At 72.1% G+C, this 55804-nt stretch carries 50 protein-coding genes (2 of these 50 only partly in view); 23 read left to right on the top strand and 27 right to left on the bottom strand.

The genetic code is table 11. The annotated features are described in order from the left end of the window. From ACIQGQ_RS31095 to ACIQGQ_RS31110, 4 genes are all read right to left on the bottom strand, one after another. A protein-coding gene (locus tag ACIQGQ_RS31095) for a sugar ABC transporter permease (protein ID WP_366299178.1) crosses the window boundary here: on the bottom strand, nucleotides 1–308 show its 5' end (the start). 616 nt of this gene lie to the left of the window's left edge; the window shows 308 of its 924 coding nt (coding positions 1–308); its start codon is at nucleotides 306–308; its stop codon lies beyond the left edge, outside the window. Beyond that, a complete protein-coding gene (locus tag ACIQGQ_RS31100; protein WP_402402028.1) occupies nucleotides 287–1531 on the bottom strand; it encodes an ABC transporter substrate-binding protein in 1245 nt (414 codons plus the stop codon). The genes ACIQGQ_RS31095 and ACIQGQ_RS31100 overlap by 22 nt, the downstream gene beginning before the upstream one ends. A 191-nt stretch (nucleotides 1532–1722) precedes the next feature. Beyond that, nucleotides 1723–3768, bottom strand: a complete 2046-nt coding sequence (locus ACIQGQ_RS31105) for a heparinase (protein WP_402402031.1) — start codon at nucleotides 3766–3768, stop codon at nucleotides 1723–1725. Continuing rightward, nucleotides 3765–5057: an alpha-L-fucosidase gene (locus ACIQGQ_RS31110; RefSeq protein WP_402402034.1), complete on the bottom strand. Its 1293-nt coding sequence runs from the start codon at nucleotides 5055–5057 to the stop codon at nucleotides 3765–3767. Before ACIQGQ_RS31110 ends, ACIQGQ_RS31105 begins: the two co-directional genes overlap by 4 nt. Nucleotides 5058–5142: 85 nt before the next feature. Here ACIQGQ_RS31110 and ACIQGQ_RS31115 point away from each other — a divergent pair, with 85 nt between their 5' ends. Then, nucleotides 5143–5976 carry a ribonuclease activity regulator RraA gene (locus ACIQGQ_RS31115; protein WP_402402037.1) on the top strand — a complete coding sequence of 278 codons (834 nt, stop codon included), beginning with the start codon at nucleotides 5143–5145 and terminating at the stop codon, nucleotides 5974–5976. A 181-nt stretch (nucleotides 5977–6157) separates the two neighbouring features. Here ACIQGQ_RS31115 and ACIQGQ_RS31120 read toward each other — a convergent pair whose 3' ends face one another. Both ACIQGQ_RS31120 and ACIQGQ_RS31125 read right to left on the bottom strand, forming a co-directional pair. After that, the gene (locus ACIQGQ_RS31120) at nucleotides 6158–8506 is read right to left on the bottom strand and encodes an FtsX-like permease family protein (RefSeq protein ID WP_402402039.1); all 2349 of its coding nucleotides are present in this window, start codon (nucleotides 8504–8506) and stop codon (nucleotides 6158–6160) included. Then, nucleotides 8503–9210 (bottom strand): ABC transporter ATP-binding protein, encoded by a 708-nt coding sequence (locus tag ACIQGQ_RS31125; protein ID WP_402402042.1) that lies wholly within the window; start codon nucleotides 9208–9210, stop codon nucleotides 8503–8505. The genes ACIQGQ_RS31120 and ACIQGQ_RS31125 overlap by 4 nt, the downstream gene beginning before the upstream one ends. 216 nt (nucleotides 9211–9426) lie before the next feature. Here ACIQGQ_RS31125 and ACIQGQ_RS31130 point away from each other — a divergent pair, with 216 nt between their 5' ends. Together ACIQGQ_RS31130 and ACIQGQ_RS31135 are read left to right on the top strand one after the other, a co-directional pair. After that, nucleotides 9427–10737: a sensor histidine kinase gene (locus tag ACIQGQ_RS31130; protein ID WP_402402045.1), complete on the top strand. Its 1311-nt coding sequence runs from the start codon at nucleotides 9427–9429 to the stop codon at nucleotides 10735–10737. Beyond that, nucleotides 10734–11471, top strand: coding sequence for a response regulator (locus ACIQGQ_RS31135; protein ID WP_402402047.1), 738 nt, complete (start codon nucleotides 10734–10736; stop codon nucleotides 11469–11471). The genes ACIQGQ_RS31130 and ACIQGQ_RS31135 overlap by 4 nt, the downstream gene beginning before the upstream one ends. A 46-nt stretch (nucleotides 11472–11517) precedes the next feature. Here the strand turns inward: ACIQGQ_RS31135 and ACIQGQ_RS31140 are convergent, their stop codons facing one another. Both ACIQGQ_RS31140 and ACIQGQ_RS31145 read right to left on the bottom strand, forming a co-directional pair. After that, on the bottom strand, nucleotides 11518–12216 hold the full coding sequence (locus ACIQGQ_RS31140) for a DUF1326 domain-containing protein (RefSeq protein ID WP_402402050.1): 699 nt from the start codon (nucleotides 12214–12216) through the stop codon (nucleotides 11518–11520). A gap of 145 nt (nucleotides 12217–12361) precedes the next feature. Continuing rightward, the gene (locus ACIQGQ_RS31145; protein WP_402402053.1) at nucleotides 12362–12958 is read right to left on the bottom strand and encodes a TetR/AcrR family transcriptional regulator; all 597 of its coding nucleotides are present in this window, start codon (nucleotides 12956–12958) and stop codon (nucleotides 12362–12364) included. 121 nt (nucleotides 12959–13079) lie between these two features. Here ACIQGQ_RS31145 and ACIQGQ_RS31150 point away from each other — a divergent pair, with 121 nt between their 5' ends. From ACIQGQ_RS31150 to ACIQGQ_RS31160, 3 genes are all read left to right on the top strand, one after another. Beyond that, nucleotides 13080–14093: a zinc-binding dehydrogenase gene (locus ACIQGQ_RS31150; RefSeq protein WP_402402056.1), complete on the top strand. Its 1014-nt coding sequence runs from the start codon at nucleotides 13080–13082 to the stop codon at nucleotides 14091–14093. A gap of 317 nt (nucleotides 14094–14410) precedes the next feature. Next, nucleotides 14411–14662 (top strand): hypothetical protein, encoded by a 252-nt coding sequence (locus tag ACIQGQ_RS31155; RefSeq protein WP_402402059.1) that lies wholly within the window; start codon nucleotides 14411–14413, stop codon nucleotides 14660–14662. Then, entirely contained in the window at nucleotides 14655–15734 is a 1080-nt protein-coding gene (locus tag ACIQGQ_RS31160; RefSeq protein WP_402402062.1) for a response regulator, read from the top strand. Before ACIQGQ_RS31155 ends, ACIQGQ_RS31160 begins: the two co-directional genes overlap by 8 nt. Nucleotides 15735–15762: 28 nt before the next feature. On the opposite strand, the gene ACIQGQ_RS31165 is transcribed toward ACIQGQ_RS31160, so the two are convergent. After that, the gene (locus tag ACIQGQ_RS31165; RefSeq protein ID WP_402402064.1) at nucleotides 15763–17049 is read right to left on the bottom strand and encodes an MFS transporter; all 1287 of its coding nucleotides are present in this window, start codon (nucleotides 17047–17049) and stop codon (nucleotides 15763–15765) included. A gap of 315 nt (nucleotides 17050–17364) precedes the next feature. Between ACIQGQ_RS31165 and ACIQGQ_RS31170 the strand changes: the two genes are divergently transcribed. From ACIQGQ_RS31170 to ACIQGQ_RS31190, 5 genes are all read left to right on the top strand, one after another. Then, complete coding sequence (locus ACIQGQ_RS31170; RefSeq protein WP_402402067.1) at nucleotides 17365–17679, top strand: rhodanese-like domain-containing protein; 315 nt, start codon at nucleotides 17365–17367, stop codon at nucleotides 17677–17679. Between the two features lie 88 nt (nucleotides 17680–17767). Further along, on the top strand, nucleotides 17768–19156 hold the full coding sequence (locus ACIQGQ_RS31175) for a rhodanese-like domain-containing protein (protein ID WP_402402070.1): 1389 nt from the start codon (nucleotides 17768–17770) through the stop codon (nucleotides 19154–19156). A gap of 60 nt (nucleotides 19157–19216) precedes the next feature. Further along, entirely contained in the window at nucleotides 19217–19798 is a 582-nt protein-coding gene (locus tag ACIQGQ_RS31180; protein ID WP_402402073.1) for a rhodanese-like domain-containing protein, read from the top strand. A gap of 134 nt (nucleotides 19799–19932) precedes the next feature. Then, entirely contained in the window at nucleotides 19933–20796 is an 864-nt protein-coding gene (locus tag ACIQGQ_RS31185; protein ID WP_402402075.1) for a hypothetical protein, read from the top strand. 208 nt (nucleotides 20797–21004) lie between these two features. Next, the gene (locus tag ACIQGQ_RS31190) at nucleotides 21005–22279 is read left to right on the top strand and encodes an MFS transporter (RefSeq protein WP_402402078.1); all 1275 of its coding nucleotides are present in this window, start codon (nucleotides 21005–21007) and stop codon (nucleotides 22277–22279) included. Between the two features lie 225 nt (nucleotides 22280–22504). Here ACIQGQ_RS31190 and ACIQGQ_RS31195 read toward each other — a convergent pair whose 3' ends face one another. Both ACIQGQ_RS31195 and ACIQGQ_RS31200 read right to left on the bottom strand, forming a co-directional pair. Beyond that, entirely contained in the window at nucleotides 22505–23029 is a 525-nt protein-coding gene (locus ACIQGQ_RS31195; RefSeq protein ID WP_402402081.1) for an NUDIX domain-containing protein, read from the bottom strand. Nucleotides 23030–23267: 238 nt separating this feature from the next. Beyond that, entirely contained in the window at nucleotides 23268–24203 is a 936-nt protein-coding gene (locus ACIQGQ_RS31200; protein WP_402402084.1) for a DMT family transporter, read from the bottom strand. Between the two features lie 317 nt (nucleotides 24204–24520). On the opposite strand from ACIQGQ_RS31200, the gene ACIQGQ_RS31205 reads away from it, so the two are divergent. The 3 genes from ACIQGQ_RS31205 to ACIQGQ_RS31215 are packed head-to-tail and all read left to right on the top strand — an operon-like array spanning nucleotide 24521 to nucleotide 27346. Next, nucleotides 24521–25657, top strand: a complete 1137-nt coding sequence (locus ACIQGQ_RS31205; protein ID WP_402402086.1) for a response regulator transcription factor — start codon at nucleotides 24521–24523, stop codon at nucleotides 25655–25657. A gap of 9 nt (nucleotides 25658–25666) precedes the next feature. Further along, on the top strand, nucleotides 25667–26260 hold the full coding sequence (locus ACIQGQ_RS31210; protein ID WP_402402089.1) for a cupin domain-containing protein: 594 nt from the start codon (nucleotides 25667–25669) through the stop codon (nucleotides 26258–26260). Between the two features lie 54 nt (nucleotides 26261–26314). Continuing rightward, complete coding sequence (locus tag ACIQGQ_RS31215; RefSeq protein ID WP_402402092.1) at nucleotides 26315–27346, top strand: TauD/TfdA family dioxygenase; 1032 nt, start codon at nucleotides 26315–26317, stop codon at nucleotides 27344–27346. Nucleotides 27347–27423: 77 nt separating this feature from the next. Here the strand turns inward: ACIQGQ_RS31215 and ACIQGQ_RS31220 are convergent, their stop codons facing one another. From ACIQGQ_RS31220 to ACIQGQ_RS31285, 14 genes are all read right to left on the bottom strand, one after another. Further along, a complete protein-coding gene (locus tag ACIQGQ_RS31220; protein WP_402402095.1) occupies nucleotides 27424–28431 on the bottom strand; it encodes a RimK family alpha-L-glutamate ligase in 1008 nt (335 codons plus the stop codon). 1 nt (nucleotide 28432) lies between these two features. After that, the gene (locus ACIQGQ_RS31225) at nucleotides 28433–29665 is read right to left on the bottom strand and encodes an acetyl-CoA carboxylase biotin carboxylase subunit family protein (protein WP_402402098.1); all 1233 of its coding nucleotides are present in this window, start codon (nucleotides 29663–29665) and stop codon (nucleotides 28433–28435) included. Nucleotides 29666–29718: 53 nt separating this feature from the next. Next, the gene (locus ACIQGQ_RS31230) at nucleotides 29719–30741 is read right to left on the bottom strand and encodes a TauD/TfdA family dioxygenase (RefSeq protein WP_402402101.1); all 1023 of its coding nucleotides are present in this window, start codon (nucleotides 30739–30741) and stop codon (nucleotides 29719–29721) included. Nucleotides 30742–30793: 52 nt separating this feature from the next. Continuing rightward, nucleotides 30794–31903 carry an aspartate kinase gene (locus ACIQGQ_RS31235; protein WP_402402104.1) on the bottom strand — a complete coding sequence of 370 codons (1110 nt, stop codon included), beginning with the start codon at nucleotides 31901–31903 and terminating at the stop codon, nucleotides 30794–30796. Then, nucleotides 31900–32946, bottom strand: a complete 1047-nt coding sequence (locus ACIQGQ_RS31240; RefSeq protein WP_402402106.1) for an aspartate-semialdehyde dehydrogenase — start codon at nucleotides 32944–32946, stop codon at nucleotides 31900–31902. The genes ACIQGQ_RS31235 and ACIQGQ_RS31240 overlap by 4 nt, the downstream gene beginning before the upstream one ends. A gap of 45 nt (nucleotides 32947–32991) precedes the next feature. Then, nucleotides 32992–33687 carry an HAD family hydrolase gene (locus ACIQGQ_RS31245; RefSeq protein ID WP_402402109.1) on the bottom strand — a complete coding sequence of 232 codons (696 nt, stop codon included), beginning with the start codon at nucleotides 33685–33687 and terminating at the stop codon, nucleotides 32992–32994. A 40-nt stretch (nucleotides 33688–33727) separates the two neighbouring features. Further along, nucleotides 33728–34924, bottom strand: a complete 1197-nt coding sequence (locus ACIQGQ_RS31250) for a galactosyltransferase-related protein (RefSeq protein ID WP_402402112.1) — start codon at nucleotides 34922–34924, stop codon at nucleotides 33728–33730. Between the two features lie 59 nt (nucleotides 34925–34983). Then, on the bottom strand, nucleotides 34984–36162 hold the full coding sequence (locus tag ACIQGQ_RS31255) for an MFS transporter (RefSeq protein WP_402402115.1): 1179 nt from the start codon (nucleotides 36160–36162) through the stop codon (nucleotides 34984–34986). 269 nt (nucleotides 36163–36431) lie between these two features. After that, nucleotides 36432–37832: a diaminobutyrate--2-oxoglutarate transaminase family protein gene (locus tag ACIQGQ_RS31260; RefSeq protein ID WP_402402118.1), complete on the bottom strand. Its 1401-nt coding sequence runs from the start codon at nucleotides 37830–37832 to the stop codon at nucleotides 36432–36434. Next, on the bottom strand, nucleotides 37829–39079 hold the full coding sequence (locus ACIQGQ_RS31265; protein ID WP_402402120.1) for an MFS transporter: 1251 nt from the start codon (nucleotides 39077–39079) through the stop codon (nucleotides 37829–37831). The genes ACIQGQ_RS31260 and ACIQGQ_RS31265 overlap by 4 nt, the downstream gene beginning before the upstream one ends. Continuing rightward, nucleotides 39057–40310 (bottom strand): acetyl-CoA carboxylase biotin carboxylase subunit family protein, encoded by a 1254-nt coding sequence (locus ACIQGQ_RS31270; protein ID WP_402402123.1) that lies wholly within the window; start codon nucleotides 40308–40310, stop codon nucleotides 39057–39059. The genes ACIQGQ_RS31265 and ACIQGQ_RS31270 overlap by 23 nt, the downstream gene beginning before the upstream one ends. Next, nucleotides 40303–41553, bottom strand: a complete 1251-nt coding sequence (locus ACIQGQ_RS31275; protein ID WP_402402126.1) for an ATP-grasp domain-containing protein — start codon at nucleotides 41551–41553, stop codon at nucleotides 40303–40305. Before ACIQGQ_RS31275 ends, ACIQGQ_RS31270 begins: the two co-directional genes overlap by 8 nt. Further along, entirely contained in the window at nucleotides 41550–42653 is a 1104-nt protein-coding gene (locus ACIQGQ_RS31280) for a pyridoxal-phosphate dependent enzyme (protein WP_402402129.1), read from the bottom strand. Before ACIQGQ_RS31280 ends, ACIQGQ_RS31275 begins: the two co-directional genes overlap by 4 nt. Before the next feature lie 94 nt (nucleotides 42654–42747). Beyond that, a complete protein-coding gene (locus ACIQGQ_RS31285; protein WP_402402132.1) occupies nucleotides 42748–43887 on the bottom strand; it encodes a hypothetical protein in 1140 nt (379 codons plus the stop codon). 330 nt (nucleotides 43888–44217) lie between these two features. Here ACIQGQ_RS31285 and ACIQGQ_RS31290 point away from each other — a divergent pair, with 330 nt between their 5' ends. The 7 genes from ACIQGQ_RS31290 to ACIQGQ_RS31320 all read left to right on the top strand — a co-directional run bounded on the left by ACIQGQ_RS31290 (nucleotide 44218) and on the right by ACIQGQ_RS31320 (nucleotide 52088). After that, complete coding sequence (locus ACIQGQ_RS31290; RefSeq protein ID WP_402402135.1) at nucleotides 44218–44700, top strand: cobalamin B12-binding domain-containing protein; 483 nt, start codon at nucleotides 44218–44220, stop codon at nucleotides 44698–44700. Continuing rightward, entirely contained in the window at nucleotides 44697–46031 is a 1335-nt protein-coding gene (locus ACIQGQ_RS31295; RefSeq protein ID WP_402402138.1) for a methylaspartate mutase, read from the top strand. Before ACIQGQ_RS31290 ends, ACIQGQ_RS31295 begins: the two co-directional genes overlap by 4 nt. Further along, nucleotides 46028–47998, top strand: a complete 1971-nt coding sequence (locus ACIQGQ_RS31300; protein ID WP_402402141.1) for an FAD/NAD(P)-binding protein — start codon at nucleotides 46028–46030, stop codon at nucleotides 47996–47998. The genes ACIQGQ_RS31295 and ACIQGQ_RS31300 overlap by 4 nt, the downstream gene beginning before the upstream one ends. A 14-nt stretch (nucleotides 47999–48012) precedes the next feature. Continuing rightward, nucleotides 48013–49722, top strand: a complete 1710-nt coding sequence (locus tag ACIQGQ_RS31305; RefSeq protein WP_402402144.1) for an AMP-binding protein — start codon at nucleotides 48013–48015, stop codon at nucleotides 49720–49722. After that, nucleotides 49719–49922 carry a (2Fe-2S)-binding protein gene (locus ACIQGQ_RS31310; RefSeq protein WP_402402147.1) on the top strand — a complete coding sequence of 68 codons (204 nt, stop codon included), beginning with the start codon at nucleotides 49719–49721 and terminating at the stop codon, nucleotides 49920–49922. The genes ACIQGQ_RS31305 and ACIQGQ_RS31310 overlap by 4 nt, the downstream gene beginning before the upstream one ends. 233 nt (nucleotides 49923–50155) lie before the next feature. Further along, entirely contained in the window at nucleotides 50156–50944 is a 789-nt protein-coding gene (locus ACIQGQ_RS31315) for an SAM-dependent methyltransferase (protein WP_402402150.1), read from the top strand. 124 nt (nucleotides 50945–51068) lie between these two features. Further along, nucleotides 51069–52088 carry a carbon-nitrogen hydrolase family protein gene (locus tag ACIQGQ_RS31320; RefSeq protein WP_402402153.1) on the top strand — a complete coding sequence of 340 codons (1020 nt, stop codon included), beginning with the start codon at nucleotides 51069–51071 and terminating at the stop codon, nucleotides 52086–52088. Between the two features lie 195 nt (nucleotides 52089–52283). Here the strand turns inward: ACIQGQ_RS31320 and ACIQGQ_RS31325 are convergent, their stop codons facing one another. Further along, complete coding sequence (locus ACIQGQ_RS31325; protein ID WP_402402155.1) at nucleotides 52284–52952, bottom strand: TetR/AcrR family transcriptional regulator; 669 nt, start codon at nucleotides 52950–52952, stop codon at nucleotides 52284–52286. Nucleotides 52953–53010: 58 nt separating this feature from the next. Between ACIQGQ_RS31325 and ACIQGQ_RS31330 the strand changes: the two genes are divergently transcribed. Then, the gene (locus tag ACIQGQ_RS31330) at nucleotides 53011–54456 is read left to right on the top strand and encodes an MFS transporter (RefSeq protein ID WP_402402158.1); all 1446 of its coding nucleotides are present in this window, start codon (nucleotides 53011–53013) and stop codon (nucleotides 54454–54456) included. Beyond that, on the top strand, nucleotides 54456–54851 hold the full coding sequence (locus ACIQGQ_RS31335; protein WP_402402161.1) for a cupin domain-containing protein: 396 nt from the start codon (nucleotides 54456–54458) through the stop codon (nucleotides 54849–54851). Before ACIQGQ_RS31330 ends, ACIQGQ_RS31335 begins: the two co-directional genes overlap by 1 nt. 50 nt (nucleotides 54852–54901) lie before the next feature. Here ACIQGQ_RS31335 and ACIQGQ_RS31340 read toward each other — a convergent pair whose 3' ends face one another. After that, nucleotides 54902–55804 carry the 3' portion of a Dyp-type peroxidase gene (locus ACIQGQ_RS31340; RefSeq protein WP_402402163.1) on the bottom strand. Its footprint extends 306 nt past the window's final position, so the window shows 903 of its 1209 coding nt (coding positions 307–1209); its start codon lies off the right edge, out of view — the gene reads right to left on this strand; it ends in the stop codon at nucleotides 54902–54904.

Here is a 55804-nt window from a genome sequence, read left to right on the forward strand (position 1 = left end):
TACACCAGCCCCAGGCCCACCATGAGCGCGGTGCCCACCACCGAGATCAGCCCGGTCACGTACCAGGCGTCCGAGGAGCTCGGGTCGTCGAACAGGTGCTTGTAGTTGTCGAGCCCGATGAACGCCGCGGTGGAGAAGCCGTCCCAGTCGGTCAGACTGAGGTAGACCGCGACGCCCACCGGTACGACGGTCATCACCGTGTAGAGCAGGACGGCCGGACCGATCATCCCGAGGGACACGGCCGACTCCCGCAGCCGTGTCCGCCGCTGCTGCCGCCGGCCCGTGTTCAGCCCTGCGAGTTCCACCACTTGTCCAATCCATTGGCGGCGTCCGCGGCGGACGAGCCCGTGTACAGGGACTGGACCTGCTTGTTGAGCTCGTCGCTGAACCCGGCGATCGGCTGGCGGTCACCGGACTTCACGATCACCGAGGGCGCCTTGTCCAGGATCTGCTGCACGGCGGTGCCGAGGCTGGAGGTGTCGTACGAGAAGCCGCTGCGCAGGTTGCCGTCGGAGGCGAGCTGGCTCTTGATGGCCTCCGGGTCGGTGGTGGCCCACTTCACGAACTCGATCGCCTCGGCCTTGTGGCGGGACTTGTCCACCACGACGTACGGGTTGGAGAGGTTGCCGAACTGGCCCGACGGGTAGGCGCCGTCGGTCGGCATGGTGAAGACGCCGACCTCGTCGCTCTTCTTCGCCGCGTCCGCGGCCGGTACGAAGAACGAGCCCATCATGTACATCGCGGACTTGCCGTTGAGGAAGTTCGTCTGGCCGTCCGCGTAGGTGAGGCCGAGCCCGCTCTTCTTCAGGTAGCCCTTGTCGATCCAGCTCTTGTAGGTCTGGAAGTAGGAGAGGTAGCCGCTCTTGGCGAAGGAGTTCTTGCCGTTCTTGCGCTTGGCCGTCCAGTCCGGGTCGGCGGTGAGCACACCGGCGTCGGCCATCATGGAGAACTGGCCCCCGGTGACCCACTGCCCGGCGGTCTGCAGCGGTGTGTAGCCCGCCTTCTTCAGATCCCCCATGGCCGTGGTGAACTGGTCCATGGTCCGGATCTTGGTGGCATCGACGCCCGCCTTCTCGAAGGCGGCCTTGTTGTAGAAGACGAGGGACTGGATCTGCTCGCCGACGCCCGCCACGTAGCGCTTGCCGTCCACGGTGTACTGATCGGCCAGCGGGGTCTTCCCGGCCCAGTCCTGGTCGGACAGGTCCGCGAAGAGCTGGGCGGTCTCGGCGCTCGGAATGATCTGCTGGGCCACGTCCGGCGGGTCGCCCGCGGCCAGGTCCTGCCGGAGCTTCGCGTCGGCGGATATCGTGCCGGTGAGTTCGAGCTTGATCTTCACACCGGCGTGGGCCTTCTCGTACTTGGCGAAGAGGTCGTTCCAGTACTTCTCCGTCAGATTCGGCGTGATGTTCACGATGACGCGGAGGGTCGTGCCCTCCGAGGCCTGGTCGGAGTCGCCGCCGCAGGCGACGGCGGAGACCATCACCAGAGGAGCCAAGGCGAGTCCGCAGGTACGGCGCCACACTGATTTCATGGGACACGCTCCGTTGCGTAGTCGTGAATAATCGATAGGTGATACTCAGCCGCAGATCCCCTGGAGGAACGGCGGCGGGGTTCCGCGGGCATTCCTGGGTGGTGAACGCCCGGCGGGGGTGGTGCGATTGCGATGAGATGGAGGCGGTTGAGGTCCTCGCCCCTGTGTCTATCGTCTATCGATTGCTGATGCTAGGGGTGGCACTCCGCTTCTTCAAGAGTGCTGCCACAAACCTCTGCGGTCGGTTTTCGATGCTCCGGCCGGCCGGGGGTGTGCGGCAACCACCGTACGACGATGTGGCCTTGGGTCCCCGGGGAGCGCACAGTGAGCGTCAGCCGGCTCAGATGATTGCCCCAACTCCGTGCCAGCAACGGGTCGTCGATCTCCCGGCGGACCACGTGGGCGTCCGCGACCAGGGGGTCCCAGCGCATCAGCAGGCCGCCGCCCCCGGGGCCGGTGACGGTGGCCCAGCCGTCCCCGTACGCGACCTGACCGGCCAGCACATGGTGGAGCGCCACCCCGGCGCCGGGGTCCTCCCACCTGTCCTCGACGCTCACGTGCGCGTCCGTCTCCCCGTCGGCCCGCAGCAGGCGGACGGTGCGGTGCCACCGGGCGACCGTGCCGGACGGATAGGCGCCGCCGATCTCGGCGGTCATCCCGGCCGCCCCGGGCCCGAGTTCGACATGGACGTCCCGCGCCCGGTGGCCAGGGCCGGGCTGCTGCGGGGCACCGGGATCGGGGACGTTGTGCCAGTCGCTGCGGAAGGGCCAGTCGGCGTAGCGGTCCGGTCCGAAGGTCCGCACGGTGTACGTGGGCCGGCCGGCGTCCACCACCAGGGGGCGCCCGTCGGCCGCCACCCAGTAGGAGCCGACGTCCAGGTGGTTGTGGTGCTCGCCGTTGTGCCCGGCCTTCACGGCGACCGCGAGCCCCTCGGCGCTGGACGCCCGCTCACGGGCGAGCAGGATCTGGAGCCGGGGGAGCCAGGTGTGCGCCGCCAGCCAGGGAGCGGGGGGCTCCGGTGCGGCGGGTTCCGGCGGTTCGGCCACGACCGCGCGGCACCAGCGCCGGTCGGCGAGCGCGGTCAGGGCCCGGCCCAGCCCCGTACGCGGCGGAGCGGCGTCGCGCCGGCGCCGGGCCCCGGCCAGGGCGTGGGCGGCCGTGGCGGGCTGCCCCAGCCGCAGACCCCAGCGGAAGGGGACCTGCCAGGGCTGCTCGGGGGAGAGCCGGGCCGGGGCGTCGCCCACGTTCACGTACCAGTCGCCGCCGAAGTGCATGCGCTGCGGATACTTCAGGAGCTCGCCCAGGAGCGGCAGCCGCCGGGCGTCCAGGGCGGGGCCGCCCACCCCGGCCAGCAGGTCGAGGATCTCCAGCAGCCGGCAGGCCCCCACCCACCAGTAGGCGATCCCCTCGTCGATCCCGCCGTCGTCGGGGAGCGTGACGACATAGTGGTCCAGACCCGCCACGATCAGGCGCACCAACCGGGCCCGCCGGGCGTCGTCCTCGCAGAGCAGCAGCGCGGCGGTGAGCACGGCGCCATGGATCCACGGATTCCAGTTGTTGGCGTCGCCCTCGGTGCCGATCCAGCGCCAGTCCCGGCGGCGCTCGAAGGGCAGCAGCACCCGGTGCTCCACCTCGCGGCGCAGCCGGCGCCGGAGCCCCGGCATCCGTTGGTCCAGCCGTGGTCCCAGGGCGTGATCCGCCCAGGCGAGGAGCGAGGCGACCTCGGCGGCGCCCAGATCGAGGTAGGGGTCGTCCGGATCGGGCACCAGGTCACCGCGGTCCGCCGTGAAACGGTCGTGCGGCGCCCAGCACCACGTACTGGCCTCGGCGAAGGACATCAGCCCGTCGATCGCCGCGTCCAGGAACGGGCAGGCCCCCGGCCCGTCGGCCGCCCCGGCCGTCTCGTCGGCCAGTACCGCCGCCAGGACCAGCAGTGACACCCGCTCCTGGAGCGCCCACGCGGCGTCCTCGTACGCGCCGCGGTTCCCGTCGCGGAAGGCGCGGGCCCACGCCCCGGCGGTCAGTCGCGGCTCCGGCCGCCCGAGCTCCGCCTCCGCGTCGGCCAGGATCCGGTCCCGTATCTCCTCCGGGACCGCGTCCCAGACCTCGCGGCGGGTGATGTCCGGAACCCCCGTCCGGGCGGCCGGAGCGCCGAGCAGCCGTGCCAGCCCGGCATCGTCCTCGGCCGCGAGGACCGCCGCGAGGCAGGTGCCCAGCGGCCCCGTCCCGGGTCTCATTCCTCCCCGTCCAGCTCCAGCTCGATCACCGGGAGCAGCACATCGGGCCGGGCGATCGGCAGGGTCAGCGTCAGGGTGCCGGCCGGCTGGTCCGGTGGGGCGAGGTTGTTGTGCTCGTGCCGCGCGCCGTCCAGTTCCTGGAAGCGGATCTCCGAGCCGTCGTGCAGGAGCTGCGCGTACCGCACCCGTCCGGCCAGCCCCGGCAGATGGAGGTGCTTGAGGGGCCAGGCCAGCAGGTGCAGGTACAGCCGGTTGCCGGAACGGGTGTACAGGGCGTTCGCGGGCGGCCGGTGCGGGCTCGGGCCCGCACCGTGCACGGAGCGCCCGTGCAGCGCGGTCCACTCGCCGATCGCCCCGAGCGTGGCGCGGGCCCGGGCGTCCAGGGCGCCGCGGCCGGTGGGGCCGACGTTCAGGAGCAGATTGCCGCCGCAGGCGACGGACTCCACCAGCATCCGGACCAGCAGCGCGGGGTCCTTGTAGTCGTGGTTGTCCCGGTCGTAGCCCCACGAGCCGTTGAGCGTGTGGCAGGCCTCCCACCGCACGCGCTCGCCGCCCCGCTCCAGCGGCCGGTCCGGCTGGTACTGCTCGGGCGTCACGTAGTCACCGGGGATGCCGAGCCGGTCGTTGACGAGGATGTCCGGCCGCAGCTCCTTCGCCAGTGCCATCAGCCGCTCGGCCCCCCACTCCCCGGGGCCCTTCTCCGGGTAGCTGAAGTCGAAGAAGAGCAGGTCGATCTCGCCGTACCCGGTGAGGAGTTCACGTATCTGGCCCTCCATGTACGCCCGGTAGCGCGCCATGTCGCGGGGCTCGTCGCGCGCCCCGGTGCCGCGCAGCGGATGGTGCTCGTCCACCGGGAAGTCGGGGTGGTGCCAGTCGAGCAGCGAGTAGTACAGGCCGACCCGCAGCCCCTCGGCACGCATGGCCTCGACGAACTCGCGCACCAGGTCCCGGCCGCTCGCCCGGACCGAGGTGTAGTCCGTCAGGGCCGAGTCGAAGAGGCAGAACCCGTCGTGGTGCTTGGTGGTCAGTACGGCGTACCGCATGCCGGACTCGCGTGCCGTACGGGCCAGTTGCCGGGCGTCGAAGAGGTCCGGGTCGAAGCGGGTCAGATAACGGTCGTACTCCTGCTGGGACATGGCCTCCCGGCTGCGTACCCATTCGTGCCGGGCGGCGAGGCTGTACAGCCCGAAGTGGACGAACATCCCGAAGCGCGCCGCCTCGAACCAGCCGGTGGAGTCGGGGGAATGGGGAGAAGCACCGGTCACGGAGGACTCCAGACACATTGACATCACTAATCGATTGGCTGTTATCTACCATCGATAGGCGATGATGTCACTGGCGTTGCGTGCGGTAAGCACGCGGAAGGGCACGTGCATGCACCCGATTCGGGACCAGGAAGCGCCGTCGACGGGGGAGACCCGGAGCAACGGCGAGGAACAGAACCGTAGTTACGAGTCGATGCGAGCACCGGTCCACACCTCGGACTACGTACGGCCCACCGCGCGGATGGTGGACGCGCTCAAGAACGTGAGCGCCGCGACGGCCTGCGCGAAGCTGCACCAGATGGGGATCACCCGGACGTTCATCGACGGACCGGTGCCGCTGCACCGCGAGCCGGACGTCAAGGTCACCGGCGGCGCGGTGACCCTCCAGTTCCTGCCGCAGCGCGAGGACGTCTTCAACGGCGCCGAGCAGGAGGACATCGAGCGCAAGACCGCGCTGTGGGCCGTCCTCGAATCCGTCCGGCCCGGCGACGTGCTGGTCGTCTCCGCACACGGCAGCCACTTCACCGGCTGCCTCGGCGACATGCTGGTCCGCTACTTCAAGCTGCGCGGCGGCGCCGGCATCGTCGTGGACGGCCGGGTCCGGGACGCCGCCCGGATCCGCGCCCTCGGCGTACCCGTCTGGTGCACCGGGGTCACCCCGCACTACGCCTCGCAGACCGACCTGTTCCCGTCCGCCTTCAACGTGCCGGTCGGGGTGGGCGGTTCGCTGGTGACGCCCGGCGACCTGATCGTCGCCGACGAGGACGGAGCCGTGGTCGTCCCGCAGGCGAACGCGATCCCGCTCGCCGAGGACTCCCTCCTCCACCAGGACCGGGAGGAGTTCGCCCGCCGCCGCCTGGACGAGGGCGGCCGCCTCTCCGACTACTACCCCCTCACCGGTGAGGGCCTGACCGAGTACCTGGCGAGCCGGTCCGCCACCTGATCCGGGCGGGGGAGCGGGCGCGGCGCCGGTCGGCGGCCCGGGGCGCGCCGTTCTCCCGTACCGCTCCCCGAGCCGTCTGCCCGCCCGTGTCCGTCCGGGCCGGTGCGTGCGCCCGGCCCCTGGCGGACTGCTCCGCGGACCCTCCGCGCCGCACGTCCGACCGCTCCGGGCGGAGCCCGGCCTACTCGGCGCGCAGAGCGGTGGCGGTCCGGGCCACGGCGGCCCAGGTGCCGGGCAGGAGCGCGCCGAGGACGGCGATGAGCAGACCGCCGAGCACCAGCGGGACGACTTCCGCGGCGTGGTAGACGTCGAGGACGGAGCCGGGCAGCCGGAGCCCGGCACCGTCGCCCATCGCGGGCATGACCCAGTGGTGCAGGGCCATGCCGAGCGGCACGCCCAGCGCGCCGGCGACCAGACCGGTCAGCACGACCGAGGTCACGACCATCGTGAGGGTCTGGAGGGGAGTCATGCCGAGTGCCTTGTGGATCCCGATCTCCCGGACCCGTTCGTGGGTGTCGAGCAGTACGCCGTTGAGGACGCCGAGCGCGGCGACGGCGACCAGCATCAGCGTGAGGAGCGCGGACAGGGCGTTGAGCGTGACGACCATGTCGCTGCCCGCGCCGGTCCCGCCGATCCGGGCACTGGCGCCCAGCGGCGCCAGGTCCGCGTTGAGCGCGTCCACGTACTCCGCGGCATCCGTGCCCGGCGCGAGCGCGATGTGATGGCTCGTCTGCGCCGGGTCGGGACGCGCGGCCGAGAGGGCCGAGATGTCGGTGAAGACCTGCATGCCGTCCTTGCGGGGGTCCAGGACCTCCCCGACGATCCGGACCGTGACCGGCTCGGCCAGGCCGTTCAGAGTGACGGTGGAGCCGATCCGGACCCCGGTGGCGGCGAGGAAACCGGTCGGCACGACGGCTTCGCCCGGACCGTCGATCCAGCGGCCCTCGACCATCGTGTAGCCGCCCCAGGAGGCGTCACCGGTGAAGGCGACGACGTCGACGGTGCCGGTCAGTCCGGACACGGTCACCGGTACCGTCGTGGCGCTGTAGTGCCTCCCGGTCCCGGCGGCGGCCTCGACGGCCGCGGCGACCGCCGCGGGATCGGCCCGGGGCCGCTTCCCGGCATCGGGGTCCCGGGGGCCGAAGTCCGGAGGGGGAGCGGGCACGGTGACATCGGCAGCGTCGTGGGCCTTCGCCTTCATCACCTGGCCCAGCGTGGCGCCCATCCCCACGGTGAAGGTGACGGCCAGGGTGCCGAACAGGACCGCCGTGCCCATGGCCAGCACCCGGGCGGGCCGGGCGAAGGGCCTGGTCAGCCCGAGGGCGATCGGTTGCGGGAACGGCAGCCGCGCGGCCACCCGGGCCGCCCGGCGCCCGCCCCCGGCCGCGGACGTGCGCCCTACGGCGAGCGCGTCGACCGTGCGCAGGCGTCCGGCCCGTCCGGCGCTCGCCCACGCGGTCCCCGCCACCAGCCCGAGCACTCCGGCGACCACCGCCACGTCGACCCGGGGCACGAGGACCGGGGACGAGGTGCCGTAGATGTCCCCGGCCTCGGCCAGCACCGGCACCGCGAACAGACGGCCGAGGAGCAGGCCGAGCCCCGTGCCGACCGAGGCCGGGACCAGCGCCTGGCCGACATGGGCCCGGACGACCTGGGCCGGAGTGAAACCGATGGCCTTGAGGATGCCGGTCCGGCGCCTTCCGGTGCCCACGGCGGAGGCGACGACACTGCCCACGACCAGCACCGACATCACCAGGCCCAGGACGCCGAAGGCCATGAGGAACGGCACGTAGAGGGCGGTGGCGCGTTCGGCGCTGTTCCTGACGGTGAGCCAGGACCGCTCGCCGATGGCCGCACCCCGCGGCAGGGACGCCGTCACCGACTCCCTTCCCCCGGTGATCTGCGCCTCGGTCTCCGCGGCCGTGAACCGGTACAGCATCTGGACGCCGCCGTTGCCGGACGTGGTCAGCCCGGGCATCTGGGACGGTACGACCCAGGCGTCGGCGGTCCCCGTGACCGAGCGGGCCACCCCGACCACCGTCAGCGTGGGCGCTCCCGCCGGGCGGGCGAAGGAGATCCTCCCGCCCAGGACGGGGATCACCGAGGAGTCGGCGGAGAGCACGACCTCGCCGGGGCGCGCGGCCCACCGCCCGTCGAGCAGCGCCAACTGGTCCACGTCCCGGCCGGGCCCGCCCCGGCCGGCCACGGTCATCGGCCACCCGGGTCCCGACGCGTCCGCCCGTGGCGTGACCGTCGCCGTACGGAACGGCCCGGCCGCGCGGCCGACCCCGTCGGCCCTCCCGGACGCCGCCAGCCGCTCGGCGCCGACCCGGTCCGCGTCGAACTGGACGGACAGATGCGCGCCGTGCTGCCTGGCGAAGGCGTCGTCGAAGGGCGCGCCGGAGACCACCAGCAGCGATCCGGCGAGGACGGAGGCGGCCACGGCCATCATCGTGGTGAGCCCGATCACCAGCATCTGCACCCGGCGTCGCCCCACGCCCGAGCGCACCACCGTGCCGAGGGCGCTCATTGGACGGGCTCCTCGGTGATGTCGCGCGAGCGGACGTCCTCGACGATCCGGCCGTCGGCGATCCTGACCGTACGGTTCGTGCAGGAGCGCGCCAGGGCCAGGTCGTGGGTGACGACGACCAGGGTCTGGCCCTCGGCGTTGATCTCGGTGAGCAGCGCGCTGACGTCCTGCCCGGCGGCCGTGTCCAGGGCCCCGGTCGGCTCGTCGGCCAGGAGCACCGGCGGACGGTTCATCAAGGCCCGTGCGACGGCGACGCGTTGCCGTTCCCCGCCGGAGAGCCGGCCGGGGTGGGCGCGGGCGTGCCGGTCGACCCCGAGGCTCTCCAGCAGTTCCGCCGCCCGGCGGCCGGCCTCGGCCCGGGACATGCCGGCGAGCCGGGCGGGCAGGACGACATTGTCGGTGACGGTCAGATCGTCGAGCAGGTGGAAGAACTGGAAGACCATGCCGATCCTCGACCGCCGGTGGAGGGCCGCTCCGGCCTCGCCCAGCAGATCCACCCGTGCCCCGTCCACGGTGACGGTCCCCGCGTCCGGCCGGTCCAGCCCCGCGATCAGGTTGAGCAGCGTGGACTTGCCGCTGCCGGACGGGCCGAGGACGGCGACGGCCTCGCCGGCCCGTACGGTCAGCGACACGTCGCGCAGTGCGGGCGGGCCGTCGTCGTACTGGCGGCTCACCTCGCGCAGTTCGATCACGGGCGTGGTCATGGACGGACTCCTTCGACGGGTGCGGTCGGACCCTCCGGACGCTAGGAGCGGGCCCGGCCGGTGCGCGTCGCCCGCCCGGACCCTTTGCCGTACCGCGCCGGGACCAGCCGCGGGGGCGTCATCCTCACGAAGTAGTCGTCCGATGCAACGGGGGTGCCGGGAACAGCCGCCGGGGTGGACTCCGGCCGGGGCCCGGGCGGAGACAATGAGCCGGTGATGAACACGCGTGCGACGTTGGGGGCGTTGTGGGCCCTGGCCCGCGGGGCGGTCCGCGACGCAGGGCGCCCGACCGGGCCGCCGCCCCGACCCGGCCGCCGGGGATGGCAGTTCGACGTCCTCGTGGCGCTGGTGCTCGGCATCGCCACGGTTCACTACGGCATCGACAACGCCAACGTCACCGTGGTGCGCGAGATCGCGCCCGGCGTCGAGTACGCCGTACCGCGCCCCTCCGGTCCCGGCGGCCTGGCGCTCATGGTGGCGCTCGCGTTCGTCGCCTCCGGCGCCGTGGCCCTGCGACGGCGCTTCCCGCTCGCCGTGCTGTGCGTGGTGACCGCCGCGGTGCTGGCCACGCCGCAGAGCGTGCTGCGGCTGACGCTCTACGCGTTCGTGATCGCCGTCTACAGCGCCGCCGTCCACAGCCCCTACCGGACGGCGACCCTGGCTGTCCTGCCGGTGTCGGTCCTCCTCGTCGGGATCTCGGGGGACTCGGTGACCCCGATCGTCCCCAACGAGTACCTGGTCCTGCTCATCCTGGTCCCGATGGCGGGCGCCGCCCTCGGGCTGCGTACCTGGAAACACCGGACCGACGTGGGCCGGACCCGGCTCGCCACGCTGGAACGCGAACAGGCCGAGGCGCTGCGCCGGGCGGTGGAGCACGAACGCGGGAGGATAGCCCGCGAACTGCACGATGTCGTCACGCACAACGTCAGCGTGATGGTCATCCAGGCGGGTGCCGCCCGCATGATCATGCGGACCTCCCCCGAGCAGGCCGGCGAGGCGTTGCTGGCCGTCGAGGCCGGCGGGCGGGCCGCCATGACCGAACTGCGGCACGTCATGGGCCTCCTCACCATGACCGGCGAGGGCGAACCCGCCGACGGCGGGCCCGACTTGGCCGGGTCCGGCCCGGAACTGGCCCCGCAGCCGGGCCTGGACCAGCTGGAGACGCTCGTCGCAGGTGTACGGCACGCCGGGCTCCCGGTCGAGCTGACCGTGACCGGCGAACCCCGGGCGATCCCACCCGGCGTCGAACTGGCCGCCTACCGGGTGGTCCAGGAGGCGCTGACCAACACGGTGAAGCACGCGTCCGGTGCCACCGCCTCGGTCACCGTCGAGCGGGGACCGGAACGGCTCCGGGTGGAGGTCATCGATACCGGCGGGCGCCCGGGACCGGGCTCGGCCACCGGGGGCGGCCGGGGCCTGATCGGTCTTCGCGAGCGCCTCGCCGTCTACGGCGGAACCCTGAGCGGCGGCCGTCGGCTGACCGGCGGCTACCGTGTGGAAGCCCTGATCCCCTTGGAGACACTGTGACCGAGCAGCAGACGCGGGTGCTCCTGGTCGACGACCAGACCCTGGTCCGCACCGGCTTCCGGATGATTCTCGGGGCCGGCGGCATCGACGTCGTGGCCGAGGCGACCAACGGGACCGAAGCGGTCGAAGCGGTCCGGCGCACCCGTCCCGACGTGGTCCTGATGGACATCCGGATGCCGGAGACGGACGGCCTGGAGGCCACCCGCCGCATCCTCGCCGCCCCACGGGCGGACGGCGCCTGCCGGGCGGGGGAGACCCCGCTCCCCGACCGGCCCCGCGTCATCATCCTGACCACCTTCGACCTCGACCGGTACGTCTACGCGGCGCTGTCCGCCGGGGCCAGCGGCTTCCTCCTCAAGGACGTCACGCCCGAGCATCTGGTCTCGGCCGTCCGCACGGTCCGCAACGGCGACGCGCTCCTCGCGCCCGCCATCACGCGCCGTCTCGTGCAGCGGTTCACCCGGCAGGGCGCCGACGCCGCGGCCCTCCACCGGGACCTCGCCGCGCTCACCCCGCGCGAACTGGAGGTGCTCGGCCTGCTGGCCCGGGGACTGAGCAACGCCGAGCTGGCTGCCCGCCTCCACCTCGCCGAGACGACGGTCAAGACACATGTCGCCCGCATTCTCGCCAAGCTCGGGCTCCGCGACCGGGTCCAGGCCGTCATCGTCGCCTACGAGACCGGACTGGTCAGCGCCGGTGAACGGGAGGCCACCGAGCCGTTCCCGGAAACGTGACGGCCCGGCCCTCCCCGGGGGCCGGACCGTCACGCCCGCCCCGGGGTCAGGGGCGCCAGTCGAACGGGAAGTGCTTGCTGGAGCCCCCGTGGTACGCGTGGGAGAAGTCGAACCCCTCCGCGTGGTCGTTCTCGACGACGCCCCAGGTGGCGATCTGGCCGGGGCCGACCTCGGCGCCCGGGGCGTTGACCAGCTGGACGCGGCGGGAGGGGTCGGCCGTGGGGCCGGTGAGGGCGGTCGCGCCGACGGAGACCGCGTCGCCGACCCGGGCCCGCCAGTACGAGAGGTCCTCCGCCGCGTCGAACTGGACCGGGGCGTACCGCACTTCGCGCAGTTCGCTGATGAGCGAGCCGAACTGGCCCGGCCAGCCGCCGACATGGCCGGCGAATATCCGCTCCAGCGCTTCGCGCTGCGCCTGGTCCGCCTTGGCGTCGATGTAGAGCATCACCTTCATCGTGGCGTCCGGGTCGCCGACCCACATGTTCCCGGCGAACTCGCCCAGCGCCACCACACCCAGACCGTCCAGGCGGACGTCTCCGAAATGCCCCTCGTGGACCTGCCAGACGAGGGTGAAGAGGCAGTCCCCGTGGGTCGGCGCCTGGGCGAAGGTGCAGGGGCAGGGCAGGGAGCAGCTGCAGACGTCGAACCACTCGCCCCGTAGGTGCCAGTCGGGCAGCGTCCCGTCACCCGCACCCGCGCGGACGACGGCGGGCGCGTTCTGCGATGCGGCGGAAGTGGTGCACATGATGGTGGTCTCCTCCCAGATCGCTTATACCCCGTGGGGGTATCGTGGGATGAAGGTAAGGCGCGGGCGGTGCGCGCGTCAAGTACCCCTGGGGGGTATGGATTTACGACGGGCTTCGCGAGAGGGGTCCGGGCGCGGTCCGGCGTCAGGCGGAGGTGCGCGGGAGTGCGCCGGTGAGGGTGAGGGTGACGAGCCGCTCGGCCAGGTTCTCGTCGAGCGGGGCCCCGCTGATGAGGGCGCGGGTGAACAGGGCGCCGCTGATCGCCTCGATGACGAGGCCGGGGTCCGTGTCCGGCGCGAGCTCGCCGCGCTCGATACCCCGGCGGACCATCACGGCGCCGCGCTCCAGGCGCTCGGTCCAGTAGGGGAGGCGGTGGTCGGGCAGGGTGTCGTCGCGCTCGGCGCTCAGTCGCAGCAGCGCCTCGCCCTGGGCCGTCGCGAGGAGCCGCGCCAATGCGCCGAAGTAGCGGGCCAGATCGTCGTGGACGCGCCCGGTGTCCGGGATCGGCATCGCCGTGTCGAGCTGCTCGGCCAGTGCCTCCAGGATGAGCTTCTCGCGGGTCCCCCATCGCCGGTAGACGGAGGTCTCGTGGACGCCGGCCGCGCGGGCGACGGCGCCGACGGTGGTCCCGGCGAGTCCGTGCTCCGCCAGGACGTCCACGGTGGCGGAGAGGACCGCGGAGCGCATACGTGCCCCGCGGCGGCGCAGCGGCGGGGCGTTCTTCTGGTCGGGCGGGGTCATGCTCCACTTTAACGCAGCTCTACTTGCTTTACCTGGAGCGCGGACGTACGTTTCATTGCAAGGTGACTTGCGTTATGGGGCTTCGGGCCCGAGGTCGCCGTCATGCCAAGGAGGTCATGTCATGGAGCAGATGCTCGCCGCCCGGCTGCACGTGCCGAGCCGTACGCTGCGGATCGAGGAGGTGGCGAAGCCCGCCCCCGGCCCCGGCCAGGTCCTGGTGAAGGTGGAGGCCGCGGGCGTCTGTCTGTCGGACGTCCACCTCATCGACGGCACCCTCACACCGCTGCTGCTGCGCGGCGATACGGTCACCCTCGGCCACGAGGTGTCCGGCACCGTCGCGGAGACCGGTCCGGGCGTCACCCGCTGGACCCCGGGTCAGCGCGTCGTGCTGTACGCGGGCGAGGTCCGCGACGGGGTCACCTACACCCGTGGTGTGGACTACGACGGCGGCTGGGCCGAGTACGCGCTCTCCGCCGAGGACGCCCTCACGGAGCTGCCCGGGGCCATTCCCTTCGACCAGGGCGCGATCATCCCGGACGCGGTCTCCACGCCCTGGGGCGCGATCACCGTCACGGGCGCCGTGAAGCCCGCCGAGGCCGTGGGCGTCTGGGGCGCGGGCGGCCTCGGCGTCCACGCGATCCAGCTGCTGCGCGCCGTCGGCGCGTGCCCCGTCGTCGCGATCGACCCCAACCCGACCGCCCGCGAGCGCGCCCTCGCCCAGGGTGCGGACCTGGCGCTCGACCCGGGCGACCCGGCGCTGCGCGAGCGCGTCGGCGAGGTCACCGGCGGCGCCGGTCTCGCGGCGGCCTTCGACTTCGCCGGGGTGCCGGCCGTCCGTGCGCAGGCGCTGTCGGTGCTCGCGCCCAAGGGCCGCCTGGTCCTCGTGGGCCTGACCGACCAGCCGCTGACCGTCGCCGACGGCACCCGCTTCAGCTACCTCCAGCAGCGGATCCTCGGCCACTACGGTTCCGACATGCCGGTGGCACTGCCCCAGCTGCTGACCCTGCTCCAGGGCGGCCGGCTGGACTTCTCCGGGTCGATCAGCGGCGAGTTCCCGCTGGCGGAGGCCGCCGAGGCGGTGGAGCGGCTGGAGAACAAGACCGGCGACCCGATCCGGCTGATCCTGCGCCCCTGACCGGGGTCCCGGGCCGGGACGGCCCCGTACCTTCCACGCGAACCGGGTCGAACCCGCGTTGCGGACCTCCCGTGGTGTTGCGGCGCAACGGTCCCGTTCCCCGCACCGGTCCCACCCCCCGCCACCAGCCGGAACACCGGCCGACGGGCCGACGGCGGGGGTGTGGCGGCGGGACCGATGTTGCGTCCGCCTGCCCGTTGCGGAGCGCAACGGGTCCCGCCTCCTCCATGCTGTGGTTCCCCTTCCGCGTTCCACCGGACGGGTGACAGGTGACAGGATCCCCATCCGTGTGATGGGGCGGACACATGGAGGCCTGGATGGACCGGCCGCTGCTCTCCCTGAGAACGACCCTGGTGTTCCTGCTGGCTTTGCTCGTCGGCGCGGCGGCCGGCGGGCTGACCGCGCTCGCGGGGGAAGGCGCCCCGCGCAGCCTGCTCGCGGGCCTCGGCGCCGCAGGACTGGCCGTTCCCTTCTTCGACCGGCTCATCGACGCCGACGCCGATGGCGGCCGGGCCGGGCGGCGCGACCGCTCCGGCGCCGGCACCGGACGGGGGGAAGGGCGTGGGTGAGCTCCGGCCGCTGGGCAGCGAGCTCACCGATGCCTCCCGCGCCCTCGCCGAGGCCCTGCGGAAGCTGTTCGAGGGCCTGGACGTATCGGTACGCCGGTACGCGGCCCGGCACCAGCGCGACCCGGGAACGTTCTCGCGCTATCTGAACGGCACCCGCTTACCCCCGTGGCAGGTGATCACGGACCTCTTCACCGACCTCGCCGAACACCGGGGCCTCGCGATGACCACCGAGGCCATCGAGTTCGTCCGCGGGCTGTACGGGGAGGCGGTCGACGCCGGGGCCTCGCCCAAGCACGCGGTGGAGATCCTGGAACAGCAGCTCGCCGACGCCGACCGGATCTCGCGGAGGTCCAGCGTCCGTGGCGACGTGCTGGGCGACGCGCTGCTGGACCGTACGCACCGCATCGCGGACCTGGAGGTGCGCCTCGGCCAGCTGGAGGCCGACCGGATCGCGGAACGGCGGCGGGCCGACGAGCTGGCGGCGGCCCACCCCGACGTGTCCGGCCTCCTGCGGGAGCGCGACGCGCTCCGGCTCGACGTGCTGCGGCTGGCGGCGGAACTCCGCGAGGCCCAGGCGCTGCGGATCGCGGCCGAGAGCCGCTGCGACCTGCTCGAACGGCAGCTGGACGCCGTCGAGGAGCCGACCGCCCCGCTGCCCGTCTCCGCGGCCCGGAACCTGCCCAAGATCCTCGTCGTCGACGACCAGCCGGGCAACCTCCTCGCGATGACCGCGGTGCTGGCCTCCCTCGACCAGGAGCTGGTCACCGTCTCCTCCGGGCGCGAAGCGCTCAAGGCGCTGCTCGACCACGACGACTTCGCCGTCATCATCATGGACGTCCAGATGCCGGAGATGGACGGCTACGAGACCTGCGCGCACATCAAGCGCCGCCCCCGCGACCGGGACGTTCCCATCATCTTCCTCACCGCGATGGGCGCGGACTCCGAGCACTCCGCCCGGGGCTATGCGGCCGGCGCCGTCGACTACATCAGCAAGCCCTTCGACCCCTGGGCCCTGCGGGCCAAGGTCGCCGTGTTCACCGCGATCCACCTGGAACGCCGCGCCTCGCGGTGACCCTCCGCCGATCCGGCCGCCCGGCTCCTCACCGGGCGCCGGGCCGCTGCTCGGTGATCCAGCGGGCGGCGAGGAGCCCGGAGACGGCGGTGAGAACGGCCGCGGCGACGACGGTGGCCTCAAGGCCGGCCCGGTCGGCGAGGGCACCGGCCACGAGGGCACCGGCGGCGTAGCCGATGTCCCGCCAGAACCGGTAGGTGCCGAGGGCGTTGGCGCGCCATGCCGGGTGGGCTCGGTCGGAGACGGACGCGATGAGGGCCGGGTAGACCATCGCGGTACCGAGCCCGAGGACGACGGCCGAGAGGATCCCGGCGAGCAGCGGTCGGTCGATCAGGGCCAGGGCGAGGACGAATCCGCCTGCCTGGACGAGCATGCCGGCCACGATCAGGGGCTTGCGGCCGACGCGGTCGGAGAGGTGGCCGGCGGGGATCTGCCCGAGGCCCCACAGGATCGGATAGAGGCCCTTGACGAGGCCGACGGCGGCGAGGCCGAGCCCGTGGTCGGTGAAGAGAAGAGGGAAGACGCCCCAGGTCAGACCGTCGTTGAGGTTGTTGATCAGCCCGGCCTGGCTGGCACCGCGCAGGGAGCGGTCGCGCCACGAGGTGCGCAGGAACGCCGCCTTCGGGCCGGTGTCCTCGCCGGTGGGCGGGGGCCCGGGGTGACGGGCCAGTTCGAGGGCGGCGTGCGCGGCGGTGTCGCGGACCACCAGGGTCAGGGCGAGGCCCGCGACCACGAAGACGACGCCGATCAGCTCGGGGACGGGACGCAGGCCGTAGCCGGTGGCGAGGTATCCGGTGAGCATGGCGGTGACGCCGACGGCGGTGTATCCAGCGGCCTCGTTCAGGCCGGTGGCGAGCCCGCGCCGGGCCGGGCCGACGAGGTCAATCTTCATGTTGACCGTCATCGACCAGGTCAGGCCCTGGTTGAGCCCGAGCAGGACGTTGGCCGCGACGATCCACCCCCACGAGGGCGCGTACGCGAGGGCGAAGGGTACGGGGACCCCGATCAGCCAGCCCGCCACGAGCAGCTGCTTGCGGCGGAAGCGGGCGGTGAGGGCCCCCGCGGCGAGGTTGGTGAACGCCTTGGTGAGGCCGAAGGCGACGATGAAGGAGAAGACGGCCGTATCGCTGGTCAGACCGAACGTCTCCGAGCCGATCAGCGGGACGGTGGTGCGCTCCAGGCCCACCAGGCCGCCCACGGCCACGTTCACGACGACCAGCAGGGTGAACTGGGCCGCGTTCTCGCGCAGCCCCAGCCGCACGGGGCCGGTGACACCGCCGGCCGACGGTGTGGGGCGGGTGGTCGTGTTGTTCACGGGCGGATGTCCTTGGAGGAGGGGAGCCGGTCCGGCGGGGCGGGCGTACGGGGCGCGGCGGGGCACCTGTCCGAGCTGCGGGCAACGGCGCGTGGGTCACGGCGGGTGACGGCGGTGAGCGGCAGGGCTCCCGCGCCGCGCAGGCTGCGTACGCACAGGCCAATATACCCCCACCCGTATTTTTCCCCGGTGGGTCACGCCGATGCCGCCGCGCCGGAAAGATACCCACGGGGGTATTTGACTTCTTGCGTGGGGGCGCCTTACCGTCGAACCAGTAAATACCCCTGGGGGTACCCGAGAGCGAGGGATGCCTCGATGCGTGAAGTAGACCTGGAGATCTTCGCCGCGGACATGGCCGCCGGTGCGTTCGTCATCGATGTCCGTGAGCCCGACGAGTACGTGGCCGGACATGTGCCGGGCGTCCACAGCGCACCACTGTCCGCGCTGGACTCCGTCCTCGACGTGCTGCCCGCCGACCGGACGGTGTACGTGATCTGCGCGACCGGCAACCGCAGCCTGCGGGCCGCGGACCGGCTCGCGGCCCGGGGCGTGGACGCGCTCTCCGTCGCGGGAGGTACCAAGGGCTGGGCCCGCACCGGCCGGCCGCTGGCGAGCGGCACAACCGCCTGACCGCCGCCGTACGCCCCGTGACCCGGCCTTTCGTACCCACAGTCTTTCGCACCCGCCGAGGGTGAGCGTTTCTCAGGAGGGATCCGCCGTGTTCTTCACCCAGTACTACCTCGACTGCCTCTCCCAGGCGTCGTACATGATCGCCGACGAGAAGACCGGCCAGGCGGTGGTCGTCGACCCGCGCCGGGACGTCTCCGAGTACCTGGCCGACGCCCGGGCGCACGGCTTCACCGTCGTCGGCGTCATCAACACCCACTTCCACGCGGACTTCGTCGCCGGACACCTGGAGATGGCGGACGCCACCGGCGCCTGGATCGGCTACGGACGGCGCGCCGAGACCGAGTACCCCATCCGCAAGCTCGCCGAGGGCGAGCGGATCTCCCTCGGCGACGTCGTCCTGGAGATCATGGAGACCCCCGGGCACACGCCCGAGTCGATCAGCGTCCTCGTCCACGAGCGGTCCGACGACACCGTCCCGTACGGCGTCCTGACCGGCGACGCGCTCTTCATCGGCGATGTCGGCCGCCCCGACCTGCTGGCCTCCGTGGGCGTGACGGCCGAAGAGCTGGGCGGGATGCTGTACGACAGCGTCCAGAACAAGCTGATGGCCCTGCCAGACGAGGTCCGCGTCTTCCCCGCGCACGGCGCCGGATCCGCCTGCGGCAAGAACCTGTCGACGGAGAAGCAGTCGACCATCGGCGAGCAGCGCGCCACCAACTACGCCTGCGCCCCGATGAGCCGCGAGGAGTTCGTCGCACTCGTCACCGCCGGACAGTCCGCCGCGCCCGGCTACTTCGCCTACGACGCCGACCTCAACCGCAAGGAACGCACCCGCTACGACGCGACGGCCGCGGCCCGCCCGCTGGCCCTCGACGCGTTCACCGCGCTGCGCGCCGGGGGAGCGGTCGTCGTCGACACCCGCGACCCGCAGGAGTTCGCCGCCGGACACCTCCGGGGCGCGGTCAACCTGCCCGCCGACGGGCGGTTCGCCGAACAGGCGGGAACCGTCCTCGACCCGGCCGACGAACTGCTCGTCATGGCCCCGCAGAACCGCGAGGAGGAAGTCGTCACCCGCCTCGCCCGCATCGGCTTCGACCGGGTGGCCGGCTACCTCCGCAACCCCGAGGACGCCCTCACGGCCCTGCCGGACGAGGTCGCACCCGCCAGCCGCGTCACCGCCGCACAGCTCAAGGCGGCCCTCGCGGGCGACAACCCGCCCGTCGTCGTGGACGTCCGTACCTGCGGTGAGCGCCAGACGGCCGGCTTCATCCCCGAGGCCCTGCACATCCCGCTGAGCGAGCTCCCCGCGCGTGCGGACGAACTCCCCGCGGACCGCCCGCTCGTCGTGCACTGCGCCGGCGGCCACCGCTCGTCCATCGCGGCCAGCCTCCTGCGTCACCGGGGCGCCGAGGACGTCTCCGACATCCTCGGCGGATACGCCGCCTGGGCCCTCGCGGCGGAATCCACCGACGCCTGACAGCAGCCACCCCGCCCACCCATACACGCCCCAACGGGCACACCTCCTCCGGAGCCATGCATGAGTGCCGAGCGCACCGTCCAGTCCATCTCCCCCGCCGTGCTGCGCGGACTCACCGAGGAAGGCCGCACGCCGCGCCTGCTCGACGTGCGCACCCCCGCCGAGTTCCGTGCCGCCCACATCCCCGGCGCGTACAACGTCCCGCTCCCCGCCCTGCGCGAGCACCGCGCGGAGCTCCGTCCCCACCTCGACGAGGACACCGTGCTGGTCTGCCGCTCGGGGGCCCGTGCCACCCGGGCCGAGCAGGTGCTCGCCGAAGCCGGCCTGCCCGGCCTGCGGGTCCTGGGCGGCGGAATGAACGCCTGGGAGATGGCGGGCGCGCCCGTGGAGCGGGGCCCGGAGCGCTGGGACATGGAACGCCAGGTCCGCCTCGTCGCCGGGTCGATCGTCCTCGCCACCGGTATCGCCGGCATCTTCGTGCCCGGTGTCCACCTCGTCGGAACTGCGGTCGGTGCCGGCCTGGTCTACGCGGCGGTCAGCAACTCCTGTGCCATGGGCGTCCTGCTCTCCAAGCTCCCCTACAACCGCGGGCCCCGTACGGACATCCGCACGGTGATCGCGGGACTGCGGAGCGCTTCCTAGCCTCCGGCGCGGACGTCCGGGCAGGCCCTCGCGAGAAATTCCATGCCTAACCCCTATACCCCCCAGGGGTATAGGGGTTAGGCTGCGTGCGGAAACAGGAGATGCCGAAAGGCCCGACCCACCCTGGAGACGCCATGAACAGCCACGCCGCCCACAGCCACAGCGGCCACGCCGACCACAACAGCCACGCCGCCCACGGCGGCCACGCGGGCCACGCCGCCGCCGGCCCCGGCGGACTCTCGGTCTCCGAGCACGGCTACACCCTCGAACTCGACACCACGCTCTTCACCGCCGGAACACGGCCGGTCGGCTTCCGGATCATCGGCCCCGACGGGCACCCGGTGACCGGGTTCGTCCCCGAGCACGAGAAGGAACTCCACTTCATCGCCGTCCGGCGCGACACGTCCGGATTCCAGCACGTGCACCCGGTCAGGGACGACCAGGGCAACTGGAGCACCGAACTGAACCTGGAGCCGGGCGACTGGAGGTTCTTCGCCGACATCCACCCGGCGGGCCACGACGCCACCATGACGCTGGGCATCGACGCCTCGGTCGCCGGACCGTACACCCCGGAACCACTGCCCACCGCCACCGGGACGGCGCGGATCGACGACTACACCGTCACCCTCGACGGGGCGCTCCGGCCCGGGGAGCCGAGCGAACTGACCCTCACCATCGGCCGGAACGGCAGCCCCGTCACCGACCTCCAGCCCTACCTGGCCGCGTACGGACACCTGGTGGCGCTGCGCGTCGGCGACCTGGGCTACCTCCACGTCCACCCGGACGGCGCGCCCGGCGACGGCATCACCGCACCGGGGCCCGGGATCACGTTCATGGCGGTCGCGCCCACGGCCGGCACCTACCGCCTGTACCTGGACTTCCAGCACGACGGCGTCGTACGGACGGCCGAGTTCACCGTCCGCACGACCGGGGCGGAGACCCACCAGGACCCGGCGCACCGGACGCCGTCCGGACACGGCGCCCACGCGCACCACTGACCACACCCGCACACCCCGCGGCGAAGGAGACGACATGCCCTGTCCGCCCCGCCCCCTGCCCGACCCGGCGGCCCGCGCCGCCGGCCGTCCCGCCGAGCCCGCACCGAGGAGCGACACCGGTGCTCAGTGACAACCCCGCCTGTACCCGCGGGGCGCGGACCCCGCCCCGGGGCCGTGCCCCGCCGCATGGACACGGAAGGAACCCGCCATGCGACTGTTCTCCGTCCGCGACTACCGCCACCTGTTCGGCGCCCAGGTCATCGCCCTGTTCGGCACCGGACTGACCACCGTGGCCCTCGGACTGCTCGCCTACGACCTCGCCGGCCCACGCGCCGGAATGGTCCTCGGCACCGCCCTGACCATCAAGATGGTCATGTACGTGATCATCGCCCCGCTGGCCGCCGCGTACATCGACCGGCTCCCCAGACGGCTCCTTCTCGTCCTCCTCGACGTGATCCGCGGCGCGGTGGTCCTGGCGCTGCCCCTGGTCACCGAGGTCTGGCACATCTACGTACTGATCGGCCTGCTCCAGGCCGCCTCCGCGGCCTTCACCCCGACGTTCCAGGCCGTCATCCCCGACATCGTCCCCGACGAGGCCGCCTACACCCGGGCCCTGTCCGCCTCCCAGGTCGCCTCCACCATGGAGAGCCTGCTCAGCCCCGTACTGGCGGCCGTCGCCCTCACCTTCCTGACCTTCGACCGGCTGTTCCTCGGTACCTCCGTCGGCTTCGCCGTCTCCGCCGTGCTGGTCCTGTCGACCCGCATCCCCGACGCCCGTCCCAGCGCCCGCACCAAGGCATGGGACAAGGCCGTGGGCGGCATACGGACCTTCCTCGCCACACCACGCCTGCGCGGCATCATGGCGCTCAACCTCGTGGTCGCGTCGGCCGGTTCGATCGTCGTCGTCAGTACCGTCAACCACGTCCGCGACCGGCTCGGCGGCACCCAGCAGGACGTCGCCTGGATGCTCGCCGCATCCGGCACCGGCACCCTGCTGGCCGCGCTCGTCCTGCCCCGCCTGCTCGACCGGATCAGCGCCCGCACCGTCATGACGACCGGGGCCGGCGTCCTGGTCGGCGGAACCGCCGCCGCGGTGACGATCACCGCGACCGGCCTCACCACCTGGACCGGCACGGCGGTCACCTGGGCCGTGATCGGCGTCGGCATGGCCCTGATCATCACACCGACCGGCAAGGTCCTGCGCGCCTCCGTCGCACGGAACGCGATCCCCGAGGCGTTCGCCGCCCAGTTCTCCCTGTCCCACCTCGCCTGGCTGATCACCTACCCCGTCGCCGGGGTGCTCGGCACCCGCGCCGGTCTCACCCCCGCCTGGTCCACCCTCGCGGTGCTCGCCGCGGCGGGAACGGTCGCCGCCCTCCTCCTGTGGCCCCGCCACGACGGCGGCGGAACCCCGCGGGCGGGCACCACGACCGCCTGGCACCTGTCGGGCCGGAGCCGGACCTCCCTGGCCAAGGCCGCGTGAACGCCACGCCGCTTCCCATGACTCGACCGCATCGCAGGGCCGCCCGGACGACCGGGCGGCCCTGCGATGAGGTCGTGGACGTGCGGGCCCGCACGCACGGGCGCGAGGTGCTCCGGTGCCCGCCGGTCCTCCCCGCTCCACGCGGATGCCCCGCCGGGGACAGCGGCGGCGCGCCGTCCCCGGTGGGGCATCCGGACCGGCGAACAGCCGTGGTCCGGGCGACGCTCAGTCGGTGCCCCATCCCCAGGACTCGATGTAGGCCGTCACCCCGGAACGGCGCGACTCCGCCACCGCGGTGAGCCGGTCGAAGTCGCCGGGCGGCATCAGCTCCCGCCACTCGGCCAGGGAGAGGACGCGGAACTCGTCGTGCTCCGCCGGGTCGAGAGTGATGCCGCGGATCTGCGCGGCGGTGAGCCGGCCGCCGTCGAAGACGCAGCCGAGCGTGCTGTAGGGCCAGCCGCCGCCCGGCGGGCTGTACACCGTGGCCAGGAGCCGGGGCTGCCCGGCCGGCCTGATCCCGGTCTCCTCCTCGCACTCCCGCACGGCCGTCTGCCAGGGATGCTCACCGTGGTCCATCGTGCCGCCCACCAACTGCCACGGGTAGGCGGGAGAGTAGACGGAGTGGACCTGGAGCGGCCGGTCGTCCTCGTCGGTGAAGTAGAGGCATGCCCAGGCAGTGGCCTTGGCGACGGTTTCGGCATAGTGCGCCGGTGTGGAGGTCTGCGGTTCGGTCGTGGCGGCCGAGGTCAATTCTGGTTCCTCTTGACGGTTGTCCGGCATGGCCATGAGAGTCAAGGACCAGGCCGGCGGACGAGCACATGGGTCGGCGGGGTTCTGCTCCTTTAACGAGGCCCGAGGGAGATCGGAACGGCCCGTGCCGAACCCGTCCTGCCGTGGGACACCGGGCGGTCCCGTCCTCCGCCGCCGTGGAGGACGGGACGCGCCGAGGACACGGGAGGGAACCCGGCGCGGCGCGGGAGCCGGCCGGTCAGGTCCGCCGACGGGGGTTCGGCCCGATCCGGTTGGCCAGGAGTGTTCCTCCGGTGGCCAGTGCGAGGCCGCCCAGTGTGAGCGGGCCGAGGGCCTGGTGGAGCAGGACGGCGGCGAGGGCGGCCGTGGCCATGGGCACGAGGTAGAAGAGGCTGCTGACCTGGCTCGTACCGTGCCGCTGGAGCAGGTGGTAGAGGAGGCCCACGCCGACGATGGAGTTGATGACCGCGGCCCACAGGAGCACCGGCCAGAATCCGGCGGAGAAGGAGACCTCGAAGCCCTCCAGGAACAGCGCGGGCACGAGCGTGGCCACGGCCGCGGCCAGGAGCTGGACGGCGTTCCCGGAGACGGGCTCCATCTCCCGGCAGTGGAGCTTCTGCCAGACCGTCCCGGCGGAGATGCCGAGAAGGCCGAGGAAGAGGAAGGCGATACCGGCCAGATGGCCGCCGCCTAGCTGAAGCCTGTCCCAGACCGCCAGCACGACCCCGCCGAGTCCCAGCGCGAGGCCGACGAGTTGGCCCCTCGTGATGTGTTCTCCGAGGACGGGAACCGCGATCAGGGAGGCGACCAGCGGATAGAGGGCGATGACCAGGGCGGCGACTCCCGAGGGGACGCCGAGGTCCATGCCCGCGTAGATGCTGGAGAACTGCAGCCCCTGGACCAGCACGCCCGCGATCACGAGGTGCAGCAGCAGCCGGCCGCGGGGTAACCGGGTGCGCCGGAGCGCCGCGATCACCAGGAGGACGGAACCCGCGATGGCGAACCGCAGGCAGGCGAAGGTGAACGGCGCCGCGTGCCGCAGGCCGAGCGTTCCCGAGATGAACCCGGAGCTCCAGACCACGACGAGAGCGGTACGGGCGCCCGCACCGCCCCAGTCGGTACGGGTGCCCTCGACGGTCCGGGTTTCCTGCGGACGGGGTTCTCGCAGACCCATGTGCATGGCATCTCCTGATCTCGCGTGGAGTACGGCTAAGCACGAGGAGTTGTACTTAAAAATGCACGGTAGTGCGAGATATCGTCCTGCGTGGCATCGGCGGGGCGTGTTTGCAGCAAGCTGCAAGTCCGGCCGGGGTGCGGGGTGATGGGGGCTCGACAGGAGCCGGTGGGGCCGAATTTCGTTGACCCGTACACCGGCGGCTCGTACGATATGACGCACGATCATGCTTTATTTAGTACGATCGCTCGGCGAGTCGGTCGGCTCGGCGGCAGGGGATCCGCGGAGCGGCTTCACCGCAGACAGGAGAAAGCTTGATGGACGCGAACCTTCAGGCGCACCAGTTCTATGGGTTAGGGGGTTTCGGGGATCAGGAAGAGCTCTACCAACTGGCGGCGCGTGCCCAAGTGCTGCGTCCGGAGCGGGCTGCCGAACAGCTCGGCTGGAGCGCCGATCGGACAGCGCGGGCGGTGAAACTCCTGACGGAGGCCATGCTGCTCCAGCCCGTGCCCGGAGAGCAGAGCGCCTTCCGGCCAATTGCTCCGAGGGCGGCGGCCTTCCGCAGGCTGGCCCCCCTGCAGCAGCAGATCAAACGCATGGAGCGCCGTTCCCAGGAGATCCAGGCCGAACTCGTCGGATTCCACCGCGCGCGTGAGGAGGCGCTGGGGGGAGCGCCGGGCGGCGAGGGGCAGATGACGTGCGACGAGACGCTGCGGATGCTCGTCGGCGAGGAGGAGCTCCACGAGGAGATCTCCGAGGCGCTCTCCTCGTGCACCGGCGAGGTGCTGCTCGCCCGGCCCGGAACGGGCTGGTGGGCCGAGACCATACAGCGCCACGCCGGATCGGCGGTCGGAGTGCTCCAGCGGCGGGACGTGGACGTACGCGTCATCCACCACCACGCGGCCCGCTTCGACCCCGTCATCCGGAAGTTCGTCGCCGCCCTCGCCGAGGGCGGGGGCGCGGCACGCAGTCTGGCCGGCCCCTTCGAGGGAGTGATCGTCCTCGACCGGCGGACGGCGATCGTCCCCCTGGAGGAGGCGCACCTCGCCGTGGTCGTGCAGCAGCCCGGCCTCGTCCGCTTCATGGTGGAGGTCTTCGACCGGACCTGGCGGGTGGCCAAGGAGTTCGAGGGGCAGTGCCGTACGACGGAGGTGAGCACCCTTGTCTCCGACGTCCAGGGCGCTATCATCCAGCTCCTCGCCGAAGGAAAGACCGACGAAGTGATCGCGCGACGCATAGGAGTCAGCGTCCGGACCTGCCGCAACCACATCGCCAAGATCTACCAGGAACTCGGCGCCCGGAGCCGGTTCCAACTGGGTGTCATGATTGCCAAGTCCGGACTCCTGGAGCACGTCCAGAGCCCCTCCCGCACTCTGCAGACACCGCCCGTCCCCACGTCCGCTGCCGACCCCGGACACGGGGCCGGTGCGAGACAGACCCTGACCGCAAGCTAGGACACGTACATGGCTCACTCCGACCCCTCCTCCACCGCGGCGAACCCGCCGCCGGAACTCGGCTACCCGCGCCCCGGCGAGGTGTTGCGGCGGCTGCGTGCACAACGCGGCATGTCGCTGCGGACGGTCGCGGCGGAATGCGGACTCTCGGTGTCGTTCCTGGCCGCACTGGAACGCGGCGAGACCGACATCGCGCTGGAGCGGCTCAACCGCCTTGCGGCGGTGTTCGGTCACGACGTCGGGTCCTTCCTGGGGTTCTCACGGGGCCGGGCCACTCCGTCCGTCTTCCCCCTCCAGACCCAGGAGGTGCTGGAACGGGCGCCGGGGGTGACGTACCACGTGCTGCGGTCGCCCGAACTCGGGTACCAGGTGATCACCGCGCACTTCCGGCCGCACACCGAGCTCGGCGAGGAGCTCCAGCACGAGGGGACGGACCTCATCGTGATGACGCAGGGGACCCTGGTGGCGCGCTACAACGGGGTGGACCACGAGTTGAGCGCGGGTGACTGCGCCCAGTGGTCGGCCGGCTATCCGCACACGTTCCGCAACGACAGCGACGAGCACGCCCGGTTCATCGGCGTGCTCTTCTCCAGCCTCTACTGAGGTTCCCCACGGGCCCAGAGCCCCTGTCACGCCCATGAGAACGGAGCGGAGCCCATGCCCAGCCTCGATGTCCCGCCGGGTGGCGGCGGGTTCTCCACCGTCACCTTCGCGGAGTTGCGCCTCCCGGACGACGTCCGCGACCTGCTGGGGGAGCGGCTGGCCTCCGCGCACGACCCGTTCGGGGACATCGACCGGGCCTCGGCCCGCTGCCACCAGGCATTCGCGCAGTTGCCCGTCGAGGTGCTCCAGAGTCTGCTGGACTTCGGCCGCCATCCGGATGCCCCGGGCGTCGCGCTCGTCCGCAACCTGCCGGTGGACCCGCTGCTGCCGCCCACCCCCAGGGACGGCGGACCGAGCCTCGGGAAGCGGACGTTCGTCGCCGAGGGGGTGCTGCTCGGGCTCAGCGGACTGCTGGGCGAGCCGGTCGGGTTCCTCTCCGAACGGGAGGGACGCCTCGTGCACGACGTCGTCCCCGTCGCGTACGGCGCCGCCACGCAGACCAGTCAGGGCACGAAGGTCTTCCTCTCGTTCCACAACGACCTCGTGCACGACTGTCAGGACTGCTACAGCAGACACGGCCCCGACTTCGTGGTGCTGAACTGTCTGCGGGCCGACCGGGAGAGCGAGGCGTGCACCTACTACGCCGACGCCCGGGACATCGTCGGCCTGCTCGACACGGCGACGCTCGACGTGCTGCGCTCCCCGGCCTTCCGCATGAACGCGCCCGGCGGATTCGTGAGTTCGCTCGTGGACCGGGACGAGGCGTACTCCGACCCGGTGCCGGTCCTGCGGGGGCCGGGGGAGTTCCCGGAAGTGGTCACCGCGGCCAATGGAGTCCGGCCGCTGACGGTGGCGGCACGGGCGGCCTTCGACACGTTCCAGTCCGCCTGCCTCGTGGTGGCACACGAGGTGAGGCTCGCCCCCGGACAGGCCCTGCTGATCAACAACCGCAAGGGGGTGCACGCGCGTTCGCGGTACACCGCCCACTACGACGGACGGGACCGCTGGCTCCAGCGGACGTACGTGCGCCGCAACCTGTGGGACATCCGCCACCGGTCCGTGCCCGGAGTACGGCGCATCCACTGAGCCCGGGAACACGTCCGTACATACCGCTGCCCCGGCGCCCGATGGGCGGTCCGGGGGCAGCGGCACGTACGGACGTGTCAGAGGAGCTTTCCGGTGGAGCGCAGGGAGTCCAGCACCGCGCGGACGGCGTCGAGGGACTGGTCCTCGCCGGTCGCCCGCTTGTGGTAGCAGAGGCCGGCCGGGTTCTCCAGATTGACCTCGATCACGTGCGGGTACGCCAGGTCGATGCCGGCGAAGTGGATGCCGTGCTCCGTCAGCCGCTTCCCGATCCCCCGCACGAGCCGCTCCTCGTCCGGGGTGAGCCGCAGCCGCTCGTAGCGGGCGCCGATCGTGGCGTTGGCGCGGTTGTCGTTCTCCAGCGGGAACCGGAGGTACCCGGACACCGGATTCTCACCGGCGAGGATCACCCGCTTCTCATGGGTCCGTGCGTGCGGGAGGTACTCCTGCAGGACGGCATAGCGCTCGGCCCGTCCGATGACGGCGCGGCCGTAACTGTCGTAGCGCGAGGTGGCGTTGCCGGTGGCCGAGCTGATCAGTGCCGTGGTGTTGCGGTCCTCGTCGCTCACGACGTACACATCGGCACCGCAGCCCTCGTTCGGGGGTTTGAGGACCCACGGCCGGTCCGGGACACCGCGGACGAGCCCGTTCAGGAAGCCGAAATCGTTCGAGACGTAGGAGCTCGGGCGGTGCTCGGGGGGCACGAGGGCGCCGAGTGTGGTCTTGGAGTTGAGGAAGAACAGGGCCTCGGCCCCGTTGACGAACGGGACACGCTGGTTCAGCAGCCAGAGCAGCTGGAAGTACTCGGTGCCCGCGTCGGGGTGGGGGCCGGCGAGCACCCACACGAGATCGAACTCCTCGATCGGCCCCTGGGGGGTCTGCGGCAGCGGCATGGGGTCGCCGGGGGAGACCGGGCCGGACAACCGCGTCCGGTCGCAGGCCAGCACGGAGTCGTGCAGGGCGAGCGTGTGGACGTCGCCGATGTGCACCTCGTGCCCGTCGCGCAGCAGGGCGCCGGGGACGAGCGACTGGTTGTCCAGCTCGAACCGTTCCGCTCCCGACACCAGGACCAGGATCTTGTACGGCATGTCAGTGTCCTTCCCCGCTGTCCGCGGTCTCTTCTTCCTCGATCAGGTTCGCCATGAGCCACCGCTCGGTCTCCAGCAGCCGTTCCTCGACCTGCTCGGGCCCGTCGCCGCACACGACGGCGAAGCACAGGTGGTGCGCGCTGTGCCGGGTCACCTCGCCGGGCGCCAGCTTCGCGTTCACCTCGTAGTGCCGCACCCAGGGGAACGGCGGCCTCCCGGGTGCCCGTACCGGGCGGCCCTGCGGCAGCACCGAGACGGAGCCGTGCACCTGGTCCGGCGGAGTCCCGGGCGGGGTGTCCACCGGCAGACCGCACAGCAGGCGCAGGACGGTGGCGTGCGGGTCGACGCCGTACGTGAGCCGGGTGAGCAGGGGGATGCGGTCGCCCCCGACGCGCGAGGCGATCTCGCACAGCACCAGCTCGTCGTCGGGGGTGTGGAAGACCTCCAGGTGGTACGCGCTGGTGGCCGGGGTCTCGAAGGCGGTCAGGACCTGGTCGAGGTATGCCTCCAGCCTGCGGGCGAGGGGGCTGTCGGGACGCAGCTGCACCGAGCCGTTGTTCTGTCCGGAGAAGACGCCCAGGCAGCTGCGCAGATAGCGGGAGGAGGCCACGAAGCGGTAGCCCTCGGAGACCACCGCGTCGATGTGGTACATCGGTCCTTCGACGAACTCCTCGACCATGAGGTCGTCCCGCCACGGCCGCCGGCTCAGGGCGACGAGGTCGCCGTCGTCGCGGAGCACCGCGATGTCACGGGACCCGCCCTGCTTCACCGGCTTGACGACGACGGGGTACGCGGACTTCTCGACGAAGTCCGTCAGATCGGCGAAGGCCGTGAGGCGCGCGAAGCGCGGGACGGGCACGGCGAGGCCCGCCGTCTCCTTCATCACCGCCTTGTCGCGGAACGAGAGGGCGCTCGCGCGCGACTGGCCCGGCAGACCCAGGTCCTGCCGGATGTGCGCCGCCCGCTCCAGGTCGTACTCGTTGTCCGTGACCACATGGGTGAACGGCCGCTCGCGCGCCATCCGGCGGATCATGAGCTCCGCGTACGGCACCGACTCGCACTCCGGCACGTACTCGTAGTGGGCCAGCCCCTCGGTGTGCGCGAGGTCGTGGTGACTGAAGACGTGCAGGCGGTCCGCGCACTCGGGGAACACCGCGGGATAGTCCATGACTGGGCTGTAGTTGATGACGGCGACACGCTCGGGCGCGCCGTCGTCGGACGGACTGGTGGTCATGATCGGGGGTCTCGCCTTCTGGTACCACGGTGGACGGGAGCGGCCCGGCGGGCTCAGTGCAGACGCCGGGAGCCGGGGACGGCACGGTGGCGGATGGGCCACTGGCTGCGGCGTACGTACGTCCGCTGGAGCCAGCGGTCCCGGCCGTCGTAGCGTGCGGTGAACGGCGAACGGGCGTGCAGGCCCTTGCGGTTGTTGATGAGCAGTGCCTCGCCGGGGCGCAGGAACACCTCGTGGGCGACGGCCCGGCACGCCTGCTGGAGCCGGTCGAGGGCGTCCCGGGCGCGTGCCCCGTCGGCGCGGATGCCGTTGGCGGCGGCGGAGACCTCGGGGGAGGACTCGGGGCCGCTGATCATCGGCACCGGGTCGGAGAACACCTCGGCGCCGCGCGCCACGTCCCGGATGTAGCTGCCGGGCGCGTTCATCCGGAACAGCGGACTGCGCAGGACCTCCAGGGTCGCCGGGTCCAGGGCGCGGCAGATGTCGCGGGCGTCGGCGTAGTACGTGCCGGCGACCCCGTCGTGGTCGGCGCGCAGGCAGCTCAGCACCAGGAAGTCCGGACTGGCCAGGTCGTACCGGCCGCTCGCGTCGTGGACGATGTCGTTGTGGAAGTTCAGGAAGACGGAGGACCCCTGGTTGGTCTGGGACATGGCCCCTCCCGGAACCGGCACGACATCGTGCACCAGCTGTCCGTTCTTCTCCGTGGTGAAGCCGACCGGCTCGCCCAGCAGCCCGCTGAGCCCGAGCAGCACGCCCTCGGCGACGAAGGTGGTTTTGTCCGCGCTCGGCCCGCCGTCGCCGGGCGTCTGCGGCAGACGGGGGTCGACCGGGGCGTTGCGGAGGTGGCCGACCCCTGGGGTGTCCGCGTGCCGCCCGAAGTCGAGCAGTTGCTGGAGCACGGGGGTCGGCAGCTGGGCGAAGACCTGGAGGTAGCGGGTCATCAGCCAGTCGATGTCGCGGCCCGGTCCCGGCAGCGACGCCAGGCGCTCGCCGAGGGCGTCGCGTACCGGGTCCGGCAGGTCGACCGTGAGGAGCGTGGCGGGAACGGAGGCCGCTTCGCAGGCGGGTGCGGTCATGGCGTGGTCCTTCCGGTGGTGGCGGGTACGGGTGCGATCGGTGCGGGCCCGGTCAGGCGAGGGCCGGGGTGGGAACCTGCCCGGCCCCGGCGGCCAGGCCGTCGTGCAGCCGCTGCGCGAGCCGCACGGCCGCGGCCTCGCCCTCGGCGGTGTGCAGCCGTGCGCTTCCCTCGCGGAGCACGGTGACCGGGACACCGTTCACGCGCCCCGGGGTGACGCCGTGGCGCAGCTGCGTCTCCTCCGGGTCCACGTAGCCGCCGATCACCGCCACCCGGTGGCCGTCCCCGTCCGACGGGCGCAGCGCCTCCACACCGTCGGCGAGGAACGCCTGGTGGGCCAGGTCCGCCGTGGCGCGGTCCGGATAGTCCAGCACCCGGGAACGGAGGTTGAGGACGACCGCGGAGGCGTCCGGACCGCCGGGACCGATGACCGTCCCGGTGAGGAACGGCTCCTGGTTGTGACGGCAGCGGATCGTGATCCCGTGGCGCTCCGCGAGACGTACGGCGCGGTGGTGCAGCACCTTGGCCCCGTGGAGCGACATGGCGGCGGCATCGCCGTACGAGACGTCCCGCAGCAGCCGGGTGTCCGTGACCCGGTTGGGGTCGCAGCTGTGGATGCCCGCCACGTCGGAGTGGATCTCGCACTCGGTGGCTCCGAGCGCCACGGCCGTGGCGACCGCGGACAGGTCGGAGCTGTTCTTGCCCAGCCAGGTGGGCCGCGCCCTGCCGTCGGCGGCCTGGCCACCGGGGACGACGACGACCTCGTGCTCGGCGAGGGCACGGCGCAGCGGCTCCGGGCCGATCTGTTCGAGCCGGGCCCACATGAAGGTCCGGTCGGTGGTGAACCCGTTCTCGTGCCCGGCCAGCACGGTGGTGCTGCGGCCCAGCCGGCGCAGCGCCGCCGCCAGGAGATGGGCGCTGACCGTGTCGGCGAGGGTGAGCAGGCCCGCCACCCCGTCGTCCCCGGGGCGGGGGTTCACCTCGTGCAGGCGCTCGCGGAGCCGCTCGGTCTCGCCCGGCATCGCGCTGACCACGATCGCGAGGCGCCGTCCGGACGCCGCGATCCGGGTGTGGAGCGCGCGGGCCAGATCACCGTACGCCCCGGGCGTCGCGAAGCTGGACCCGCCGAACTTGAGCACCAGGGGGCGGCCGCCGGGGATCACAGCGTGCCCCGGGCGACGAGTTCCTCGGCTGCCTGGAGCGCGTTGAGGGCGGCGCCGATCCGCAGGTTGTCGGCGACGACCCACAGCCAGAAGCCGCACGGGTCGTGCGGACTCACCCGGACACGGCCCACGTGCACGTGGTTGGCCTCGGCGACGGTGCGCGGGGTGGGGAAGGCGCCCGGGACGTGGCGGTCGTGGACGGTGACTTCGGGGAGGGCGCTCAGCGCGGCTACCAGTTCCTCCCGGTTCACCGGATCGTGGCATTCGACCCAGGCGGCCTCGGAGTGCCCGTTCAGCACCGGCACCCGCACACAGGTCGTGGTCACGTTGAGATGCGGCAGACCGAGGATCTTGCGGGACTCCTGGAGCATCTTCTGCTCCTCCATCGTGAAGCCGCTGTCCAGGAGTTCGTCGATGAAGGGGACCACGTTGAAGGCGAGGGTCGGGCTGAACTCGACCTCCGGCCCCGGGCTCGCGGGGTCCTCCAGCGCGGCGCGGGTGGCCTCGTGGAGCTCCGCCGTTCCGGAGTGCCCCCTGCCGGAGGCCGCCTGGTAGGTGCTCACCACCACCTTGCGCAGGCCCCAGCGGTCCTCGACCGGGCGCAGCAGCCGGACCAGCGGGATGGTGGAGCAGTTGGGATTGGCGACGATGCCGCTCACCGGGCGGCGGCCGAGCGTTTCCGCGTTGACCTGCGGTACGACGAGCGGGGTGTCCGGGTCCATCCGGAAGGCGTTGGTGTTGTCGATGACCAGCGCCCCCCGGGCCACCGCCGCCGGCGCCCACTTCCTGCTGACCTCGCTCCCGGCGGAGAAGAAGGCCAGGTCGACGGTGGAGAAGTCGAAGGTGTCGACGGCCGACACGCGATGCTCCCGGCCGTCCACCGTCAGGACGCGGCCCTCCGAGCGGGGCGAGGCGACGAGGTGGATCTCCCGGTAGCGGAAGGCCCGCTCCTCGATCAGGTCGATCAGTGTCCGGCCGACCGCGCCGGTGGCTCCGACCAGCGCGATGCGCGGGGCGTCGGTGTCGTACGGGGTGTGCGGCATGGTGTTCCCTTCGTGGAGTCGCGGAACGGTGCGTGGGCGGGGAGTTCACCGCAGGACGGGCAGGAGGTCACGCAGGGCGCTCGGCCGCGAGGCGACGGGCATGGCGTCGACGAAGTGCACGGTGGCACCGACATCGGTCGCGCCGGCGTCGGCCACCCGGTCGTCACCGACCATCGCCGCTTCGGTGCCGTCGACGTCCAGGAGCGCGAGAGTGATACGGAAGAGTTCGGCGTCCGGTTTCTGGATGCCGTGCTCGTAGGAGAGCACGTACGCGTCCACGAACCGGTCCAGGTCGTGGGCGCGGAAGACGGGGCGCAGGTCCCAGCCGATGTTGCTGATGACCGCGATGTCCACGCCGGCGTCGTGCAGGGCGGTGAACACCTCCTCGGTGTCCGGGTACGGCTGCCACGCGGGGGCGGTCATGTGCCGCTCGTAGAGCGCGTCGGTCAGCTCGGGCCAGGGCAGCCCGGCCGCGTGCAGCAGACCGGTGTACGCCTTCCGGTGCCGGGCGGCGTCCAGGTCCCGCTCCTGCCAGAGCCGCGCCAGAGCGGGGTCCACGTCGCGGGGCGCCGGACCGCCGGGCACCGCGCCGATGCTCCGCAACCGTTCCGCCCAGCGGCGCACCTCGTCCATGGAGACGTTCTCGCCCGCCTCGGTGAGGACGGCGCTCAGCCACTCCTCGGCGCTTTCGAGGTGGAAGAGGGTGCCTGAGAAGTCGAACATGCAGCCTTTGACGGACATGGGAGATCCTTCGTCGACGAGAGGGGGTCCGGGGACCGGGTCAGCGGGGAACGGGTGCGAAGCGGTCGATCCGGCCGATCGGCTCCCGCGGAGCCCAGCTCAGCCAGGGGATGTGGGCGTTGACCAGCTCGCCGTCCTCCCGCAGGACCGCGGCGGGCGGGTGGTTCATGTGCAGCAGCGGGTCGTCGAAGTTGTCGAAGGCCGCGGCGAAGTCCATCCGGTAGGCGAAGTCGGTGTCCTCACCGCCCCAGCCCTCGTACCGCTCGTCCATCCCGCCGATCTGCCGGAAGACACCCGCACGCACCCAGACACAGGCACCGGGCGGACGGCGCACCACGAAGCCCCGTACCTCCTCGGGATCGGCCCCGGCCGCGCCCTCCAGTACCCGCCGGCGCACGGCGTGGGCGGTGGACGCGGAGGTCATGCCGAGCATGTCCCGGTACGGGAGGTGTCCCCCGGTGCCGGGGCGGTTGAGCCGGGCGACGTTGCGGGCGATGAAGTCGCGGTCGGTGAGGACGTCGGCGTCCAGGACGCAGATCACCTCGGCCGCCTCCCCGGTGAGCATTACTCCGACGTTGACCGCCCAGGACTTGTTGAACGTGTCCGCCTTCGGGGCGAAGAGGTAGTGGTCGACGTACGGTTCGAGGACCTCGCGCCAGCGGGGCTGCTCGTCGGACTCGACGACGGTGATCCGGAACCGGTCGCGGGGGAACGACTGGTCGCCGAGCGACAGCAGGCAGGCCAGCAGATTGCGTGCCCGGACCCCACCGGTGTCGCGGTCCCGGAACGGGATCACGACGAGGACCGGCGCGTCCGGTGCGGCGGCCGGTGCCTGGCGCGGCGGTGTCGCCCGCAGCTCGTCGAGGCTCACCGCGACCCCGTCGGCGCGGTGGCGGCTGCCGAGGTGGTGCCCTAGGCGGTTGTCCCGTTCGGCCCGCCAGGCCGCATCGAACAGGGCCGCCGTGGCGGGTGCGTTCGGATCGGCCGCCGCGAGCGCCTCGACGAGGGCCCGATGACGGCCCGGGTTCTCGGGATCGGAGCGCAGCTCCCGTGCGAGGGAGCGCAGCCGCGGGTCGTCGAGCTCCTCCGCGGCCCGTTCCACCTCCAGGAACAGCGGCCGGTATTTCTCCCAGAAGAAGACGCAGGCGCGACGGGATTCCGGGTCCGCGGCGACGACCAGAATGTCGGCGACCGCCGTGGCGAGGACACGTGGATCGGTGGGCTGGATGCCGGACAATTCTCTCTACCCTTCAATTCTCTGGATCAGCTCTTCTGATTCCGCTTTCCGTGCGGCGCTCATGCCCCGGCGGCCGCGGAATCGGGTGCGGGCGCGGTGTGCGGGGGATTTCCGCGGCGCTGTGCGGCGAAGGCGCACATCAGGACGGCCGACAGCACGGCCAGCAGGCTGACGAGCCCGAGCGCCGCGCGGAGCCCGACCGCTTCCGCGGCGAATCCGATGAGGGGCGGGCCCATCAGCATCCCGGTGCCGTTGATGCTGGAGACGTAGGTGAGGGCCGGGCCGAACTGCTCGCCGCCCAGGCTTCCCGCGGTGGAGAAGACCACGGGCACGACCACGGACAGCCCGAGCCCCAGCGCCGTGTACCCGCACAGGGCGAGGAACGCGTCGCCGGAGGCGAGCGCGATCCCGAAGAGGACACCGGCCGGCGCCGCCGCGAACACCACGGTGCGTACCGCGCCCCAGCGGGCGGTCAGTCCGTCACCGGCCAGCCGGCCGGCCGCCATCGCCACCGAGAACAACGCGTACCCCAGGGAGGCGAAGCCGGTCGAGCGCCCCAGTTCCCCGTGGAGGTACAGCGCGCTCCAGTCGGCCGCCGCCCCTTCCCCGGCCGCGGCGCACAGCCCCGTGACGGCCAGCAGGGTGAGCGGGAACCGCAACCGCCGGGGCACCGGAACCCAGGCGCGCGGGGACTCCTCCCGCCGGGCCGGCCGCGCGGGGGCCGGCAGCAGACGGGTCGAGGCGGCCGCGGCCAGCGCGCCGAGGCCCACCGCCACCAGCGCGAAGTGGGCACGGGGTCCGATGCCGCCCGCCGCCGTGAGCCCTCCGACGAGCGCACCGGCGAGTCCACCGGCGCTGAACGAGGCGTGCAGGGAGGACATGACCGGACGCCCGCGCAGCCGTTCCAGCTCGACGCCGTGGGAATTCATCCCCACGTCCAGCAGCCCCATGGCGGCCCCGAAGAGGACGAGCGCCACGCCGAGCCCGAGCGGTCCGCGGACGAACGCCGGAGGGAGCAGCGCCAGACAGGAGAGCGCGGCGCCCACCCGGGTGACCGGAAGGCTCCCGGTCCGGGTGACCAGCTGGCCGGCCACCTGCTTCGAGAGCAGGGCGCCGAACGCGATGCCCAGGAGAGTGAGACCCAGGATCCCGTTGTTCGCGTCGACCTGTTCCTTGATGTCGGGAACCCGGGAGGCCCAGGTGCCGAAGAGAGTGCCGTTGACGAAGAAGACACCCATGAGAGCGACACGGGCCGAACGGAGCCGTGCGGGGCTCGGGACGGATTCTTTTTCGCGGACCATTTCGTGAACTCCGGGAAATCGGCCTCGGCATTCGCCGGACCGGGGCGAAATGCTGGAGCGGGACGGGAGATTCGGTGGTGTGGGGGTGTTCCTTCGATCCTTGCCGCTGGACAAGGGGGCGAAAAGAGGAATGCAGGAAGCAGAGGGCCGGGTGCAGCAAGATGAAGCACGTTTCCGGCCGGGTGGGTGAGCCGCACGCGGCGGTGTCAGCCGGCCGCCGAAAGGGCCCGGGACAGGGCGGTGCGCAGGATGTCCGCCGCGATGTCCACCTCCGCCTCCGTGCAGTTGAGCGGGGGCAGCAGCCGCAGTACACCGTCGTCCCGGCCGCCCAGCTCGATGACCAGCCCGAGCAGCAGCGCCTCGCGCTGGACCCGCAGCGCCAGACCGGAGGAGGGCCGCCCGGTCACCGGGTCCGCCAGCTCGACGCCGAGCATCAGCCCCAGCCCCCGTACGTCGCTGACCTGCGGGGTCAGCGCCCGCAGTTCCTTCAGCCGGCCGATGAGCTGGACGGAGCGCGCCCGCACATTGGCGAGGACGTCGTCCCTGTCGAACACCTTCATCGTCGCCACCCCCGCGGCGAAGGCCGCCTGATTGCCGCGGAAGGTGCCGCTGTGCGCGCCGGGCTGCCACACGTCGAGCCGCTCGTCGTAGAGGATCACCGCCGCGGGCAGGCCCAGGCCGCTCAACGCCTTCGAGGCGACGACGACGTCGGGCTCGATGCCGTACTGCTCGAAGGCGAACCAGGTACCGGTGCGTCCGCAGCCGCTCTGGACCTCGTCCACGATCAGTGGGATGTCCAGCTCGCGGGTCACCGCGCGCAGCCGCCGTACGAACTCGGGATCGGCGGGAATCACGCCTCCCTCGCCCTGCACCAGCTCCAGTACCACGGCCGCCGGGAGCGGGAGCCCCCCGTTGGCGTCGGTGAGGGAACGTTCCAGGAAGCCGGCGCAGTTGACCGAGCACGAGTCGCGCTCCAGCCCGAGCGGGCAGCGGTGGCAGTGCGCGTAGGGGAAGAAGTGCACATCGGGCATCCGGCCGCCCACGGGGGCCTTCTGCGAGACCAGCCCGGTGACGGACAGGGTGGCCAGTGAGCTGCCGTGGAACCCCCCTTGGAAGGTGACCACGTCCGTGCGCCCGGTGGCCGTCTTGCACAGCTTCAGGGCGGCCTCGACGGCGTTGGCGCCGGTGGGACCGCAGAAGTGGATCCTGGTGCGGGAACGCATCGGTTCGGGGAGCATCCCGAGGGTCAGGCCGGTGAACTCGTCCTTCACCGGAGTGGGGAAGTCCAACCCGTGGACGAACTCGTCGAGTTGCCGGTGGGCCGCCTCCAGGGGCTCCGGGGGGTTGTGCCCCAGGGGGAGGACACCCGCGCCGCTGAGGAAGTCGAGGAAGACGTTGCCGTCGAGGTCCTCCAGGTAGCTGCCCCGGGCGCGGCGGACCGCGAACGGCAGCCGCCGGGGGTAGGTACGGGCGTTGGACTCGCGCCGGCTCTGGCGCTCCAGCAGCTCGGCGCTGCGCGGCCCGGGCAGTGGGCCCCGCACCGACGGTCCGGTGGGGTGCGGTGTGCGGACGGGAACGGGGGAGGGGGAAAGAGTGGACAGGGTCATGACGGGCTCCTGGAGGGCGTCGGGAGGGCGGGCTCGGGGAGGTGCGGGGGCTGTCCGGCGGGGCGTCGGCGGGTGACCGCGACCACCAGGACCCCGACGACGACGGCCTGCCCGGCGGCGTACAGCCAGAACTGCGCCGGGGAGCCGGCGGACTGGCCGACGGCGTAGAGCTGCCCGCCGACGATCCCGCTGAGGAGGGAGCCGCCGCCCAGGGCCAGGCGCTGGCTGCCGATGGCGAGGGCCGGGCGGTCCGGCACGGTTTTCAGCGCCTCCAGATCGTTCTTGAGGAAGAGCACCCCCTCGCCCACACTGATCGCCACCGTCCCGAGCAGGACGAAGGCGACCCCCGGCCGGGCCAGGGCGAGAAAGCCGAGGGCGAGGGCGGGGAAGGCGACCAGCACGGCCCGGGAGTAGCCGAGTCGGCCGATCAGACGGGCCGCCGGGGGCTGGCCGATCACCACCAGGACACAGTTGAGCACCAGCGCCGTGCTGTAGAGCACCGTCGAGTGGGTCGCGGTGACGAAGACGCCCAGGTAGTTCTGGAAGTACCAGTAGACGTAAGCGGTCGCCAGGGCGACCAGGGCGGGCGCGGTCAGGAAGGCCCGCGCCCAGTCGCCGCGTCCGGCCCGCACGCGGACGGACGCGGTGGTCCCGTGCGGTGCGGGCAGCAGGACCAGGTGCGCCAGTGTCATCGTCGCGAACATCACGGCGACGACGGAGAAGACGAGCAGGGGCATCCGCGAGATCAGGAGACCGGACACCAGGGTCCCCAGGGCCATTCCGGAACTCAGGGCCGAGTTGTTCACCGACAGCAGTACCGGACGGTGTTCCTCGGGCACCTCCGACACCAGGTACGCCTTGTTGGCGGGGGAGTACAGCGTGTCGCCGAGAGCAGTGACCAGCACGGCGGTGACGGCCAGCGCCGGGCTGTCCAGGCCGACGGCGAACAGGGTGAAGCCGGCCGTCCGCACGGCGAGCCCGGTCACCATCGAGCGCTTGTAGCCCACCCGTTCGGCGACCAGGCCGCCACCGAGGGCCCCGGCGAACTGGAGGAAGGAGGTGACCCCCAGCAGCAGCCCCACCGGGCCCATCGCCATCCCCAGCCGGTCGTGCAGCAGGATCGCCAGGAACGGCAGGACCATGAAACTGCCCAGGGGCATGACGAACGAGGTGACGAGCAGGAACCGCAGGGTCCAGGGGAGGCGGGCCATGTCGGCCCACAGCTCAGAACGACGGATGCCAGACATCGCCGTCCTCGAATTCCACCCAGTAGGTGCGGGAGATCTCCTTCTTCACCGGCTCGGCCGCCGCGTGGTCCGGCAGACGGAGCCAGATGAGTCCGGGGCGCCCGCCCGAGTTGTCGATCACCGGGGCCGGCACCAGGCCCGGCCGGATGTCGATCTCGAAGTCCTTGACGCCCTCGATGTCCCGGAGCAGTTCGGGGTCCGCGGTGCGGCGGACCCGTTTGCGCGGGGGCATCAGGGACAGGCACATGCCCGTCGCCGTGTACGGCGGCAGGTGCGGCGAGGTGGTGTCCGTACCGCCCGGCAGCAGGCTGCGCAGCATCGTGCCGATCTCGTCCACACCGGTGGCGTGCTCGACCATGCGGAAGATGCGCATGCCCCCGATCCGGGGCTGGGACTCGATGATCACGGGACGGCCGTCCGCGCTGATCTTGACCTCGGTGTGGGTCAGCCCCCAGTCGTGCCCGATCGCGTCGAGGAAGGCCAGCACCGTCCGGTGGATCTCCGGAAGGGGATCGTCGTACGGGGGAGCGGGCGGAACGGAGATCTCCGTGATCGCCAGGTTCGGATGGGTGCGCAGCCGCCCGGCGGAGACCCCCGCGATGCTGTGCCGGCCGTGCAGCGTGACGGTCTCGACGCTGTAGACCACGTCGCCCGGGACGAACTCCTCGGCCAGGTAGGGGCCGTCGTGCCAGAAGGCGGTGTCCTCCAGCGTTTCGTCCAGCTCCGCTCCGGTGAGGAGCTGGCGCACACCCACACTGCCCGCTCCGGAGACCGGCTTGACGACCAGCGGCACCCCGTGGCGCGCGTGGAACTCGCGGAGTGCCGCCGCGTCCGGGACGCGGGCCCAGGCGAGGGCGAGTTCGGGATGCCCGGCCAGGGCGGTGCGCATCAGGTCCTTGTAGTGGGTGATGGCCACCGTCCGCAGGGAGAGCCCGCGCAGACCCAGGGCGTCGGCGACGACGGCGGAGCTCTCGGTGCCGAACTCGCCGAACGAGACGGCGGCCTCGAGGGGCATCTCCCGGTGGATGCGGCGGGCGGCGGCCAGCACGGCCGCGGTCTGGTCCGCCGGCATCTCGTGGACGGAGCGGCAGCGCGCGAGGACCTCGCGGTCGGCCTCGGAGAACTCGGTGGTGTCCCCGATGAAACTCACCTCGAAGCCGAGGGCGAGTGCCACCTCCGGCACTCCCGCCCAGCCGCTGAGGACCAGGAGATGCGGCTTGTGCTCAGGCATCGTCGTCTCCCGTCAGGATGCGTACCTCGCCCGCGGCGGAGAGCGCGTTCTGCAGGGCCGTCTCGCTGGTGGCACCGGTGGCCAGGAGCACGCCGACGCAACCGTCCTGGTTGGTGACGGTGCGGACGCGGGTGCCCGGGGGCAGCGAGGTGTACAGCGCGGGACCGCCCGGATGCGCGGCCAGGGATTCGATGCCCTCGTAGCCGAGGTGGACGCCCGGTCGCTCCGGGTAGAGCAGCACCTGGGCGACACCCCGGCGCGGGGTCAGGGGTGCGTCCAGGAGGGCGGGACGGCGGCGCAGCGCGAGATCGACGAACGCCGCGTACAGGTTGATGTCCAGGGACTGCGAGATCGCCTCGCCGACCAGGGCACCCGCGAGCCGGGGGTTGATCTCGACGACCTCGAAGCCGTCCTCCTGCATGATGAACTCGGTGTGGGCGAAGCCTTCCTCGTACTCCACGGACTTGAGCACGTTCTCGATCCACCGCGTGAGCTCCTCCGCGGCTCCGTCGGGCAGCCGCACCGGGAAGCCCAGTGCCTCCTCGCGGAAGGCCGGGGGTGCGGACATGATGCGGCTGTTGAGGCCGATCACCCGGGTCTGCCCCTTCCAGGTGAGGGTCTCCACGCTGTACAGCGGTCCGAGGAAGTACGGCTCGGCGGTGGGGGCGCCGCGCAGGGTGCAGCTGCGCATCTCGGCCAGCACCCGGGTGAGTTCGTCGTGGGTGCGGGCCAGCCAGACGTGCTCGCTGGAGGTGCCGGAGCTGTCCTTGACGATCAGCGGGAGGCCGACCCGGGACGCCAGGGCGGACGCGTCGTCCGTGTCGGTGACCGTCGAGCCGGCGGAACGGGACAGCCCGTGCTCGTGCAGGTGCCTGCGCAGTCGCGCCTTGTCCCGCACCAGACGTACGGCCTCGGCGGGCTGCCCCGGCAGCCCGAGTTCCTCGCGGGCGGCGAGCGAGACCAGGCTCCAGGTGTCGGTGGTGCTGAGCAGTCCCGCCAGGTCGCCGATCCGCCGGGCGGCCGCGACGACCTCGCCGACGTCGTGGGTGTCCACATCGTGGACCACGAGGAGCGGGCTGTCGATGCGGGAGAGCTCGTGGGTGTACTCCTGGCGGTCACCGGTCAGCAGGTGGACGATGAGTCCTTCCCGTCCGGCGGCTTCCACCAGCCGGCCCAGACCGAACTGGAGCCATTCGAGGACGATGAGATTCCGCCCCGAGGGGGCGGGGACCGAGGCACTCACAGCAGGACCTCCTTGCTGCGCGACGGGGTGGGCGGGACGTCGGGAACGACGGTGTACCGCGCGTGGCGGGTCGTGCGGAGGCGCTCGGCGCCGGCCGGTCGGTAGTCGCGGCGCTCCCAGTCCATGACCGACCACGGGAAGGAGAGCTGGTCGAGGGAGTCGATGCGGCTCGGGGCCAGGGCCTCGATGCCCCGGTCAGCCTCGGCGCGCGCGTAGACGTTGTCCGCGTAGCGGTGCCCGGTGTCGGCGGCGATGAACACGCAGGGCCGCTCCGGTGCGCGCGCGGCCTCCCAGGTGGCGGCGAGGTAGTTGCAGCCGGAGGACATGCCCGCGTAGACGGCGTGGTGCCGGAGCAGCGCGGTCGTGGCTGCCGCCGCGCTGTCGAAACCTATCCAGTGCACCCGGTCGTAGAGCTCGTAGCGCACGTTCCGCATGACGATGGGGCTGCCGATTCCGGCGATGCTGGCCACCGGGTCCTCGACCGGATCGCTGCCGAAAGTGACGCTCTCGAAGGGCTGGACGCCCACGAGCGTGACATCGGCGCCCATTCCCCGCAGATATGTGGTGATGCCGCCGGTGGAAGCTCCGGTTCCCACTCCGCCGACCAGGTTGAACGGCCCGCCGCCGAATTCGCCGTGCAACAACTCGGCACATGCCTGATAGCCGAGGTAGTGCACGTCGTCGTGGTACTGCTGCATCCAGTGGACGTTTTCCTCGGTGTCGAGGATCTCGGCAACCCTGTCGAGACGGGCACGCTGGTCCATCTTGTCGACGAGGGGTCCCGGCGGTATTTCCACCTGATCCACCCGGGCCCCAAGCATTTCGAACTGCCTGCGCATGTTGTCGTCGATTTTCGTCGAACACACGATCCGGCACTGCATTCCGAACTTGTGGCAGGCAAGGGCGAGTGAATGGCCGTACGTGCCGCTGGAGCTGTCCATGAGGGTGTCGCCCGGACGGACGACTCCTTCGGCCAGAAGCCGTCGAACCGCTTCGATCGCCGAATAGAGTTTCATCATCTCGAAGCGCAGCACGTAGAGATTGCGGTCCAGGCGGACCACATCGGGTTTCTTCATCGCATCCGCGATGTGATCGAACACGGCATCGTCCTGTTCTGTGAAGCGGCCGTCCGAACGCGAGCGGGGAATTCCGGGGCCCGGTGCGGAACGTGTTCCGGCCGGAAGGGCGGCCCGGTCAGACGGCCGCCGCGACGCGTTCCGCAGCGGCTATGCCGAAGGTGCGGTGCGCGGTCCTGGCGACGAGGAAGGAGATGTCCTCGTCGGTGAGCCCGTGCGCCTTGGCGTTGGCGATGTGCCGGACCAGGGGCCGGGAACCGGCGGCCACCACGCCGTTCTCCTCGTACCACAGCGCGTTGTCCCCGGTGTGGTGCAGCGAGCGTCCGCCGAGCCGTGCGGAGTCGCAGCGGTCGGTCATGATCATCGCGTTGCGGGGGCCCATGAGCTGGACCGCGCGGGTGGCCAGGGCCAGATCCACGTGCTCGCCGTCGAAGTTGATGCACGCGGAGATCCGGCCGTCGACCGCCTGCTTGATGATGGCTCCGGGCACCGGCCCGGCCATCTCGGCGATGTTGTCCAGGGTCCAGTTCGGCAGGTCGTAGGAGGCGATGACCTCGTCGCGCTGGGCCCGTGCCCGGTCGGTGCGGAAGGCGTGCCGGATGTTGAGCGGCATGTCGTTGAAGAGGTGGTCGGTGGTCACGCGCACACCCGTGCCGTTCCACTCCGAACGGTGGGCGGTCTCCACGATGGCGTCGACGGTGGCCGCGCTGCGGGCCGGGTCGTCACGGGTGAAGTGCCCCAGCGCGGGGCGGACACCGTGCGCGAGCAGGGTGGGCACGATCCACTCGAAGTCGCTCTCCCGCAGGTGGGGGTCGTCCTGCAGCACCGACTCGGGCGAGTAGGCGTCCGGGGAGACCACCGTGTAGACCAGCCCGTGGTCGCCGAGCGAGGCCAGCCGCTCCCACTCGCCCCGGCTGGGCGCCCACACCGTGGACTGCGGGGTGCCGCCGCGGTGCGAGAGCAGCGGCCCCTCCAGCGCCACTCCGGGTATGTGCGTGAGCAGACCGTCCGCGCGCTTGGCGGCGTACCGCCGCATGAAGTCCTCGAACTCCCCGAGGCGGTCACGATGCAGATACATCGTCGGAAGGGCCAGTACGCCCTCGCCGGCGCACCACATGTCCAGCCGGTCCAGGTCGACGCGTGTGAAGTCGGAGAAGTCCACGTCGCCGAAACCGTGGCAGTGCACTTCGACCGGTCGCATTCCGTTTTCGTCGAGCGGGAACGGGGCGGGGCCCTGGGAGATGGGCATGGATTCCATGATGGTGTTGCTCCTTCTTCTTTCCGGGGAAACCCTGTGCATATTTCCGGCAGGTATTCCTCGCGATGAGATGCGGAACTTCCAAGAGTCTGCGGGGAAGTCGAGCCGCATCGCCAGAGGATCTGGCAATCACTTAGCTGCATTGCAGGAAGATGAGGGCGCGCCGGGAACCGGGTCCTGCCTAGGCTCGGCGCGTCGGAACCCGCTCGGGCTTTTCCTTCCTCGCTCCGCACGGCACGTACAAGGCGGCCGGTCACGAGAGAGACCCGCCTGCACAGTGCCGCGGGTGCCAGGTACGGAGGCCCCCTCATCTCCCGGAAGGGAGCGCCCATGGTGTCGTCCGAGACAGGACCTGAGCAGGTAGTCCCCCAAGCGAGCCGGGGTCGTCGCGTACTCCTCTCCAGCGTCTCCTCCGATTCCCACACCTGGAATCTGGTCTATCTCCAGCTGCTGCTGGAGGAATGGGGACACGAAGTGCACAACGTCGGTGCCTGTGTGCCCGACGAGCTGCTGATCTCGCGGTGCCGGGACTACGCCCCCGACCTCGTCGTCATCAGCACGGTCAACGGCCACGGAGCCGCGGACGGAGCACGGATGATCCGCCGGCTGCGGGCCCTGAAGGGATGGGAACGACTCCCCGTGGTCATCGGCGGCACGATCGGCACTCGCGCCGCGGCCGCCGGCACGTACGCACCGGAACTCCTCGAAGCCGGATTCACCGCGGTCTTCGAGAACGGCTCCGGCATGAGGGAGTTCTGCCACTACGTGAGCACCGTGCCGGCCGGCACCCTGCTCGCGGCGGGCAGCCGGTGAGTGTCCGGGGAACAGCCCCCAACACCGCCACCCCGTCCTTCGGCCGATCCGTGGCCGAGGCGGCCCGGACCGGCGAGCTCGTGGTGCAGCCGCGGATGGGGATCGCCGAGCCGTCCGCCATGCGGGCCGGCCTCCTCGCCGTCCACCGGAGCCGCGCCCGCACGGCCGGAACCCTCACCCTGGACAGCTACACCCGGGTCGGCGACCTGCGCGCGGCACGGCGCGCGGTACGCGCCGGCGAGGAACTCAACGGCTACCCGATTATCACCCACGGACCGGCGGTCACCCGGGAACTCCTCCGGGACCTGGACGGCTTCCCCGTCCAGGTACGGCACGGCTCGGCCCGCCCGCTCGGGATCGTGGGCGCCCTGCTCGACGCCGGACTGGACGCCACCGAGGGCGGACCGGTCTCGTACTGCCTCCCCTACGGCCGTACGCCGCTGAGGGAATCCGTCGAGGCATGGGCGCGGTGCTGCGAACTTCTGGCCGAACGCTCGCCCACAGCCCATCTGGAGACCTTCGGGGGGTGCATGCTGGGCCAGCTGTGCCCGCCCTCGCTGCTGGTGGCCCTGTCGCTGCTGGAGGGGCTCTTCTTCCGCCAGCACGGGCTGCGGGACGTCTCGCTGAGCTACGCCCAGCAGACGGACTTCGAACAGGACGCCGCCGCCGTAGCCGCGCTGCGCCGACTGTCCGACGAGTACCTGGGCGATGTCCGCCGCCACATCGTGCTCTACACGTACATGGGGGTCTTCCCGCGTACCGAGCCGGGGGCGATGGCCCTGCTGCGCGACAGCGCCCGGCTTGCCGTGCGCACCGGCGCCGAACGGCTGCTGGTCAAGACACCCGCGGAGGCGCACCGGATCCCCACGGTCCGGGACAATGTGCGCTCCCTGGAAGCGGCCGCCCGTGCGGCCCGGCAGGCTCGTGCCGAGGGGCTCCACCTCCTGGGCCCGGCACCCGACGACGGCGTGCTCGACGAGGCCCGCACGCTCGTGGAGGCGGTGCTCGAACTCGGCCCCGACATCGGGCGGGCGCTCGTCACGGCGTTCACGCGCGGCCTTCTCGACGTCCCGTACTGCCTGCACGACGACAACGCCCGACGTGCCCGTGGCGTGCTCGGCGGCGACGGCCGGCTCCACTGGCTCCGCACCGGCGCCATGCCGATCCGCCCGTCGCGGGCGGCGGGGCACGGGGGGACACGCGCCGACGACCTGCTGGGGATGCTCTCGCACATCCAGACCGTCTACGACAGCGAACCCCTGGACTGGACGCGCGACGACACGAACGGCCCGGAACACCTCTTCCCACACGACGCAAGGAGTGCGCTGTGAACACATCTCAGGCACCGTCCCGGCAGGAGCCCCACACCATCGTGGTCGTCGGCACCGGGCCGCGCGGGCTGTCGGTCCTGGAGCGGCTGGCCGTGCGGCTGCGCGAGACCGCGGAGCAGGACCCCAGCCCCGTCACCATCTACGCCGTGGACTCCGTGGAGGTCGGAGCCGGCCGCATCTGGCGCACGGACCAGGAGCCCTGGTTCGCGATGAACACGGTGATCGGCCAGGTCACCATGTTCTCCGGAGGGCCGGACGGCGGCCGCCCGCGTCCCGGCGCGGGCCCCTCGCTGGGACAGTGGCTGCACGAGTACGCCCCGGAGCGGGCACGCCCCGGGGACGGCCACGATCCGCACGACTTCGCCTCCCGCCTGGAGTACGGCCGATATCTGCGGTTCGTCTACCGAACACTCACCGATGAGATGCCGCCACACATACGGTTGATACCGGTGGTCGGCCGGGTCACCTCGGTCCGACCCGGCCAGGACGGGCGCTACCTGGTGTCGATGGACACGCGGCGCGCCCTGGAGGCCGACCGGGTGGTGCTCGCCACCGGCCACCCGGAGAACGAGCCGGACGCGTTCGACGGGGCCATGGCGGAATTCGCCGAGGGGCGCCCCGGTGTGCACTACGTCCAGGGCAACTCCGCCGCCGACATGGACCTGGCCGCACTGGTGCCCTCCGGCGGGAGCGTCGCCGTGCGGGGAATGGGCCTGTCCTTCTACGACGTGCTGATGTCACTGACGGTGGGGCGCGGCGGCCGGTTCGTCCGGGACGGGAACGACCGGCTGCGCTACGAGCCGGACGGGAGCGAGCCGACGATCGTGGCAGGTTCCCGCAGCGGACTGCCCATTCCCTCCCGCGGCCACAGCCAGAAGGCACCCAACTACGTGCACCGGGGAGCCTTCCTGACCGACGACGCCGTCGCCGCGGCCCGGGACCGGCGCAGGCGGGCGGGCGGCAGCGGGCAGCTCGACTTCGGCGAGGACCTGCTGCCCCTGGTGGAACAGGAGATCCGGCACGTCTACTACACGGGACTCATGCGCTCCCGGCACGGCGCACAGGCGGCGGAGAAGTTCGCCTCCCGCTACGCGTCGGAGGTGCACGCCGGAGGCGACGGCACCGGGGCGGTCGCGGAGGCCGGGCTCGCCGACGCCCCGGAGCTCGACCTGCGCCGCCTGGCCAGGCCCTTCGAGGGCGAGCGCTTCGGCGATCCGCGGGAGTGGCGCCACCGGGTCGTCGACGTGCTCCGGAAGGACCTCGACGAGGCCGCCCTGGGCACGGTCGACGGACCGCTGAAGGCGGCTCTGGACACCCTGCGCGATCTTCGCGGGGTACTGCGCTCCGCGGTGGACTACGGAGGGCTGCTGCCGGGGTCGTACGACCGGGACTTCCGCCGCGGCTACGTACCGGTCAACGCGCTGCTCTCGGCGGGGCCGCCCATGGTCCGCACGGAGCAACTGCTGGCCCTGATGGACTGCGGGATCGTCGAAGTGGCGGGCCCGGGAACCGAGTTCGGGACGGACGAGGAAGCCGGTCGGTTCACGGCGCACTCGCCCCAGGTCGAGGGGTCCCGGCGATGGGCCGATGTGTTCGTCGACGCCCGGATTCCCTCACCGGACCTGGGACGGGACCTCTCGCCGCTGACCCGGCAGCTGCTCTCCGACGGACTGGTACGGCAGTTCGTCAACCGGGACCCGGCCACCGGCGAGGAGTTCGCCACCGGCGGGCTCGACGTCGAGCGGGGCTCGTTCCGGGTCGTCGACGCGCAGGGCAGGGCGCACCGCGGCCTGTTCGCCCTGGGAATCCCCACCGAGCACGTGCGCTGGTTCACCCAGATCGGCAACGGGCGCCCCGGACTGAACACCGAGTTCCGAAAGGTGGCCGACGCGGTGGCGGCCGAACTGCTCCCCACCCGGACCACCGACGACGCGCACACCCAGCGGCGTGTCGCCGCACGAGCATGAAAGGGCCGACGAACATGCCCCGAGACGAGTCCGAGGCGACCCGCGCCTTCCGGGCGGCACGGGATGTACTACTGGAGCACCGGGAGGACCTGGAGGGGGCCCGCCGGGCCTTCGCCTGGCCCCGCCCGGAGCACTTCAACTGGGCCCTGGACTGGTTCGACGTCGTCGCCGAGGGCAGCACGGCGCCGGCGCTGCGCGTCCTGGGGCCCGCCGCGGACGGCTCGGCCGACGCAGAGGTCTCCTACGCGCACATGTCGCGCCGCTCCGACCAGGTGGCCGTGTGGCTGCGCGGGATCGGAGTACGCCGGGGCGACCACCTGCTGGTGGTGATGCACAACCGGGTCGAACTCTGGGAGACGCTGCTCGCAGCCATGAAGCTCGGTGCCGTGGTCGTACCCACGTACACCACGACGACCGGCCCCGAACTCGCCGACCGGATCGAGCGCGCGGAGATCCGGCACGTGGTGGCGGAGGCCGGGACGGTGCCGAGGTTCGACGGGATCGGCGGCACCTGGACGCGGCTGGTGGTCGGCGGGGAGGCCGAGGGGTGGCTGCCGTTCGAGGAATCCCTGCGGGCCGGGCAGGAGTTCGTGCCGGACGGACCCACGAGGTCCGACGAACCGCTCTTCCGCTATTTCACCTCGGGCACCACGTCCCGCCCGAAGATGGTGGAGCACACCCACCTCAGCTACCCGGTGGGCCACCTCTCCGGGATGTACTGGAACGGCGTGCGCCGCGGGGACCGGCACCTCAACGTCTCCGCGCCGGGCTGGGCCAAGCACGCCTGGAGCTCCTTCTTCGTGCCGTGGAGCGCGCAGGCCACCGCGGTCGCCCTGGCGACCCCCCGGCCGGGGCCGCGGGAGGTGCTGACCGCGCTGCGCACGCGGGCCATCACCACGGTGTGCGCACCGCCCACCGTGTGGCGCGGCATGGTCCAGGAGGGGCTGGGGCCCCGGCCGCCGGCACTGCGGGAGGCCACCGCGGTCGGCGAGTCGCTGGAACCCGCGCTCTTCCACGCCGTGCACGAGGCGTGGGGGCTCCAGGTGCGGGACGGTTTCGGGCAGACCGAGACGACGGCGCAGATCGGCAACCCGCCGGGCCGCACCGTCCGCCCCGGCCGGATGGGTTGGGCGCTTCCCGGGTACGACCTGCGACTGCTCGACCGGGAGACCGGGGCCGAGGTACCGGACGGCACCCCGGGGGAGCTCTGCGTGCGGCTGTCGCCCGCGCCGGCCGGAATGATGACCGGATACGCGGGCGACGAGGCCAAGACCTCTCAGGCGTTCCGGGACGGCCACTACCACACCGGCGATCTGGTGCTGCGGCACGAGGACGGCTCGTACGCGTACGTCGGACGCACCGACGACATGTTCAAGTCCTTCGACAACCGGATCTCCCCGCTGGAGCTGGAGCGCGCTCTGCTGCACAGTCCCGCCGTCGGCCAGGCCGCAGTCGTGCCGGTACCGCATCCGGTGGGTCTGTGGCAGGCCAAGGCGTACGTGGTCCCCGCCCGCGGGCACCACCCCGGGGCGGAGACGGCGCGCATGGTCTTCGACGAGATGACCCGGCTGCTGCCGAGCGAGAAGTGGGTGCGGCTGCTGGAGTTCACCACCGAACTCCCGCTCACCGCCTCAGGAAAGATCCGCCGCGCCGAACTGCGCGACCGCACGCGGAGCACGGGCACGGTCCACGAATGGCTCGGCGCGGAGGGAGGAGCGCGGTGAGCGCGCCGGACCCGCTGCTCTGCCTCTGCGCCCACGTACCCGAGTCCGAGGTGGTGGCCGCGGTGGCGGCGGGAGCCACGGACGTGACCGCGGTGGGCACGGCCACGGAGGCCGGCACCGGCTGCGGCGACTGCGTGGTCGACATCGAGGACGTGCTGGCCGAGCGGGCCGCCGCGGTGCCCGCCTCCTCGGCCCGGTAGCCGCGCGCCCGGTCCCGTCGCCCGGCACGGCGACGGGACCGGGCCCGGCCGTGGGAAGCGGTGACCGGCCAGACGTCACGAACCCATCGGGCAATACGATCAGTTGGCATCGCGGGCACATGGCACGGCATACGATTCGGCCGTACGGAGGACGAACCGCACGCCTTTCGCGACGGCTACGACATCACCATCGGGTTGGACCGCGACGCGTACGACATGAAGCGAGAAGGAACATGAACACCAGCTCCGAGCTCGAAGCCGAGATCCGCAGCGGCATACCGCACTCCGCCCGCGTGTGGAACTACTGGATCGGCGGCAAGGACCACTACCCCGTCGACCAGGAGCTGGGCGACCAGGTCATCGCCAGCTATCCCCAGACCCGGGATCTCGCCCGGGCGTCGCGCGCCTTCCAGGCCCGTGCCGTGCGGTACTTGGCGGGTGAGGCGGGAATCACCCAGTTCCTCGACATCGGAACCGGCCTCCCCGTGCAGAACAGCACCCACGAGGTCGCCCAGAGCATCCGGCCGACGGCGCGCATCGTCTATGTCGACAACGACCCGCTGGTCCTGGCCCACGCGCGCGCCCTGCTGACGAGCGCGCCGGAAGGCGTGACGGACTACGTGCACGCCGACATGCTCGACGCCGAGCGGGTGCTCCAGGAAGCCGCGCAGACCCTGGACATGACCCGGCCGGTGGCCGTCATGGTGCTGTCCACCCTCGGCCACGTCGAACCTCAGGCCGGCATCGACCTCATGCGCCGGTACCTGGCCGGTGTGCCCGAGGGCAGCCACCTGGTGCTGTGCGACACCGTCGCCACCCCGCAGACACTCGCGGCCCAGGAGGCGTACGCGGCGGGGGACACCCCGCCCTACCTGGTGCGCCGGCCCGAGGAGATCCTCGCGAGCGCCGACGGTATGGAGCTGGTGGAGCCGGGGTTCGGTTCCATTTCGCTGTGGCGCCCGGAGCCGGGCGACGACACCTCCGAGCCGGTCGACCAGTGGGGTTTCGTCGCCCGTAAATGACGGGCCGCCCCGCCGCGTCCACGGAAGGGCGGGTGAGCGGCGGAGCCGCCCGTGCACGGCGGTGAACCGTGGCACACTGCGCGCCACCGGCCCGTGCCGGCCGTGCCGCTCCCGAGGAGGTCCCATGCCCGCTCCCGCCACCAGGAAACGAACGGTCGCGGCGGTCCACGCCGCCCCGGTGTTCATGGACACCGGGGCGACGGTCGACAAGGCCGTCGCCCTGATCGAGCGGGCCGGCCGGGAAGGCATCGACCTGCTGGTGTTCCCGGAGACCTTCGTGCCGGGCTACCCGTACTGGATCGAGGCGTACGCCCCGCTGGACCAGCAGGGGGCCGACGCCGCCTACGCCGGGGCGTCCGTCGAGGTGCCGGGCCCCGAGATCGCCCGGGTCCGGTCGGCCTGCCGACGGGCGGGTACCGGGGTGGTCCTCGGCGTCAGCGAACGCCTCGCATCGACCCGTACCTGCTTCAACAGCCAGGTCTTCATCGACCCCGACGGGACCCTGCTCGGAGTGCACCGCAAGCTCCAGCCCACCTACGCGGAACGCATGGTGTGGGCCCAGGGCGGCGGCGCCACGCTCCGTGTGTTCGACAGCGCGCTCGGCAGGATCGGCGGTCTGGCCTGCTGGGAGCACACCATGAACCTGGCCCGGCAGGCCCTGGTCGCCCAGGGGCAGGAGATCCACGCGGCGGCCTGGCCCGGACTGTCCACCATGGCCGGTTTCGAGGCCGTCGCCGACGTACAGATCGACGCGATGATGAAGACCCACGCCCTCACCGCCCAGGCGTTCGTGGTCTCCGCGGGCAATCCGGTCGACCGGACGTGCCTGGACTGGATGGCGGCCAACCTCGGCCCGCAGAAGCACATCACCGAGGGCGGCGGCTGGTCGGCGGTGATCCACCCCTTCACCCAGTATCTCGCGGGCCCGCACACCGGCCCCGAGGAACGGCTCGTCACGGCGGAGATCGACCTCGACGACCTGAACGCCGTCAAGGTCTGGGTCGACTCGCGCGGCCACTACGCACGACCGGAGATCCTCGGCCTGCGCGTCGACCACCGGCCGCTCTGGCACGACGAGACCGACCACCGTTGGCCCCTGGCCCCGGACGACGACGGGCCCGCCACCACCGACGGAACGGACTGACCGGGGCGGCCCGCACACCGACCCGGGGGTGCGGGCCGCCGGAGCAGGTTCCCGTCGGAGGCCGCGCCGGATCCCTTCAACGGCGTGGCCCGCACCATCGACTTCACGGAGCACAGCGGCCCTCCGATGTGCGGTGCGGGGTGGGTGAGGTACATCGCTGATGCACCGGGCCGGACGATCGGCGCCGGTGGACCCTCAACGGGTGGCGAGGAGACCGGACACCAGGGCCCGGAGCCCGTCCATGTAGGTGTCGTCGCCGGTGAGCGGGGCCCAGCGGTCGGCGACCTCCGCCAACCGGGGCAGCTCGTCCGGATCGAGACCGCCGAATACCTGCTCCCGGTAGGTCGCACGGTCGTCGTCCGCGCGCCGCCGGGCCGCTGTCGCCCGGACCACGATCTCTCCGGCGGTGTAGTACCAGATCGCACGGTAGCCGTGCACGGCCCGCTCGGGGGACAGTCCGCATTCGACCAGGCCGTCGACCATCTGCTCGACGAACCACAGCGCGGACGCCGACATCAGGTCATCGGCGGTCAGCACCTCCACGATCCAGGGACAGGCGGCGAGCGCCTCATGGACCGCGGCGGCGGCGCCGACGACGCGCTCGCGGGGGTCGGCGGGCGGTTCGGGCCGACGCAACGCCCGCGCGGCGTAGTCGTCCAGTAGCAGGACCAGCAGCTCTTCCTTGTTGCGGACGTGGTGGTAGAGCGCCATCGGCGTGCTGCCGACCTCCGTGGCCAGCCGCCGCATGGTCAGCTGGTCCACACCTTCCTCGGTCACGATCCGGCGGGCCGTCCCGATGACCTCTTCCCGGGAGAGACGGGGCGGTCTGCCAGGGGATCTGTGCGGTGCGGGCGGCTGCGGCATGTCCCCCATCATTCCCCAGGTATCGACAGTCGCGGTCCCCCGAAGCTAGTTTCTTTACATGTATAAAAATTTACGAGGACGACCCGGGGTGGCGCTGGCGGCCGCGGCCGTCGCCCAGTTCGTCTTCGCCCTGGACATGTCGGTGGTCAACGTCGCACTGCCGGTGATCCGCACCGCGTTGGGATTCGCGCCGCTCGATCTGTCGTGGATCGTGCACGGCTACGCGCTCACCTTCGGTGGGCTCCTGCTGCTGGGGGGCCGCGCCTGCGACCTGTACGGCCACCGTCGGCTGCTCATGGGGGGTCTGGCCTTCTTCGGGCTGTGCTCGCTGGCGGGCGGACTGGCCCAGGCCCCCTGGCAACTGATCGCCGCCCGTGCCGGCCAGGGGCTGGGTGCTGCCGCGGCCGCCCCGGCAGCGCTGGGGATGCTCATGTCCGTTTTCCCCGAGGGCCCCCGGCGGGTGCGGGCGCTCGGGGTGTGGAGCGCGGTGAACGCCGCAGGCGGAGCACTGGGGGTACTGGCAGGTGGTCTGCTGACCGAGTACGCGGGTTGGCGCTGGGTGATGCTGGTCAACCTGCCCATCGTCGCGGCGGCTCTCGTGTTGGTCATGGCAGTCGGAACAGCCGGGGCCCGGACCGGCCGACGCGAAAGGCTGGACGTACTCGGCGCGGTCCTCGCGACCGGCGGAGTCGGGCTGCTGGTGTTCGGCGTCGTCCGCACCGACACCCGAGGATGGGCGTCCCCGGCCACCGTGGCGACGCTCGTCGCGGCGGCCGCGCTCCTGGCCGCCTTCGCCTTCGTCGAATCAAGGGCCGCCGAGCCGCTGCTCCGCCTCGGCCTGCTGCGCAGTCGCTGGGTGGCCGGCGCCAACCTGCTGGTCTTCCTGGCCGCGGCCGGGCAGTTCGCTGCGGCCTACTTCGTGTCCCTGTACATGCAGCAGGTCCTGGGCCTGGGCGCCGCGACCACCGGTGCCGCATTCCTGCCCTTCTCCGCCAGCCTGGTCGCGGGCACCGTCCTGGCAACCCGCGTCACCGCGGCACGCACCCCCCGAGCGGCTCTGGTGCCCGGCGCCCTGCTGGCCGCCGTGGGCCTGGCCTGGTTCGCCTGCATCAGCCCCGGCGGCAGCTTCCTCACCGACGTGCTCGGCCCCTGCCTCGTCACCGGCGTCGGTGTCGGACTGGTCCTGGCCCCGGTCGCCGCCGCCGCGACAGCCGGCGTCGCCTCCGGGGAAGCAGGCATGGCCTCCGGCCTCTTCAACAGCTCCCGTCAACTCGGCGGCTGTGTCGGTTTGGCCGCCCTGGCCACCGTCGCCGCGCTCCGCACCGGCCCGGCCACCGACCCCGCCGCGCTCAACGGCGGCTACGCCCTGAGCCTCGCCGTTGCCTCCTGCCTCTTCGTGCTCGCGGCGGTCGTGGCGATCGGGGTGCTGCCCCGGAGCCGGGCCGCCGTACCTGACTCGCAACCGATCGCTGTGACGACGAACCGACCGGAAGGAACCCTGTAATGACGACGGCCCTCGTCGACCTCTTCTCCTCCGCGTTGCAGTTCCGCCCCGACGGAGGTGTCCGAGCCGCCGAACGGCAGATGACGAACGGTGACACCAACGCCTGGCAGATCGCGACCTTCCACGTGGAGACCGATGCCGACGTCCACGCCGACCACTGGGAGATGCATCCGGAGGCCGAGGAAGCGGTGTGCTGCCTGAGCGGTGGCGTTCGCCTCTACTTCAGTCCCACTACGCCTGACGGGGCGGAGGAGATGGTGCGGTTGCGGGCAGGTACTGCCGTGATCGTTCCCCGTGGCCGCTGGCACCGTCTGGAACTGGACGCCCCCAGTGACCTGATGTCGGTCACCCTTCGCCACGGCACGCGCCTCGAAAGGCGCACCGACCCGCGCTGACCCCCGACGCCCCCGTCCCCGGTCGTCCCTGGCCCCGGCCCGAGCGTGCCTCACGTCCACAGCTGGTCCCCGAGGGACCCGGAGGGTGCCGCGCCGGGCAGGACGTAGGCCACGGCCGAGGCCCGGTGCTGGAGGAACGGGTTGAGGGCGTCACGGTCGGCCAGGCGGTTCTGGACGCGGGTGAACCGGCCGGGGTCGCGCATGAAGGCGCAGAAGAGGAGGCCCCGGTCGTCCGGCCCGTCGTCGTAGCTGTAGCTGCGGCGGAGCATCCGGGCGCCGCCGTCGAAGCGGGGGCTGGCCAGGCGCACATGGGCGGTGGCGGGAACGACATAGGAACCGTCGGGGTGCTTGGCGTAGATGTCCGGCTCGTCGTGCTCGGCGGTGCCGCCGAGGGCGACGCCGTCGCGGGTGCGGCGGCCGACCGCCCGGTCACGGTGGCTCTCGGGGAGGGCCGCGAAGCCGGTGACGTCCATGTGGATCCTGCGGTAGACGAGGACGGTGCCGTTCCCGTGTGCTCCGGGAGGGCCCCAGACCCACTGCTCGGCCGCCGCGCGATCGGGGTTGGCGGTGCCGTCCTTGGAGCCGAAGAGGTTGCGCGGGGTGGTGCCCGGGGCGGTGGGCGGCAGGAAGCCGGACTGGCTCCAGCGGCACACGGCCCCGGCCGTGCGCGCGGCCCCGACGACGAGTTCGGCGACCACGGTGAGCGTCCAGCGGTCGGCCGCGCAGAGCTGGACCAGCAGGTCGCCGCCGCTGCGGCGCGGGTCGAGACGGTCACCGGGAAACGGCGGCAACTCGCCCAAAACGGAGGGGACATCGAGCCCGAGCCGGTCGGCGAGCGCGGGGCCGATGCCGACCAGGGAGGTGAGCCGGGTCGTGCCACCGCTCTGGAGCCGCAGGTCCTTCGGGGTGTCGGAGGCCGCGGTGGCCAGTACCCCGGTCAGCTCGCCGAGGAC

Source organism: Streptomyces sp. NPDC092952 (genome assembly GCF_044754785.1).
In the GTDB taxonomy this organism is placed as follows: Bacteria; Actinomycetota; Actinomycetes; order Streptomycetales; family Streptomycetaceae; genus Streptomyces.

What these genes read in the sequence shown, in the direction of transcription:
- ACIQGQ_RS31260 (WP_402402118.1), bottom strand. Translation starts at nt 37,832, where the DNA reads ATGACCCTGTCCACTCTTTCCCCCTCCCCCGTTCCCGTCCGCACACCG.
- ACIQGQ_RS31150 (WP_402402056.1), top strand. Translation starts at nt 13,080, where the DNA reads ATGGAGCAGATGCTCGCCGCCCGGCTGCACGTGCCGAGCCGTACGCTG.
- ACIQGQ_RS31265 (WP_402402120.1), bottom strand. Translation starts at nt 39,079, where the DNA reads ATGTCTGGCATCCGTCGTTCTGAGCTGTGGGCCGACATGGCCCGCCTC.
- ACIQGQ_RS31140 (WP_402402050.1), bottom strand. Translation starts at nt 12,216, where the DNA reads ATGTGCACCACTTCCGCCGCATCGCAGAACGCGCCCGCCGTCGTCCGC.
- ACIQGQ_RS31240 (WP_402402106.1), bottom strand. Translation starts at nt 32,946, where the DNA reads ATGCCGCACACCCCGTACGACACCGACGCCCCGCGCATCGCGCTGGTC.
- ACIQGQ_RS31215 (WP_402402092.1), top strand. Translation starts at nt 26,315, where the DNA reads ATGCCCAGCCTCGATGTCCCGCCGGGTGGCGGCGGGTTCTCCACCGTC.
- ACIQGQ_RS31270 (WP_402402123.1), bottom strand. Translation starts at nt 40,310, where the DNA reads ATGCCTGAGCACAAGCCGCATCTCCTGGTCCTCAGCGGCTGGGCGGGA.
- ACIQGQ_RS31110 (WP_402402034.1), bottom strand. Translation starts at nt 5,057, where the DNA reads ATGTCAATGTGTCTGGAGTCCTCCGTGACCGGTGCTTCTCCCCATTCC.
- ACIQGQ_RS31305 (WP_402402144.1), top strand. Translation starts at nt 48,013, where the DNA reads ATGCCCCGAGACGAGTCCGAGGCGACCCGCGCCTTCCGGGCGGCACGG.
- ACIQGQ_RS31190 (WP_402402078.1), top strand. Translation starts at nt 21,005, where the DNA reads ATGCGACTGTTCTCCGTCCGCGACTACCGCCACCTGTTCGGCGCCCAG.
- ACIQGQ_RS31205 (WP_402402086.1), top strand. Translation starts at nt 24,521, where the DNA reads ATGGACGCGAACCTTCAGGCGCACCAGTTCTATGGGTTAGGGGGTTTC.
- ACIQGQ_RS31115 (WP_402402037.1), top strand. Translation starts at nt 5,143, where the DNA reads ATGCACCCGATTCGGGACCAGGAAGCGCCGTCGACGGGGGAGACCCGG.
- ACIQGQ_RS31210 (WP_402402089.1), top strand. Translation starts at nt 25,667, where the DNA reads ATGGCTCACTCCGACCCCTCCTCCACCGCGGCGAACCCGCCGCCGGAA.
- ACIQGQ_RS31245 (WP_402402109.1), bottom strand. Translation starts at nt 33,687, where the DNA reads ATGTCCGTCAAAGGCTGCATGTTCGACTTCTCAGGCACCCTCTTCCAC.
- ACIQGQ_RS31230 (WP_402402101.1), bottom strand. Translation starts at nt 30,741, where the DNA reads ATGACCGCACCCGCCTGCGAAGCGGCCTCCGTTCCCGCCACGCTCCTC.
- ACIQGQ_RS31285 (WP_402402132.1), bottom strand. Translation starts at nt 43,887, where the DNA reads ATGGAATCCATGCCCATCTCCCAGGGCCCCGCCCCGTTCCCGCTCGAC.
- ACIQGQ_RS31335 (WP_402402161.1), top strand. Translation starts at nt 54,456, where the DNA reads ATGACGACGGCCCTCGTCGACCTCTTCTCCTCCGCGTTGCAGTTCCGC.
- ACIQGQ_RS31145 (WP_402402053.1), bottom strand. Translation starts at nt 12,958, where the DNA reads ATGACCCCGCCCGACCAGAAGAACGCCCCGCCGCTGCGCCGCCGCGGG.
- ACIQGQ_RS31200 (WP_402402084.1), bottom strand. Translation starts at nt 24,203, where the DNA reads ATGGGTCTGCGAGAACCCCGTCCGCAGGAAACCCGGACCGTCGAGGGC.
- ACIQGQ_RS31130 (WP_402402045.1), top strand. Translation starts at nt 9,427, where the DNA reads ATGAACACGCGTGCGACGTTGGGGGCGTTGTGGGCCCTGGCCCGCGGG.
- ACIQGQ_RS31320 (WP_402402153.1), top strand. Translation starts at nt 51,069, where the DNA reads ATGCCCGCTCCCGCCACCAGGAAACGAACGGTCGCGGCGGTCCACGCC.
- ACIQGQ_RS31330 (WP_402402158.1), top strand. Translation starts at nt 53,011, where the DNA reads ATGTATAAAAATTTACGAGGACGACCCGGGGTGGCGCTGGCGGCCGCG.
- ACIQGQ_RS31170 (WP_402402067.1), top strand. Translation starts at nt 17,365, where the DNA reads ATGCGTGAAGTAGACCTGGAGATCTTCGCCGCGGACATGGCCGCCGGT.
- ACIQGQ_RS31105 (WP_402402031.1), bottom strand. Translation starts at nt 3,768, where the DNA reads ATGAGACCCGGGACGGGGCCGCTGGGCACCTGCCTCGCGGCGGTCCTC.
- ACIQGQ_RS31315 (WP_402402150.1), top strand. Translation starts at nt 50,156, where the DNA reads ATGAACACCAGCTCCGAGCTCGAAGCCGAGATCCGCAGCGGCATACCG.
- ACIQGQ_RS31180 (WP_402402073.1), top strand. Translation starts at nt 19,217, where the DNA reads ATGAGTGCCGAGCGCACCGTCCAGTCCATCTCCCCCGCCGTGCTGCGC.
- ACIQGQ_RS31185 (WP_402402075.1), top strand. Translation starts at nt 19,933, where the DNA reads ATGAACAGCCACGCCGCCCACAGCCACAGCGGCCACGCCGACCACAAC.
- ACIQGQ_RS31225 (WP_402402098.1), bottom strand. Translation starts at nt 29,665, where the DNA reads ATGACCACCAGTCCGTCCGACGACGGCGCGCCCGAGCGTGTCGCCGTC.
- ACIQGQ_RS31255 (WP_402402115.1), bottom strand. Translation starts at nt 36,162, where the DNA reads ATGGGTGTCTTCTTCGTCAACGGCACTCTCTTCGGCACCTGGGCCTCC.
- ACIQGQ_RS31100 (WP_402402028.1), bottom strand. Translation starts at nt 1,531, where the DNA reads ATGAAATCAGTGTGGCGCCGTACCTGCGGACTCGCCTTGGCTCCTCTG.
- ACIQGQ_RS31155 (WP_402402059.1), top strand. Translation starts at nt 14,411, where the DNA reads ATGGACCGGCCGCTGCTCTCCCTGAGAACGACCCTGGTGTTCCTGCTG.
- ACIQGQ_RS31325 (WP_402402155.1), bottom strand. Translation starts at nt 52,952, where the DNA reads ATGCCGCAGCCGCCCGCACCGCACAGATCCCCTGGCAGACCGCCCCGT.
- ACIQGQ_RS31220 (WP_402402095.1), bottom strand. Translation starts at nt 28,431, where the DNA reads ATGCCGTACAAGATCCTGGTCCTGGTGTCGGGAGCGGAACGGTTCGAG.
- ACIQGQ_RS31120 (WP_402402039.1), bottom strand. Translation starts at nt 8,506, where the DNA reads ATGAGCGCCCTCGGCACGGTGGTGCGCTCGGGCGTGGGGCGACGCCGG.
- ACIQGQ_RS31290 (WP_402402135.1), top strand. Translation starts at nt 44,218, where the DNA reads ATGGTGTCGTCCGAGACAGGACCTGAGCAGGTAGTCCCCCAAGCGAGC.
- ACIQGQ_RS31125 (WP_402402042.1), bottom strand. Translation starts at nt 9,210, where the DNA reads ATGACCACGCCCGTGATCGAACTGCGCGAGGTGAGCCGCCAGTACGAC.